The organism is uncultured Intestinibacter sp., assembly GCF_902468165.1.
Taxonomy (GTDB): Bacteria; Bacillota; Clostridia; order Peptostreptococcales; family Peptostreptococcaceae; genus Intestinibacter.
In genome coordinates this window covers 1-56106 of the sequence record NZ_CABQXJ010000010.1, presented here as the reverse complement: position 1 = coordinate 56106, position 56106 = coordinate 1, and the positions used below count along the sequence as shown (strand labels likewise).

General features: G+C 29.6%; 48 protein-coding genes and 2 riboswitches. Of the genes, 44 read left to right on the top strand and 4 right to left on the bottom strand.

Annotated elements, in window-relative coordinates; genetic code table 11:
* Positions 1-243: 243 nt before the first annotated feature.
* The 13 genes from celB to RDX53_RS03440 all read left to right on the top strand — a co-directional run bounded on the left by celB (position 244) and on the right by RDX53_RS03440 (position 13552).
* Positions 244-1566 (top strand): PTS cellobiose transporter subunit IIC, encoded by a 1323-nt coding sequence (gene celB, locus RDX53_RS03495; RefSeq protein WP_195931286.1) that lies wholly within the window; start codon positions 244-246, stop codon positions 1564-1566.
* 130 nt (positions 1567-1696) lie between these two features.
* Positions 1697-3085, top strand: coding sequence for a glycoside hydrolase family 1 protein (locus RDX53_RS03490; protein ID WP_195931285.1), 1389 nt, complete (start codon positions 1697-1699; stop codon positions 3083-3085).
* The gene (locus RDX53_RS03485) at positions 3075-3977 is read left to right on the top strand and encodes an ROK family protein (protein ID WP_195931284.1); all 903 of its coding nucleotides are present in this window, start codon (positions 3075-3077) and stop codon (positions 3975-3977) included. Before RDX53_RS03490 ends, RDX53_RS03485 begins: the two co-directional genes overlap by 11 nt.
* Before the next feature lie 19 nt (positions 3978-3996).
* Positions 3997-4311, top strand: a complete 315-nt coding sequence (locus RDX53_RS03480) for a PTS lactose/cellobiose transporter subunit IIA (protein WP_195931283.1) — start codon at positions 3997-3999, stop codon at positions 4309-4311.
* A 70-nt stretch (positions 4312-4381) separates the two neighbouring features.
* Positions 4382-5182 (top strand): type I phosphomannose isomerase catalytic subunit, encoded by an 801-nt coding sequence (locus tag RDX53_RS03475; RefSeq protein ID WP_195931282.1) that lies wholly within the window; start codon positions 4382-4384, stop codon positions 5180-5182.
* Between the two features lie 125 nt (positions 5183-5307).
* A complete protein-coding gene (locus tag RDX53_RS03470; protein WP_295734411.1) occupies positions 5308-6015 on the top strand; it encodes a flavodoxin family protein in 708 nt (235 codons plus the stop codon).
* A gap of 159 nt (positions 6016-6174) precedes the next feature.
* On the top strand, positions 6175-6393 hold the full coding sequence (locus RDX53_RS14015) for a hypothetical protein (protein ID WP_330605519.1): 219 nt from the start codon (positions 6175-6177) through the stop codon (positions 6391-6393).
* A gap of 34 nt (positions 6394-6427) precedes the next feature.
* Positions 6428-6628, top strand: coding sequence for a hypothetical protein (locus RDX53_RS14010; RefSeq protein ID WP_330605518.1), 201 nt, complete (start codon positions 6428-6430; stop codon positions 6626-6628).
* A 420-nt stretch (positions 6629-7048) separates the two neighbouring features.
* Positions 7049-7573, top strand: a complete 525-nt coding sequence (locus tag RDX53_RS03460) for a GNAT family N-acetyltransferase (RefSeq protein WP_195931396.1) — start codon at positions 7049-7051, stop codon at positions 7571-7573.
* An 87-nt stretch (positions 7574-7660) separates the two neighbouring features.
* Entirely contained in the window at positions 7661-8362 is a 702-nt protein-coding gene (locus RDX53_RS03455; RefSeq protein ID WP_195931395.1) for an alpha/beta fold hydrolase, read from the top strand.
* 101 nt (positions 8363-8463) lie between these two features.
* Positions 8464-10431: a sodium:proton antiporter gene (locus RDX53_RS03450; protein WP_195931394.1), complete on the top strand. Its 1968-nt coding sequence runs from the start codon at positions 8464-8466 to the stop codon at positions 10429-10431.
* A gap of 97 nt (positions 10432-10528) precedes the next feature.
* Positions 10529-12547, top strand: a complete 2019-nt coding sequence (locus RDX53_RS03445; protein WP_195931393.1) for a molybdopterin-dependent oxidoreductase — start codon at positions 10529-10531, stop codon at positions 12545-12547.
* A gap of 63 nt (positions 12548-12610) precedes the next feature.
* Positions 12611-13552: an ROK family protein gene (locus RDX53_RS03440; protein ID WP_195931392.1), complete on the top strand. Its 942-nt coding sequence runs from the start codon at positions 12611-12613 to the stop codon at positions 13550-13552.
* A 39-nt stretch (positions 13553-13591) separates the two neighbouring features.
* On the opposite strand, the gene RDX53_RS03435 is transcribed toward RDX53_RS03440, so the two are convergent.
* The gene (locus RDX53_RS03435; RefSeq protein WP_307993711.1) at positions 13592-13951 is read right to left on the bottom strand and encodes a CDP-alcohol phosphatidyltransferase family protein; all 360 of its coding nucleotides are present in this window, start codon (positions 13949-13951) and stop codon (positions 13592-13594) included.
* A gap of 214 nt (positions 13952-14165) precedes the next feature.
* Here RDX53_RS03435 and RDX53_RS03430 point away from each other — a divergent pair, with 214 nt between their 5' ends.
* The 10 genes from RDX53_RS03430 to RDX53_RS03385 all read left to right on the top strand — a co-directional run bounded on the left by RDX53_RS03430 (position 14166) and on the right by RDX53_RS03385 (position 21435).
* Positions 14166-14597, top strand: a complete 432-nt coding sequence (locus tag RDX53_RS03430; protein WP_195929432.1) for a flavodoxin — start codon at positions 14166-14168, stop codon at positions 14595-14597.
* A 360-nt stretch (positions 14598-14957) separates the two neighbouring features.
* A riboswitch (FMN riboswitch) is annotated at positions 14958-15075 on the top strand.
* A gap of 85 nt (positions 15076-15160) precedes the next feature.
* A complete protein-coding gene (locus tag RDX53_RS03425; RefSeq protein ID WP_195929431.1) occupies positions 15161-16699 on the top strand; it encodes an FGGY-family carbohydrate kinase in 1539 nt (512 codons plus the stop codon).
* A gap of 142 nt (positions 16700-16841) precedes the next feature.
* Positions 16842-17405, top strand: a complete 564-nt coding sequence (locus RDX53_RS03420; RefSeq protein ID WP_195929430.1) for a TetR/AcrR family transcriptional regulator — start codon at positions 16842-16844, stop codon at positions 17403-17405.
* A gap of 159 nt (positions 17406-17564) precedes the next feature.
* Entirely contained in the window at positions 17565-17771 is a 207-nt protein-coding gene (locus tag RDX53_RS03415; RefSeq protein ID WP_195929429.1) for a helix-turn-helix transcriptional regulator, read from the top strand.
* Positions 17772-18551 (top strand): DUF3169 family protein, encoded by a 780-nt coding sequence (locus RDX53_RS03410; protein WP_195929428.1) that lies wholly within the window; start codon positions 17772-17774, stop codon positions 18549-18551.
* A gap of 339 nt (positions 18552-18890) precedes the next feature.
* The gene (locus RDX53_RS03405; protein ID WP_195929427.1) at positions 18891-19385 is read left to right on the top strand and encodes an MptD family putative ECF transporter S component; all 495 of its coding nucleotides are present in this window, start codon (positions 18891-18893) and stop codon (positions 19383-19385) included.
* Positions 19386-19399: 14 nt separating this feature from the next.
* Positions 19400-20035 (top strand): energy-coupling factor transporter transmembrane protein EcfT, encoded by a 636-nt coding sequence (locus tag RDX53_RS03400; protein ID WP_195929426.1) that lies wholly within the window; start codon positions 19400-19402, stop codon positions 20033-20035.
* A complete protein-coding gene (locus RDX53_RS03395) occupies positions 20035-20313 on the top strand; it encodes a hypothetical protein (protein ID WP_307993710.1) in 279 nt (92 codons plus the stop codon). The genes RDX53_RS03400 and RDX53_RS03395 overlap by 1 nt, the downstream gene beginning before the upstream one ends.
* A gap of 90 nt (positions 20314-20403) precedes the next feature.
* Entirely contained in the window at positions 20404-21033 is a 630-nt protein-coding gene (locus RDX53_RS03390) for a DUF3267 domain-containing protein (protein ID WP_295763593.1), read from the top strand.
* A 63-nt stretch (positions 21034-21096) separates the two neighbouring features.
* Entirely contained in the window at positions 21097-21435 is a 339-nt protein-coding gene (locus RDX53_RS03385; protein ID WP_295676535.1) for a cupin domain-containing protein, read from the top strand.
* 82 nt (positions 21436-21517) lie between these two features.
* Here the strand turns inward: RDX53_RS03385 and glgB are convergent, their stop codons facing one another.
* Positions 21518-23599 (bottom strand): 1,4-alpha-glucan branching enzyme, encoded by a 2082-nt coding sequence (glgB, locus tag RDX53_RS03380; protein WP_307993709.1) that lies wholly within the window; start codon positions 23597-23599, stop codon positions 21518-21520.
* A 180-nt stretch (positions 23600-23779) separates the two neighbouring features.
* Positions 23780-23978, top strand: a riboswitch (cobalamin riboswitch).
* 350 nt (positions 23979-24328) lie between these two features.
* Between glgB and RDX53_RS03375 the strand changes: the two genes are divergently transcribed.
* The 16 genes from RDX53_RS03375 to htpG all read left to right on the top strand — a co-directional run bounded on the left by RDX53_RS03375 (position 24329) and on the right by htpG (position 46622).
* On the top strand, positions 24329-25669 hold the full coding sequence (locus tag RDX53_RS03375; RefSeq protein WP_195929422.1) for an NCS2 family permease: 1341 nt from the start codon (positions 24329-24331) through the stop codon (positions 25667-25669).
* A 616-nt stretch (positions 25670-26285) separates the two neighbouring features.
* Complete coding sequence (gene purE, locus RDX53_RS03370; protein WP_195929421.1) at positions 26286-26762, top strand: 5-(carboxyamino)imidazole ribonucleotide mutase; 477 nt, start codon at positions 26286-26288, stop codon at positions 26760-26762.
* 111 nt (positions 26763-26873) lie between these two features.
* Positions 26874-27569 (top strand): phosphoribosylaminoimidazolesuccinocarboxamide synthase, encoded by a 696-nt coding sequence (gene purC / locus RDX53_RS03365; RefSeq protein WP_195929420.1) that lies wholly within the window; start codon positions 26874-26876, stop codon positions 27567-27569.
* A gap of 23 nt (positions 27570-27592) precedes the next feature.
* Positions 27593-28969 carry an amidophosphoribosyltransferase gene (gene purF / locus RDX53_RS03360; protein ID WP_195929419.1) on the top strand — a complete coding sequence of 459 codons (1377 nt, stop codon included), beginning with the start codon at positions 27593-27595 and terminating at the stop codon, positions 28967-28969.
* Positions 28963-30036, top strand: coding sequence for a phosphoribosylformylglycinamidine cyclo-ligase (purM, locus tag RDX53_RS03355; protein ID WP_195929418.1), 1074 nt, complete (start codon positions 28963-28965; stop codon positions 30034-30036). The genes purF and purM overlap by 7 nt, the downstream gene beginning before the upstream one ends.
* The gene (gene purN, locus RDX53_RS03350; RefSeq protein WP_195929417.1) at positions 30030-30620 is read left to right on the top strand and encodes a phosphoribosylglycinamide formyltransferase; all 591 of its coding nucleotides are present in this window, start codon (positions 30030-30032) and stop codon (positions 30618-30620) included. The genes purM and purN overlap by 7 nt, the downstream gene beginning before the upstream one ends.
* A 28-nt stretch (positions 30621-30648) precedes the next feature.
* Positions 30649-31899, top strand: a complete 1251-nt coding sequence (gene purD / locus RDX53_RS03345; protein ID WP_195929416.1) for a phosphoribosylamine--glycine ligase — start codon at positions 30649-30651, stop codon at positions 31897-31899.
* Between the two features lie 43 nt (positions 31900-31942).
* Positions 31943-35713: a phosphoribosylformylglycinamidine synthase gene (locus tag RDX53_RS03340; RefSeq protein ID WP_195929415.1), complete on the top strand. Its 3771-nt coding sequence runs from the start codon at positions 31943-31945 to the stop codon at positions 35711-35713.
* A gap of 454 nt (positions 35714-36167) precedes the next feature.
* Positions 36168-37817 (top strand): leucine-rich repeat protein, encoded by a 1650-nt coding sequence (locus RDX53_RS03335; RefSeq protein WP_307993708.1) that lies wholly within the window; start codon positions 36168-36170, stop codon positions 37815-37817.
* A 193-nt stretch (positions 37818-38010) separates the two neighbouring features.
* Positions 38011-38709 carry an ABC transporter ATP-binding protein gene (locus tag RDX53_RS03330; RefSeq protein WP_195929413.1) on the top strand — a complete coding sequence of 233 codons (699 nt, stop codon included), beginning with the start codon at positions 38011-38013 and terminating at the stop codon, positions 38707-38709.
* Positions 38710-38718: 9 nt separating this feature from the next.
* Positions 38719-40980 carry an ABC transporter permease gene (locus RDX53_RS03325; RefSeq protein ID WP_195929412.1) on the top strand — a complete coding sequence of 754 codons (2262 nt, stop codon included), beginning with the start codon at positions 38719-38721 and terminating at the stop codon, positions 40978-40980.
* 113 nt (positions 40981-41093) lie between these two features.
* Positions 41094-42278 carry a M20 family metallopeptidase gene (locus tag RDX53_RS03320; RefSeq protein ID WP_195929411.1) on the top strand — a complete coding sequence of 395 codons (1185 nt, stop codon included), beginning with the start codon at positions 41094-41096 and terminating at the stop codon, positions 42276-42278.
* Positions 42279-42611: 333 nt separating this feature from the next.
* On the top strand, positions 42612-43043 hold the full coding sequence (locus tag RDX53_RS03315; RefSeq protein ID WP_195929410.1) for an Hsp20/alpha crystallin family protein: 432 nt from the start codon (positions 42612-42614) through the stop codon (positions 43041-43043).
* A gap of 165 nt (positions 43044-43208) precedes the next feature.
* Positions 43209-43646: an Hsp20/alpha crystallin family protein gene (locus tag RDX53_RS03310; protein WP_307993707.1), complete on the top strand. Its 438-nt coding sequence runs from the start codon at positions 43209-43211 to the stop codon at positions 43644-43646.
* Positions 43647-43878: 232 nt separating this feature from the next.
* Positions 43879-44244, top strand: a complete 366-nt coding sequence (locus tag RDX53_RS03305) for a NusG domain II-containing protein (RefSeq protein WP_195929408.1) — start codon at positions 43879-43881, stop codon at positions 44242-44244.
* Between the two features lie 440 nt (positions 44245-44684).
* A complete protein-coding gene (htpG, locus tag RDX53_RS03300; RefSeq protein ID WP_195929407.1) occupies positions 44685-46622 on the top strand; it encodes a molecular chaperone HtpG in 1938 nt (645 codons plus the stop codon).
* A gap of 103 nt (positions 46623-46725) precedes the next feature.
* On the opposite strand, the gene RDX53_RS03295 is transcribed toward htpG, so the two are convergent.
* On the bottom strand, positions 46726-50184 hold the full coding sequence (locus RDX53_RS03295) for an efflux RND transporter permease subunit (protein ID WP_295575670.1): 3459 nt from the start codon (positions 50182-50184) through the stop codon (positions 46726-46728).
* A 168-nt stretch (positions 50185-50352) separates the two neighbouring features.
* Complete coding sequence (locus RDX53_RS03290) at positions 50353-51657, bottom strand: conjugated bile salt MFS transporter (protein ID WP_195931426.1); 1305 nt, start codon at positions 51655-51657, stop codon at positions 50353-50355.
* 458 nt (positions 51658-52115) lie between these two features.
* Here RDX53_RS03290 and RDX53_RS03285 point away from each other — a divergent pair, with 458 nt between their 5' ends.
* From RDX53_RS03285 to RDX53_RS14155, 5 genes are all read left to right on the top strand, one after another.
* A complete protein-coding gene (locus RDX53_RS03285; protein ID WP_307993706.1) occupies positions 52116-53468 on the top strand; it encodes an alanine:cation symporter family protein in 1353 nt (450 codons plus the stop codon).
* Positions 53469-53680: 212 nt separating this feature from the next.
* Positions 53681-53944: a hypothetical protein gene (locus RDX53_RS03280; protein ID WP_195931424.1), complete on the top strand. Its 264-nt coding sequence runs from the start codon at positions 53681-53683 to the stop codon at positions 53942-53944.
* A gap of 129 nt (positions 53945-54073) precedes the next feature.
* On the top strand, positions 54074-54712 hold the full coding sequence (locus tag RDX53_RS03275) for a nitroreductase family protein (protein WP_195931423.1): 639 nt from the start codon (positions 54074-54076) through the stop codon (positions 54710-54712).
* A 165-nt stretch (positions 54713-54877) separates the two neighbouring features.
* Positions 54878-55705, top strand: a complete 828-nt coding sequence (locus RDX53_RS03270; RefSeq protein WP_307993705.1) for an undecaprenyl-diphosphate phosphatase — start codon at positions 54878-54880, stop codon at positions 55703-55705.
* Positions 55706-55960: 255 nt separating this feature from the next.
* Positions 55961-56106 (top strand): 1,3-beta-galactosyl-N-acetylhexosamine phosphorylase N-terminal domain-containing protein (locus tag RDX53_RS14155; protein ID WP_307993712.1); only part of this gene is annotated, 146 nt, incomplete at its 3' end.

Sequence of the window (56106 nt, the reverse complement as noted above, 5' to 3'; positions counted from 1 at the left end):
AAGGCGTTTTAAAATTAGCAATGGATTTAGTTCATAATAAATAATAATTAATTCAACAATATATTATAGACATGAAAACTAAGCTAATATCAGTAACAGATAATTAATAAATAAGAAACTTATAATCCTATCTGTTCATATCTATTGAATTTAAAAATTTGATTATTTGTTACTGATAAATATAAAGAATTACCGAATTTATAAAAGTTTAAATTAAAAGGGATTTATGGGAGGAGTAATTTTATGTTTGAAAAATTAGAATCAGCAATAATGGTCATGGGGGAAAAGCTAAACAACAATAAAATATTAATGGTGTTACGTGACTCATTCATGCTTGCATTTCCACTTACAATATTCGGGTCAATAATGTTAGTAATAGCAAACTTCCCTTATTTAGGGAAACTAATAGGAGAAGCTAATTTAGCAGCTTTACAAAATGTATTAGGACCAGCTTCAACAGCAACAATGTCAGTTACAACAATATTCGTAACTTTAGGTATAGGATATTATTTATGCAAAGAATTAGGTGGAGAGCCTATCTATGGTGCAACAGTTGCATTTGTAGCATTCTTATTATTAACACCGTTTGAAGCACCAATAGAAGACACAGGCGAAATGTTATCAAGTGTTTTAGCAATAGATCGTCTTGGTGCAAAAGGTATGTTCATAGGTATGTTTGCAGCATTTGGGGCAGCTTACTTATATTCAGCAATAGTAAATAAAAATTGGACAATCAAAATGCCACCAACAGTACCACCAGCAGTATCAAAATCATTCTCAGCATTAATACCAGCGTGTTTAACATTATCACTTTTCTTAATATTAAGAGCAGTATTCGCACTTACACCATGGGAAAATGCCCACGACTTTGTATATCAAATAATTCAATCACCATTAACTAACTTAGGTAAAGGTATAATACCAACATTAGTAGCAATATTTGCAATTCAAATCTTATGGTTCTTCGGTTTACATGGACAAATCATAGTAAACTCAGTTATGGACCCAATCTGGAATACATTAACTTTAGAAAACTTCAATGCATTTAGTGCAGGAGAACAATTAACAAACGTAGTAACAAAACAATTCATGGAAACTTTCACAGTAAGTTTAGGTGGAACAGGTATGACTTTAATTGTAGTAATTTCAATGCTTGCATTTATGAAGAGTAAACAGCTAAAAGAAGTTGGTAAATTAGCAGCTCCAGCAGCGATATTCAACGTAAACGAACCTGTTATATTCGGTTTACCAATAGTTTTAAACCCAATGATATTAATACCTTGGGTGTTAGCACCAATGATATCAACAGGAGTTGCTTATCTTTCAATGTCTACAGGATTAGTTCCAATGACTACAGGGGTGTCAGTTCCTTGGACAGTACCAGTATTATTAAGTGGATTCTTAGCAACTAACTCTATAAGAGGATCTATATTACAGTTAGTACAAATGGCAATAGTATTTGTAGTTTGGTTCCCATTCTTAAAAGCATTAGATAAGAGAAATTATCAAGAAGAGCAAGATTTAGATAGCTTAAAAGGCACTGGATTAGAAGAAGAGGCCAAGTAGTACATAATGAGTAAATTTTAAAAGTTATTTATATAATTCGCAGCCTATTAATTGCAAGTATAGGCTGCGATAAGGTCAACGTAAAAAGGGATAATAAAGTAAATAAAAGATAGAAAAAGGGAGAGAAAAAATGACAGTAGAATATAAATTTCCAGAAGGATTTTGGTGGGGAACAGCAACATCAGGACCACAATCAGAAGGTGCAGGAGATGTAGATGGTAAAAAAATGAGTATATGGGACTATTGGTATAAAGAAGAGCCAGAGAGATTCTTCGATAATGTAGGACCACAAGATACATCTACATTTTATGTTAATTATAAAGATGACATAAAATTATTAAAAGAAACTGGACATAATTCATTCAGAACTTCTATTCAATGGTCGAGATTAATACCAGATGGTGTGGGAGAAGTTAATCCAAAGGCGGTAGAGTTTTATAACAATGTAATAGATGAGCTTATAGCAAGTGATGTATTACCAATAATAAATTTATTCCACTTTGATATGCCGCTGTGTATGCAAGAAAAAGGTGGTTGGGAAAGCAGAGAAGTAGTAGAGGCTTATGCACAATTTGCAAAAAAATGCTTTGAATTATTCGGAGACAGAGTTAAACATTGGATGACGTTTAATGAACCTATTGTCCCTGTTGAAGGTGGATATCTTTATAACTTCCACTACCCAAAAGTACAAGACGGAAAAAGAGCAGCACAAGTTGCCTTCCATACAATGCTTGCAAATGCAAAAGCAATAAAAGAATATAAAGAATTAGGACAAGATGGTCAAATAGGTATAGTTCTTAATTTAACACCATCTTACCCAAGAAGTACAGAGAATGAAGAAGATGTAAAAGCTGCACATATAGCAGATTTATTCTTCAATAGAAGTTTCTTAGATTCGGCAGTATTAGGAGAAGTTCCATCAGAATTAGTAGAATTACTAAAACAATATAATGTATTGCCTGTTTATGAAGATGGGGATGTAGAACTTATTAAAAATAATACAGTTCAATATTTAGGAGTAAATTACTATCAACCAAGAAGAATAAAAGCAAAAGAAAGTGAATATAAAGAAGACGTATTTATGCCAGATATGTTCTTTGATAATTATGAAATGCCAGGACGTAAGATGAATCCATATAGAGGATGGGAAATTTACGAAAAAGGTATATACGATATATGCATAAATATAAGAGATAACTACAACAACATACCTTTCTATATATCTGAAAACGGAATGGGTGTAGAAGGTGAAGAAAAATACATAAATGCTGAAGGTGTAGTTGAGGATGACTACAGAATAGAATTTGTAAAAAATCATCTAAGATGGTTACACAAAGGAATAGCAGAAGGTGCTAATTGTAAAGGATATCATTTATGGACATTTATCGACTGTTGGTCTTGGACAAATGCATATAAAAATAGATATGGACTAATAGCACTAGATTTAGAAACACAAAAAAGAACTATAAAGAAAAGTGGTAGATGGTTTAAAGAGGTAGCTGATAATAATGGATTCTAAAAATGTTATATGTTTTGACATTGGGGGAACTTTTGTCAAATATGGAGTATTAGACTATGAGGGGAATATATTAACGAAGGATTCTTTTAAAAGTAATGCAGATAATGGACAAGAAATCTTAGATAATATGTGCGAAGTAGTTAAAAAATATATAAAGTTATACAAAATCGAGGGAATATCTATAAGTTCACCAGGATTTGTGGATGTTGAAAATGGCATAATTACAGCAGGTACAATAATAGATGGGTTTATCGGACTGAATATGAAAAAATATTTTGGAGATAAATTTGGCTTACCAATTGCGATAGATAATGATGCTAATTGTGCCACAATAGCCGAACACAAACTAGGTAATGGAAAAGGATGCAAAAACTTAGTCTGCGTAACGATTGGTACTGGGATAGGTGGTGGAATAATCATAAATAATGATATTTACCATGGAAGTAAATTTATGGCTGGCGAGTTCGGATTTATGTTTATAAATGGGACAAAAAGAGAAAATCCAGATCATTATATTTATAGCAATTATGCATCTACTAGAGCTTTAGTAGAAAAAGCAAATAAAAGACTACATGAAGAAGTAGATGGAAAAGAAATATTTGAAAGAGCTAAATCGGGAGATATTGATTGTAAAGAAATATTAGATGAATTCTTTGATGATTTATCTTTAGGAATATACAACTTAGCTTATATTTTAAATCCAGATAAAATTCTTTTAGGAGGAGCAATCTCTCAACAAGAATGTTTGATAGATGAGATAAAAGAAAGAATGGATAGATTTGAATATAGCTTTTCAAAAAGTGTAAATGAATATGTTGATATAGACAGATGTAAGTTTTTAAATGATGCGGGACTTGTAGGGTGTCTATGCAACTTTAAAAATAAGTATTAAATAATTAGGGGGAAATAAAATGCAAGCTCAAGCAATCTTTGATATATCATTTCAAATAATATGTAGTAGTGGAGAAGCTCGTAGCATGGCTATGGAAGCAATATCACTAGCTAAAGAAGGGAAAATAGAAGAAGCAAGAAATATGTTAGCAGATGCTAGAACAGAAATAAATAAAGCTCACAAGCATCAAACAAATTTAATAACTTCAGAAGCAAATGGGGAAAAAAATGAAGTTTCTGTATTATTAATACATTCTCAAGACCATCTAATGAACGGAATGACAGTTCTTGATATGGCAGGGGAATTTATAGATTTATATGAAAGAATAAAATAATAATTTATATCTGAACCTTTCATACAGAAAAACTGTCTGAAAGGTTCGTACTATTTAAGGGGGAAATCAAATGTCAATTTTAAAAATGAAACCGTATTATAGCAAAAAAATCTGGGGATACGAAAAATGGAATTTATCAACTCACAGAGCAGGTTCTTCAATAATTGAAGAAAGTGGCCAATCATTAGCAGACTATAGAAAATCACAACTTCCAATATTGATAAAAATTATAAAATCAGAACAATCTCTATCAGTACAAGTGCATCCGGGAGACGAATTTGCAAGAAAATATGAAAATGATAATGGGAAAACAGAGTGTTGGTACATACTTGAGGCAGATGAAGATGCAAAGTTAGTTTGCGGTATTAAAAAAGGTCTTAATAAAGAAAAATTAGATAAAATTATAAAAGAAAATAAACTAGAAGAAAATCTTGAATTTATAAGTGTAAAACCTGGCGACATGATATACATTCCATCGGGAACAGTACATGCAATCGGTGCAGGAATAAAATTAATTGAAGTTCAACAAAGTAGCGATGTAACATATAGATTATATGATTGGGGAAGAAAGAGAGAGCTACATATACAAAAATCATTAGAAGTTATAAATTATGAAGGTGATAATGGCTATGGCAAGATGGAAAACTTTGAAATTTTAGAAACTCCATATTTTAAAGTTGAAAAAATAATCGTAAATACATCGATGCGAGGTAAAACCAATAATAAATTTTGCTCATTTACCATTATACGCGGAAATGGATATGTGATAACTTGTGATAAAAGAATAGAATTAAATCCAGAAGATACTATTTATATAGAAGAAAATACATCTTATGAAATTATAGGAGATTTAGAATTAATAAAAGCATAAAGAATTAATAGAACAAAAAATTTGATAAACTAAAAAAATAATCCTACAATTTAATTAAATTAGATAAATAAAATTTTAAAAGAGAAGTATAAAATTTTAATATAAATTTAATTGGGGGGATTATATTGAAAATTACAGTTATACATGGGCAATCTCATAAAGGTGTTACTTATACAATGACTAAAAATGTATTAGATTTTTTAGTAGGTAAAGAGGATGAGGTATATGAATTTTTTTTACCTAAAGATGGACCAGAATTTTGTATTGGGTGCAATATGTGTTTTCTTAAAGGGGAAGAGTTTTGCCCAGGGGCAGAAAAAGTACAACCGATAATAAAATCTGTGGAAGAATCAGATATAATAATCTTAGATAGTCCAAATTATGTTATGGAGATGAGCGGAAATCTAAAAAATTTAATGGATCATTTTGCATACAGATGGATTACTCATAGACCATATGGCAAGATGTTTACAAAGGTAGGTCTTACTATAAGTTCATCAGCAGGTGCACCAGCAAATAATACTGTAAAATCTATGGCAAAACAACTTAAATGGATGGGAATTCCCAAAGTATATAAATTTCCTTTCATAAGCAATGCATTAAATATTTCGACGATATCATCTAAAAAAGAGGCTGAGCTAAAACAAAAGTCAGAAAAAATCGCATTAAAAGTAAAGAAAAGAGCGAATAAACCAAAAGCTAGTTTAAAGGGGAAAATTATGTTTTATATATTTAGAAAAATGCAAGCATCACCAAGTGCAAGTTGGAATCCTAAAGATAGGGATTGGTGGATTGAGCAAGGTTGGATAAAAAATGTACGTCCATGGAAATAATATAATAAAAATAGTATAAATTTGTTGACTTGGAGTTAACTCTAAGTATTACAATTTTATTAGTATAAAAATCAAACTTAATTCTTATTTTAATCTAATAGAATTTAATTCTAACAAATATAACAATGCTATATTTAAAGTATAATAAGAAGGGGTAACATGTCAAAATCAAAAGTTTATTTCACTAAAGAAATAACACCAAAATCATTAATCAAGATCTATGAAGCATTAAATACTGAATTAAAAGGAAAAGTAGCTGTAAAAATATCAACTGGGGAAGCTGGAGGACACAATTTCTTAGATTCAAATTTAATCAAAGATTTAGTATCAAAATTAAATGGAACAATAGTAGAGTGCAACACTGCATATATCTGTTGATTGTGATTGTAATGCAAATCCAGCAGAACCAGAAATGGACGATATAGGAATATTTGCGTCACTTGATCCAGTTGCAGTTGACCAAGCTTGTGTAGATGCTGTAGTTAATTCATCTGATAAAGGAAAAGCATCTTTAATAGAAAGAATGGAATCTAGAAATGGATATCTTACACTAGAAGCAGCATCTAAATTAGGACTTGGAAGCAGAGAATATGAATTAATAGAAATAAATTAAAAATGGAAAAAATAAACATTAAAAATTTGTATATAAAAAATATCACAGGACATAATATTAGTGTAAAGCAAATACAGATGCAGGAGGTGAAATGTGATGAAAACACGTAGTAACCACAGCATCCATACTAAGGATGCTCCGCCAGAAGCCATAAGCGAGGATGGACCAAAAGACAGGTAAGGTCGGGTGCAGTCTATCAATTGTAACCGACGGTAATTGTTTTACATCTTGAGAATCTACTTATATTTGTACTTAATTGTATGAACTTAAGTAGATTCTTTTGTTTTGCAAAAAATAATTTAAGATTAATTTAAAAGAAAAGTTTTAAATATTAAGCTATAATAGGAATAAAAATGCTTTTTATTTAATTAATAAATAATAGAAGCAAAAGATAAAAGATTAATCTAATGGGGGGAGGTTATGGATAATTTAATACTAGTAAAACCAACAATCGACTTAAAAGAAAAGGCATTAGAGTATAAAAAAGAGCATTTTGATAATGGGGAAGAAATAATAAATGGAAGTGCATTATTAGATAAACTTGATTATGAAGATTGGATAAAACATATCGAAAAAAGTTCTAATCCAGAGACTGTAGATGAAAATTGGGTAGAGGCAAGTACATTTTTCGTTATAAGAGAAACTGACCAAAGAATTATAGGTATGGTAGATATACGACACCACATCAACAAATTTTTAGCTCTTTTCGGAGGTCATATAGGATATAGCGTTAGACCATCAGAAAGAAAAAAAGGATATGGAACAAAAATATTAGAAATGGCACTTAAATATGCAAAAACGATAAACATTCAAAGAGTTATGTTAGCTTGTTATAAGGAGAATGAAGGCTCGAGAAAGATTATTGTAAAATGTGGAGGAAAGCTAGCAGGAGAATATACTTATATAGATAATAAGATAATACAAATTTACTGGATCGACAATTAAAAAAATTAAAGAAAAGAATTGTACTGAATAAAATCCGTGATAAAATAGAGTATTGATAATAGTAAAAATAATTTTTGGGAGAAATATATGACAAAAAAGAAATCTTATTTAAAGAAGATTGTAATTTGTTTATTGACATTGATATTAGTATGTTCGGCTGGATTTTATATCTATGCATCAGATTATTATCATGCAAAAGACTACGAAGTTTCAAATGTTGATATTAAACAACAAGACAATTATACAGTATATGGAGATACCAATAGCAAAACAGGATTTATATTTTATCCTGGAGGGAAGGTAGAGGCAAAATCATACGAGCCAATACTTACAAGTCTTTCAGAAAAAGGTATTTGTGTAGTACTTGTGGAGATGCCATTTAACTTAGCAGTTCTTAATTCTAATGCGGCGGATAAAGTGATGTCTAAATTTAATAACATCGAAAACTGGTACATTGGAGGACATTCACTAGGAGGTGCAATGGCGGCATCATATGCAGCTAAACATCAAGATAACTTAAAAAGCGTTGTTTTATTAGCAGCTTATCCAACAAAGGAACTAGATATTCCTGTTTTATCAATTTACGGAAGTGAAGATGGAGTTTTAAATAGAGAAAAATATAAAGATTCTATAGGAATGGCAAAAAATCTTTCAGAAATTATAATAGACGGTGGAAATCACGCTCAATTCGGAAACTATGGAGAGCAATCAGGCGATAATAAATCAAAGATTTCTAGTGAAAAACAATGGAATCAAACTACAAATGAAATACTAAACTTTATAAAATAACATTAACCCCTTATTTTAAATAAAAATAAGGGGCTTTTTAGTTTAGAATATAAAACAATCTTTTTGGAAAATACTAAAAGAAAAAACAAAGGGAGGGTTTTATGGAACTATTATATGCAATTATAGCGATGCTTTTGGCAATAACCATATCGGATATATTATATGAAATACTCGAAAAAGTACCGTTGATTTTTATTCAGATATTTATGGGATGTATTATTTCTTTTCTACCATTTTTTAAAGAATTTGAGCTAGAACCTGAACTGTTTATGATAATCGTCATAAAACCGCTTATATTCAGTGAGGCGCAACATGTATCTAAGGATGAGCTAAAAAAACATAAAAATGAAATATTTTCTTTATCATTTACACTAGTGATTATAACGATTTTAGTTACTGGAGTATTTATGAAGATTATAATTCACTCAATTCCACTGACAATTATATTTATACTAGCAGCTATGACTATCCCAACAAACGTAAACTTTGTAAAATCAATAAGTTCTAGATTTAAATTTCCAAAAGGTATACTAGCAATATTGGAAGGAGAGTCGTTGTTTAATGATTCTATCGCAATAGTAATGTTTGATTTTGTACTTGCAGCTAGCCTAACAGGAAAGTTTTCGCTTAGTGAGTATGTATCAGAATTTTTATTTATAATAATTGGAGGAATAGTAGTCGGTTTTGTGTTAGGAGTTATTATAGTTCAACTTAGAATTTATATAACTAGAAAAGATTTTGAAAATCCACCAATGATGGTTATCATACAGTTGATAACACCGTTTATTGTATATATTATTGCAGAAGATTATGCTCATGTTTCTGGGATATTAGCAGTAATTGTAGCTGGAATGGTACATATAGTAGAACAACATTTATTAAATCTCAAATCTACCAAGTTACAAGTTATATCAAATATTACATGGGATGTGGTTGAATATGTTTTAGAGGGATTAGTAAGTATAATCCTAGGAATATCAATCCCATCAATCATCAAAGGGATAATGAAAGAAAATAAATCTATGTTTTGGGAGTTAATCTTAATAGCAATATTACTTTATTTTATCGTAATAGGTCTTAGATATGTATGGATTATGATTAATCCTAAAACATTTAAGTTGGAAAAAGAAAACATAAGTAAACACTTATACAGAAGTATTTTTGCTCTTAGTGGAGTTCATGGGACAATAACTTTGGCGACAGCATTATCAATACCTGACAAAATTCCAGAAGATGTTTTATCAAAAAACGATTTAATATTTATAGCAACAATAGTAATTCTAATAAGTTTAATTGTGCCAGCAATATTTTTCCCTTTAGTTTTAAATAAAAAAGAAGAAGATAAAAGTAAATATGATTTTGAAAGTGCGCGACTTAATATAATAACTTATACAATTTCACAATTAGAATTGCTTATGAATGACACCAATTACAAAAGCCTTGGAGTTGTACTTAGAACATTGAGAGGGCAAATGAGCATACTAAAAGAAGAAAGCTCACCTAGACCAGAAAAAAATAAAATACAAGAAATATTTAATTTCACTACAGAAATGGAGATTAATATTGTCGATGAGATAGTGCGAGAAGGAAAAGTATCAAAAGAAGTCGGCGAATTTTATAAATTATATAGTAAATACAACAGGAAAAGATTGAGCTCATTTATTGCAGAGATTAAGATATGGCTTATTAAAAAGAAATTAAAAAGATTATACAAAAAAAGTAACTATAACTCTACAGAGTACTTTAATGAGTTTATGAAACAATTTGATTTTATTAAAGAAACTGTCTGTGAGAGAATATTACAATATTTAAATAAAAATATAAACAACGAAGAATATTATGATATGTCGTTTATGATAGAGTACTATGAAAGAAAAATGGGAAAAGACAACCATAACTACGATTTTAAAGGCGATTATAAAGAAATAAGAACTTACTACTCAAAAGCATTTTCGATAGAACTTACGCTTATTCAAGATTATCTAGAAGGAAATATGATTTCTGCAAAAGTTGCAAGTGAATTGAGAGAACAAGTTTCTTATGATGAAATGATTTATATAAATAAATAGATTATAAATAATTGGAAATATGTTAGAATGTATAAAAATTAAATTTTTTAATTAAAACACAATAATATACAGACATAATATAGGGGGAATATTTACAATGCAGATTAAAAAGACAATATGTCCATATGACTGTCCAACGTCGTGTGGCTTAATTGTAGAAACAGATGGCAAAAAGATAATAAATGTTAAGGGAGATAAAAATCATCCAGCGACACAAGGTGTAATTTGTAGAAAGATGAGAAATTATGAAGAATCTATTCATTCAAATGATAGAATCCTAACGCCGTTAAAAAGAACCGGAAAAAAGGGACAAGGCGAGTTTAAAGAAATAACATGGGAAGAAGCATTAACAGAAATAACTAACAAGTGGAAAGAAATCATAGATAAAGATGGACCAAGTGCAATTTTACCAGTTTATTATTCTGGAGTTATGAGTGTAATTCATAGAAATTGTGGAGATGCATTATTTAATAAAATGGGTGCATGTTCTCTGATAAAAACATTATGTTCATCAGCAAAAGTGGCGGGATATAACTCTGTTATGGGTAATACTGGTGCATTAGATCCAAGAGAATTAAAAGATAGTGACTACTATATAGTTTGGGGAAGCAACATGAAGGCAACGCGTATTCAAGCATTGCCAGACATTATTAATGCGAGAAAATTAGGCAAAAAGGTCGTTCTTATAGAAACTTATTCAAAACCAATGCAAGGCTACTGCGACCAAGTCATATTAATAAAACCGGGGACAGATGGGGCATTGGCACTTTCTATGATGAACGTCATGGTTAAGGAAAATCTACAAGATGAACAATTTTTATTGGAAAAAGCAGAAGGATACGAAGAATTTAAAGAAACATTAAAACAATATACACCAGAGTGGGCAGAGGGTATAACTGGTATTCCAAAGGATATAATTATAAATTTAGCAAGAGAATATGCAAGTGCAAAATCACCAGCCATTATTCTTGGAAGTGGAAACTCTAGATATACAAATGGGGGAATGACAGTTAGACTTATAACAATATTATCAATCTTTACAGGAGCTATAAAATATCCTGGTGGAGGTATATGTGGGACATCACCGACATCTTCATCATATATAGATACAGATATAGTTGCTCGCCCAGATTTTAGAGAAAATAATGCGAGGATGGTAAATCTAAATCAAGTTTCATCAGCCTTAGTAGACGAAAAAAATCCAATAAAAAGTGTATTTGTATATGCATCAAATCCAGTAGGATCTATCAGTAATCAAAATAAAATGATTAGAGGACTTATGAGAGATGATTTATTTACAGTAGTACATGAAAGGTTTATAACTGATACAGCAAAATATGCAGATATAATATTACCAGCTACTTTTTCTGTTGAACAAGATGATGTATATACTTCTTATGGATATTGTACTGTAGCAACTGCAAAGAAGATTATACAACCGCCGTCTCAGTGCAAAAGTAACTGGGAAACTTTCAGTTTACTTGCAAAATACATGGGTTATAAAGACGATTATTTTTATAAAACAGAAAGAGAAATTTTTGATGAATTAATTCAAAAATCATTAGAAAAAGTAGACGACTTAGATAAGACTCAAAAAGATATTTTAAGAAGCGGAGGAGCAGTTTCAACTCCATTTGAAAACCGTTTAGATATAAAAAATAAATCAAGCAAAATAAAAATTATAAATGACGAAATGGAAGAAAGAATTCCACGATATATAGAAAATATAGGACAGGAATATCCACTAAATTTAGTCGCTGTTCCAAGCTGTGAAACATTAAACTCTATATTTTTAGAAAAAGATAAAGTGATAAAACAAAGGGGAAAAATAAAAGTTAAGATAAATTCTAAAAATGCACTAGAGAGAAATATACAAGATGGGGATGAAATAATTTGTTTCAATAATCTAGGTGAAGTTGGATTCATTGCAGAAATAACTGATACAGTAGCGATAAATACTGTCATAGCAGAAGGTGTGTATAATATGGATTTTGCGATAAATGGCAAATTAGTAAATGCACTTCATGATGATAGATTATCAGATATTGGAGAAGCTACAACATTAAATTCAAACACTGTAGAAATAAAAAAGTCAGAAAAACTAGTATATCAATAAAAAATGCATTAAAATAATTAGAGAGAATAACAAAATAAAAAATTAACTAGAAGGGGAAATATTATGTATAGTATAGGCGTAGATGTTGGAGGAACAGGAATAAAAATAGGAGTAGTAAACGAACTAGGCGATATTCTTTATAGAAGTACATGTGAGACAGATGTAAAAGGTGGATTTAATAAAATTATTGCAGACATTAAATTTGCAATTGAAAATATAATAAACGAAAATCATATAGAACATGGGCAAATTAAATCTATAGGATTTGGAATACCTGGTTATATAGACAGACATGGTAAGGCGAATTGTGTAAATTTAAATTGGAAAAAAGTCGACTTTATACAACAATTAAAAGAAAGTTTTCCACAATTTGATGTTTTTGCTGACAATGATGCTACTGTTGCAGGTCTAGCAGAAAGTAAGTTTGGAAGTACAAAAGATACAGACACATCAGTTGTTCTTACGTTGGGAACTGGAGTAGGTGGAGCAATTATTATAAATGGAAGACCGTTTAGTGGTGTTCATGGTGTTGGTTCTGAAATAGGGCATATGATTATTGGAGATGGATGGTATAAATGCAACTGTGGAAATGAAGGTTGCTTTGAAAGTTACTGCTCAGCTACAGCAATTATAAAATATGCTCAAAAACTTCTGGAAGAAGGATATAAAAGTTCAATACTAGCTATGTGTGAAAATAATTTATCTAATATAAATGCAAAGATGATTTTTGATGCATATGCACAAAATGACGAAGTAGCAATATTAGTTATAAATAGATTCAAAAGCTATCTAGCTAAAGGAATAGCAAATATAGTAAATACTCTAGATCCAGGAATAATCGCAATAGGTGGAGGCGTATCTAAATCAGAAGATATTATCTTAGATGGATTAAAAGAGATGGTAAGGGGGCATCTTGTTTATAAAGAAGAGGAGTTTGCAGATATTGTAATAGCTACTTTAGGCAATGATGCTGGAATAATTGGAGCTGCAATATTAGGGCAATAAAATAAAAATAAGTCCGAGTTATTTTATAATTTCTCGGACTTACTTTATATTAAAATAAAATTTTCTATCTAAATCCAAAGAATCCATAGTTAAATCTATTAAAATTTCTTCAATTGCAGTTAGAGTAGCAACTATGAAAATCATAAATAAATTTAAACCCATAGTAGGTACGAATCTAAATAAAATAACAAAAATCATAATCATATCAGGTATACTATCCAATTTTGCCCCAAGTTTACTTGTTGCATTAAATTTTCGGGCGATAAACCCATCTAATACATCTAAAATTCCGCAAATTATATAAATAAATATAAATAATAATTTTTTAGGATTTAAATAAATTAAAAATAGGGAAAAAAATATTCTAAATGATGAGAGAATATTAGGGATAAATTTCATGAAATCACATCTTTCTAAAATTAAATTATATCTATAAGTATAGCAATACCAACCGTTTTATTCATTTATTATAAAAAATAAAAATAAATTAGGAAAAAGTGATTGACAGATTAAGACAGACTTACTATAATTTAAATCAAGATAATGATAATTAATATCAAATATAAATAATTCACAATAAAGATTAATAATCAAAGGAAGGTGGAAATTTAAAATGAGTAAAATAGCAGTAGTATATTGGAGTGGAACAGGAAACACAGAAGCAATGGCTAATTTAATAGCTGATGGTATAAAAGAAGCAGGCGCTGAAGTTGAAGTAGCTACAAGTGATTGCTTTGGAATAGATGATGTAGATAATTATGAAAAAATAGTATTAGGTTGCCCATCAATGGGAGATGAAGAATTAGAGGATTCAGAATTTGAACCAATGTATTCATCAATAAAACCAAAATTAAATGGTAAAAAAGTAGCATTATTCGGATCTTATGGATGGGGAGAATGTGACTGGATGAGAGATTGGGAAGCTGATGCTAAAGCGGCTGGTGCAGTTTTAATGTCAGAAGAAGGATTAACAGTTAATGAAACACCAGAAGGAGACGCTTGTGACGAGTGTAAAGCTTATGGTAAAAAAATAGCACAAGCATAATAAAAATATAAAACCCTAAATATATTCAAAAAAGAGAGTAGATGTAAGAATAGAAATATTTTTAATACATATAGTATTTTATAAATACTACTAATATATGTTTAATATGTAAATATAGTTTATATTGTTTTAAAACCGAAAAATAAAATTTAAAAAGTTAAAAATAAAAATTAAAAATAAAAGTTAAAAAATAAAAAAGTAAATAAAAGTGTTCAAAAAATAAAACTTTAGAGAGATTTAAGCCATATCGAGGGAGGATAAAAAATAGGCAACTATTTTTTAAACCTCCCTTTTCCTCTTTAAAATGTTTTTATTGACATATATTTACAATAATACTACCATCAAATTATAAATAAAAATATATGTCTTCGGGGCAGGGTGAAATTCCCTACCGGCGGTAAAGCCCGCGAACTATTTTTATAGTTGATTTGGTGAAATTCCAAAGCCGACAGTAAAGTCTGGATGAGAGAAGAATGTTTTAGAATTTAGGTAATATGTAGCTCGGAGATATTTTCTTCGAGCTTTTTTAATCCGAAGATATAAGAAATTTGGAGGCATAGTAAATGACGAAGTATTATATTGGATTTGATTGTGGAACTCAAAGTACAAAGACAGCTTTGTATAGGGATGATATGGTTTGTATGGCAAAAACACAAATAGCAACTAATTTAAAATGTCCAAAACCAGAGTGGCTTGAAATGGATGTCGATGATTATTTAGATGGTGTAATTGAAGGTATAAAATACTGTATTGAAGCTAGTGGTATAGATCCCAAAGACATAAGAGCTATTTGTGGAGATGGTGTAATCTGTGGGATTGTAGGTGTAGATAAAAATTTAAACCCTATAACTCCATACATAAATTATCTAGATTCTAGAACAAAAGAAGATGCAAAATGGTTAAATGAAAATGTAGAAAATATATGGGCAAGTGAAAGTGGAAATGCGTATGTAGATTCGTTTTATCCACCATTATTTGCGCGTTGGTTTTTAAAAAATATAGAAGGGTTCAGAGAAAATGGTGCAAAACTTTTGAATAATGGACCTTATGTTTTGGCAAAATTAGCAGGATTAAAAGCTGATGATGCATTTATAGATTGGGCGACTATTTCGGGATGGGCGCTTGGTTATGATGTTATAAATAAAAAATGGTCAGAAAAGCAAATGAAACTTTTAGATATACCTATGAGGATGTTGCCTAAAATAGTTAAGCCATGGGATATTGTAGGGAATCTATGTGATGAAATGGCAGAAAAATTGGGATTACCATCTGGAATACCTATCGTAGCAGGTGCAGGTGATACAATGCAATCTAATATCGCTTGCGGAATAATAAATCCAAACATGGCATCTGATGTAGCAGGGACTTGTTCAATGTTTACTGTAACAACAGATCAAATAAATGAAAAATTGAGCACAAAAGACTCTGGTCTAATTTTCTGTAGTGGAACATTGCCAGATACTTATTTTTACTGGGGATACATAAGAACTGGCGGGTTATCGCTTAGATGGTTTAGAGATAATATTTGTGATAAGGTTGGTGAATCTTCTTATTATGATGAACTACAACAAAAGGCTGAAAAAGTTAAGCCAGGATGTGAAGGTGTATTATTTCTTCCTTATCTACAAGGTGGTTCTGTAGGAATAGAAAATGCAAGTGGAGCGTTTTTAAATTTGACAACAAATACGGACCAAGGAATTATGTGGCGTGCTGTGCTTGAGGCGATAGGTTATGATTATATTTATGTTGCAGACATGTATAGAAATGCAGGGTGTAATTTAGATAGAATTGTTGTGACAGAAGGAGGCAGCAAAAGTTCTTTATGGAATCAAATTAAGGCCGACATGCTAGGAAGTGAAGTAGTAACATTAGAAAATGTCGAAGGTGCAGTACTTTCGGATGCAATACTTGCCGCTTATGCAGTAGGTGACATACACGATTTGAAAAAAGCACTTTTAGATGTAGTTAAAGTTAAAAAAGTTTATACTCCAAATAAAGAAAATACTAAATTTTATAGAGAGATGTTTAAAATTCAACAACAAATAATAAGAAATGATATGAAAAGTGTATTTAATCAACTAGAAAAAATGAGAAGTTTATAAATAGATTTAAAAGGAGCCCTATATATTTTATATATAGGGGGTTATTGTTTGTGGAAAAAATTAGAATTAAATTCGTTGACACATATTCAACACAGTGCTACTATCATAGTGTAAAAATTAAAACAGGGAATTAGGGGGCAAAATGAGGGTATCAAAAGATCCAGAAATAAGAAAACAGGAAATTATAGATGTAGCTATGCAAGTTTTTGCAGAAAAGGGATACGAGACAACAACAATGAAGGATATAGCAAAGGCAGCTGATGTGGTACCTGGTTTGTGCTATCACTATTTTAAAAATAAGCATGAATTATATGAAACAGCAGTAACCCAATATGCTAAAGAATGTAGCGAGCCATTTTTGATTTTATTTAGTAAAATAGATTTATCTTTAGATGAGATAATAAAAAAATTAAAAAGGGTTATGATACAAGGAGAAGAAAATTACAAGTATAAAAAGTTCTTTGATAAGACAGATAATGAAATTTTCCACAAACAACTAGAATTTTACATGTCAAAAGAAATAGAAAGACCTATGAAAAAGTATATTCAACATAAAGTAGATAAGGGAGAACTTCAAGTAGAAGATGTTAATTTATTTACAAAATTTTTTATAGGTGGTCAAATGGCTGTTATAAATTGTAATGAAGAAGAATTTAATGATAAGATAGAATTTTTATCAAACATAATTAATGCTTTTAAAAAATAAATTTAAAAATATATAACTAAAAGAGTAGTCTATACAGGCTGCTTATTTTTTTGTAAAAAATATTAAATAATGGTTGACAACTATGCTTGTCATATCATATTATTAATTATGACAAGAATAATTGTCATAATGACAAAAATAATAGTCAGGAGGGGTTATATGCCATTATATAATCGTTTAAAAGAATATAGAGCAAAGATAAAAGTAAACCAAACAGAAATGGGAAATTTAGTCGGAGTATCGAGACAAACAATTAGTCAAATTGAGCGTGGTGATTATTCACCATCAGTAACACTAGCACTTAAGATTGCGAAAGTCTTAAATGTAAGTGTAGAAGATATTTTCAGTTATGAGGAGGAAAAATAAATGAATAATAATCGTGTAGAAGAAATTAAAAAAGAAGATAAGAAGGCTTTTAAAAGTTTTATCATTGTAATGATTATATCAGCGATGGGAGGAGCTATAATAGGTGGAGGCTCTATATATTTACAAAAACATATTGGAGATGAGTTATCAGATTTTCTTCTAAATATACTTATGACAATTACACCTTATGCAAGTTTAGTGTTATCTATATTAGTAACAATAGTGAGTGTTATTGTTTATAATAGCTCAAGAAAAAAATTAAAATTATGGAATCAATCAGATGAACAAGATGAAATTATAGATAATATAGAAGTAAAATTATCATACGTATTATTATTTGCGTCAGTAAATTTAATAATTGGATTCTTCTTCTTTGGAGCTGGAATGGGATTATTATCTGAAGACTCATATGCAAAAGTAATTTCATTTTTCATTGGGTTCGTAGTATGTATATTATCAACTATATTAATTCAAAATAAGGTTGTTAACTTAGAAAAAGAAATAAATCCATTTTTAAATGGTAGTGTATATGATTTTAAATTTAGCAAAAAATGGATTGATAGCTGTGATGAGGCAATAAAATTAAATATATACAAAAGTTCTTTTAAAGCCCATAAATCAGTTACTAATACATGCTTAATACTTTGGATAATATGTGTAATTGGATATGATTTCTTTGATTTTGGAATTATGCCACTAGTAATGGTTACAATTATATGGTTAGTTCAAACAGTTTCTTATTGTAGAGAATCAATTAAATGTTCAAAAAATAATCTTTAGGAAGTAGAGGATCATCACTTATATATAATTTCGGTGTAATAAGTATTTCTTATTGTATATGTTTTGGAATGAAGGCTGGCATAATTATAGGAATGACAATAAAGAAAAGCAAGGCGTATAAATAAATTATAGAAAAGTAGGTTAACTAAACCTACTTTTTTTATGAGCGAAAATTATCTTTATATGTAAATATTTACAAAAATAAGTTGAAATAATACGATAATGATAATTGTTATTGAATAATAATTAAAATATATTAACAATTAAAATCAATATGATGAAGAGTAAGTAAGTTAAATCTAAGTAAATAAAAAACAATAAAGTGAATAGGGGGAAATTATGAAAGAAAACAAACTTATGATACAAGATTTAATTTCAATAGGAGTGTTTACTGCTATTTATTTTGTACTTGTTACAATTGCTACTTTTGCAACAAGTGCTATTATACCAGGATTATCGTATGTATTGATACCAGCTTTAATATCTGGTTGTGTATATATGTTATTAGTAGTCAAAATTCAAAAATTTGGAGCCATAACAATTATGGGATTAGTAATGTCGATATTTTTCTTTTCATCAGGGCATTTCATATTATCATTTGTAACAAATATAGTTTTTGCAATAATTGCTGATTTAATAGGATATATAAGTAAATATAAAAATAAAGCTATGATTTTGCTAAGTTATATTGTATTTTCTTATGGATTAATGGGTCCTGTACTACCAATGTGGTTTTTAAAAGATCAATATGTATCAAATCTTGTGGCAAGAGGAAAAGATGCAGTATATATTGAGCGTTTATTTGAATACATATTACAAAATTATGTTTATTAATTATATCGAACTTAATGTTATTTTTACATGTAAATGAAATTACAGAAGCAATTATAACATTTTTATTATTAGTACCATTTTTCTTATCAGGGAAAATAAAAAGTGGTATAAAGTTAGCGATAATGTATTATGGATTTTTAATGATTGATTATTTTTGTATTCCACTATTAAATGACCGTATAGCAATTTTAGTTTCTATGGTTGTAGTTTCACTACGTATGATACTACCTTGTATTATAGCTGGAACATATGCATTTATGACGACTACGGTGAGCGAATTTATATGTGCATTAAGAAAAATTCATGTACCTGAATGTATGATTATACCATGCATGGTAATTATTCGTTTCTTCCCAACAATAAAAGAAGACTATAGTCAAATAAGAAATGCGATGGCTTTTAGAGGTATAGGGGTAGGAAAATTTAGTTTAATAACACAGCCAATGAAAACTTTAGAATATATTATTATTCCGTTATTGATGAATGGAAATAATGTATCACAGGATTTATCGATAGCAGCTCTTACTAAAGGGATTGGAGTAAAAGGAAATCATACTTGTGTAGAGCAGATAAAAGTAAAAGCTATAGACTACATATATATATTAATTTGTATATTACCACTTATTCTCTTTAAGAAGGGAGTAATATAATGAACAATAATATTGAAATAAAAGATTTATACTATAAATATCTTAATACAGAAAGTACAACTCTTAACAATATAAACCTAGATGGTGATGTAGATTTAGGTATAGATAGAGATTTAAGTTTTAAATTTGATTCAAGTAAAAATCCTGATGAAATAGATATTAATTTTAATAATATTTCTAAATATGGTGAAAGTTTTTATGGTGAATATGGAGAAAATCCTAAATACACTATAAAAGCAGTAAGTGATATAGGAAATATTAAAATAGAATATAGATAATATATTTTACTAAAAGTAGTATATAATTCTCGTGATTATATACTATTTTTAGATATTACATAATTTATAAGGCTAAATTAGGAGGAGTATATGGAAAAAGAAAAGAGGAAGTTGAGTAAGGGTGAAGAAAAACGAAAAAAATTGTACGAAGAGAAGAAAAAAGAATTAATTGAACAAGGTTATGAAGAAAAAGATTTAACAATAAGTGTAGTATATGCAAATATTATGGCGCTTGTATTGGGGTTACCTATAATAATATTTCTATTTATAATATTTATCTACCAAAATCAAAGCGGAGTCTATAGATTTTCGTTCAAAGAGCCTATATTATTCTTAGTTGTATTTGCAATATTAATTGTTTTGCATGAATTGATACATGGAATAACTTGGTCAATTTTCGCAAAAAATCATCTTAAATCTATAGAATTTGGATTAATAATAAGTAGTTTAACACCTTATTGTTGTTGCAAAGATATGCTTACAAAATCTCAATATATTATCGGTGGAATTATGCCGACTGTGGTTTTAGGAATAATCCCAGCATTAATCTCGATATTTACAGGTTCAGTATTTTGGTTTATTATGGGCGAATTGATGATATTGTCTGGTGGTGGAGATATGACGATTTTACTGAAATTATTGAGATATAAAAGTGATAAAAAAGAAATTCTTTATATGGATCATCCATATGAGTGTGGGTTAATTGTGTTTGAGAGATAAAGTGTACTATAATATCTTTATAGCATAATTTATATGTTAATAAAAAACAGGGGGATAACAATAATGATATTAGATTTTAACAAAATCGAAGAAAAAGCATTAGCTAATTTTAAAGGTGGGGAAAAGGCGCTAAATGCAAAAATGAATGTAGATGAAAATAATAAAATATTAGGTGGAAGATTAGAACCAGGGGCATCAATAGGAGAACACACACATGAAACTAATAGTGAAATAATATTTTTTACATCTGGTAAAGGTAAAGTAATATATGATGGGAAAGAAGAAAGGGTAGAAGCTGGATTATGTCACTATTGCCCACAAGGTCATACTCATACATTGATAAATGATAGTGATGATGATTTAACTTTTTATGCTGTTATACCAGAACATCCAGCAAAATAGAAATTAACTTAGATATAAATAAGTATAAATAAAAAGAGGTTCAATAGTTTTTAGACTATTTGAACCCCTTTTTAATTAAATTTTATTCTATAACTCTATATATTTTTGCTGAGAATCCTGGTAGATGTACTGAAACTTGATAGTTTTTGCCAGCACCAGCTAATTCTTTCTTAGAAAGATGGACTGGATTTTCTAATAGAGTATATTTTACATCAACATGTGGAGTGTGAGTATTTTTACAGTGTAGATGTCCGGCATCTTGGTGCCAAAGGTCAACAGATTCTACTATTTCTGGTATTTGTTCACTTTTACCACCGTATTTTAGCCAGTCAGTATTTAAAATTAATTCAAGTTTTACTGATTCATCAAATCTAACTTCATAATTTTCGTAATCATCACAAAAAGCATTTAAGAAAATAACAATTCTCTCATCACCATAAATTCTTTCATATACATATACACATTTCTCCATATCATCAGCTTGAATCCACTTATAAGATTTATCTGAGTATTCATTTTTATATAAAAGAGGAGAATAAATGTAATAACCATTAAGATCAGATATAAATCTATGGAAAGAATCGTGAGCAGGATATTTTAATAAATCCCAGTCAAGAGGCTTTGTTTCATCCCATTCTCTAAAATGTCCAAGTTCATTACCCATAAAGTTTAATTTTTTGCCTGGGTGTGTAAACATGTAAGTATAAAGAAGTTTAGCTTGTCTAAACTTATCTTCATAAGAGCCCCACATTTTATCTAATATAGTTCTTTTTCCATGAACAACTTCATCATGTGAAAAAGGTAGAAGGAATTTTTCGTTATAAAAATACATCATAGAGAATGTTATTTGATGATATGCTTGTCTTCTTTCCCAAGGTGATTTTTGAAAATATGAAAGAGTATCATTCATCCATCCCATATCCCACTTATAATCAAAACCAAGACCACCATCTTCAACAGGTTCAGTAACTTTAGGATAATTTGTTGAATCCTCTGCAATCAACATAATATCTTTATGATTTTCTTGAAGGTGTTGGTTCATATTTTTTAAAAACTCAATACCGCCTTCATTTATACCTCTGTTAGAGTCGCCCTTCCAATAAATAAGGTTGCTTATAGCATCCATACGAAGACCATCAATGTGGTAAACTTCAATCCAAAAGTTTGCAACAGATTGAAGGAAACTTTTTACTTCGCCTCTGTAATAATTAAAGCTATGAGAGCCCCATTCAGTATATCCAGTGTCGTGACTTGGATATTCATAAAGTGCACCACCGCCAAATCTTCCTAGTGAATAAGAATCAAGCGCAAAATGAACAGGGACATAGTCCATAATTACACCTATATTTTCCCTATGGCATAAATCAATAAAAGCCATTAGATCTTCAGGTTTACCATATCTAGCAGTTGGGCTAAAGAAACCTGTTATTTGGTATCCCCATGAACAATCAGATGGATGTTCACACAAAGGAAGGATTTCTATATGAGTATAGTTATTTTCCTTTACATATTTTATAAGCTCTGGAGCTATTTCCATATAGTTAAACCATCTCTCTGTAATATCTATCGGTTGATTCAAATCGTACTCACTATTTATATAGTTTTCTAATTTTAGGTCATGCCCAAGTTGGTCCGCACTTATACTATTATCAGCTCCTACATTGGCACATTGTTTAATAACTCTTGCCCTTGAAACTTCTTCATTACTTTTATGTTTCCATGAACCGAAGTGAAGTTCATAGATGTTTAGTGGTCTATCTAAGTTTTTACTTCTGTTTTCCATCCAGTTTTGGTCGTTGAATTTATATGTACTTAAGTCCACAATTCTAGATGCATTTTTAGGTCTAAGTTCCATATAAAATGCATATGGATCAGTTTTTTCTACGCAATTACCGTACTGGTCGAATACTAAATATTTATAATACATCCCCAATTTAGCATCCTCTGAGAAGTAAGTAAATATACCACTACTTCCCATTTGTGTCATTTTCCCCTTATTTCCATCCCAATCATTGAAGTCACTTACAACTTGTACTTCTTTTGCATCGGGGGCATAAACCCTGAAAATAATTCCTTTAATACCATTCTCCCTACTAACATGAGCCCCAAAAAACTCATAAGCATCAAACATAGTTCCGCAATAAAAATCATGCATGTTTTTCATATGTTTATCATCCTTTCTAAATATATTTAGTGGGTTTTTATTTATACTTTTATTATATATAAAACCTCTTTATAAGAACAACAAAATTAAGTATAAACCAATAAAAAACTCACTCTTGTATGGTGAAAAGATTTATTGACAAATAATTCCATCTTGTGTTAGTATTTTATCATAGAAATGAATATTATTATGATATTAAGTGGTCAAATTTTATGAGAAATTTGAATAAAAGGAAATTAGGTTAGAATCCTAAGCGATCCGGTCACTGTAATCTAGGGAGCAATACTTAATATATCCATTGCATGCCATTTGTATGTGAGAAGGGAAGTAACGCGTTGATCTGTAAGCCAGGAAGCCTGCTTAATATTAATTTTATTAGGAGAGCTTCCGCGAGAGCACCACCTAAATATCATGATAACCAAGGGATTATTCTATACTTTTTTAATATAAAAGAATTTAATTTTAAGTTTATTTAAAATTTATTTTGATTGAAAGAGTATAAAATGAAATCTTTGAGTATATAAGATATTAGTGGTGTCTACTTTATTTGAAGTAGGCACTTTTTAATTTTAATAAAATTTTATAATTATAGAGAATATATTATATATATTCCTTATAGTTTAAAAATTGGACTCTCCTCAAAATTGAATAAATTTATATATTTCATTTCTAGACTATATTTATTTCTAGTTTTGATAAAAGAGGTATCAAATTATAAGGGGGAGAGATATGCAAGTTACACAGGAAAAAGTAAGTCAAAAAGGTATACTAGAGAAAGTATTTAAGTTAAGTGAGCATGGTACAAATGTCAAAACTGAGGTTATAGCTGGTTTAACTACATTTATGACGATGGCATACATACTAGCAGTAAACTCAAATATGTTAGCAGATGCTGGAATGGATGCAGGTGCAGTATTTGTTGCAACTGCATTATCAGCTACGGTTGCATGTTTTGTTATGGCGTTTTTATCAAATTATCCAATTGCTCTTGCTCCAGGGATGGGACTAAATGCATTTTTTGCATATACAGTAGTTTTACAAATGGGATATACATGGCAAATGGCATTATTGGGTGTATTTATAGAAGGAATTTTATTTATTATTTTAACTGTTACAAATTTAAGAGAACAGATAATAAATTGCATTCCAAATGATCTTAAAAATGCAGTTACAGCAGGGGTGGGATTATTTATCGCTGCTGTTGGAATGAGCAATGCGGGGCTTATAAGTACAGCAAGTGGAACATTAGCATTAGCAAATATGCATGACCCACTTGTAATATTGACAGTAGCTGGTCTAGTTATAGCAGGAATATTAGTATGTAAAAATGTAAAAGGAGCATTATTATTATCTATATTGCTTACATCATCAATTGGAATGATTACAGGTATAGTCGCTTTGCCAAGTGCAATAGTATCATTTAACATTCCATCATTAGCTCCTACTTTTATGCAGGCTTTTACAGTTCCAGTAGAGCAAATATTTAGTTTAGATATGGTGATAGTAGTATTTACTTTCTTATTTATGGATTTATTTGATACTGTAGGATTTTTAGTAGGTGTAGCTGCTAAAGGAGAATTAATCGACGAAAATGGAAAAATACCTAAAGCAAAACAAGCTATGTTGGCAGATGCAATCGGAACTACAATAGGGGCTATGCTTGGTACATCAACAGTTACATGTTTTATGGAGAGTACAGCAGGGATAAGCGAAGGTGGAAAAACAGGATTAACAACATTTACTGTTGGAATATTATTTGTATTATCTTTATTTTTAGCACCTCTATTTATAGCTATTCCATCACAAGCCACAGGAGCAGCACTTGTAATTGTAGGTGTTATGATGGCAAGTTGTTTTAAAGATATTGATTTCGATGATTATACAAATGCTATACCAGCGTTTTTAACATTTATATTAATGCCACTTACTAATAGTGTTGGTGATGGAATAATATTCGGTATAGTATCTTATACTTTATTAAAATTAGTTACTAATAAAAAAGAAGATATAAATATTTCATTAATAATATTGAGTATAATATTTATATGTAGATTTATATTCTTAAAGTAAATGACTCATAGTAAATAAAAATTATAAAAAAGTATTTAAGGGATTTGAATTATAGAGAAAAGCTGTTGCATAAATTGAGGGGATTTTATGCAACAGCTTTTTGATTCTATTTATTTTTGATTTTTAATATAATATAAAATGATTTTATTATAGTAAAAATATTTAAAAGTTTAAAAAAAATATCACAATATATCAAAAAAGATGTAAAATGTAGATATCAGATGTATTTCAAACATACCAATCTATTAGTAATTAAAAATTAAGATTGCTAAATCTCACAAAAATAAATTCAGAATATAAAATATCAAAATTATCACCAAGGGATTATAAAACTAAAAGTTTTAAGTAATAGAATTTAAAATTAAATTTTAAAATTATAACAGGCTTAATTGGAATGTTCGTAATTTTAATTGAAATTAATAATAAATCTAATTAGCATATAGTATTGTTAATAAAAAATTTAATTTATGAAAAAATACATTGATAAACTATGAATATTAATATAAAATACAAGTGTATAGTTCGTTAAAATAATTTTGAAAATTAATAAAGACTTTTTAATTTGATGAAAAATAAAAATTTATATAAGTATATTATTAATGGAGGCAAATAAATTATGAAAGTTGCAATCGTTATGGGATCTAAATCAGATTACTCTAAGTTAGAAGAAGGAATTAATTTTTTAAAAAAATATGATGTAGAAGTAATTGTAAGGATATTATCTGCACATAGAACGCCGAAAGAATTAGTTTCTTTTATAGAATCAATAGAAGATGAAGTTGATGTGATAATAGCGGCAGCAGGAAAAGCAGCTCATTTACCGGGAGTTATTGCTGCATCAACATTAATACCGGTAGTTGGATTACCAATAAAATCATCTACTATGGATGGTATGGATTCATTACTATCTATGGTTCAGATGCCAAAAGGAATACCAGTAGCTACAGTAACGATAGATTCAGGATTAAATGCAGCATTGATGGCAATGCAAATAATGAGCATAAAATATCTTAAATTAAAACAAGACTTAAAATTATACAGAAAAGAAATGGAACAAAAAGTATTAGACGATGATAAAAGTATAAATCAATAAATAAAAATTAAAGTACATAAGCAATATAGTGACAATAGATAATAGAAACTCAAAGAAAAACTTATTAATAAAAGAATAATAAAAATTTATAAAATTTGGGAGGTAATAACAATGTTATTATATGAAGGAAAGGCAAAGCAAGTTTATAGTACAGATAATGAAAATGAATATATAGTTTATTATAAAGATGATGCAACTGCATTTAATGGTGAAAAAAAAGCATCAATCCAGTCAAAAGGCATTTTAAATAATAAAATATGCACGATAATGTTTGAAACATTAGAAAAAGCAGGAATAAAAACACATTTCATAAAAGCTTTATCAGATAGAGAACAATTAGTAAAAAAAGTTACAATCCTACCACTTGAAGTTATAGTAAGAAATATCACAGCAGGTTCTTTCTGTAAGAGATACGGAGTAGAAGAAGGAATCGTATTAGACAAACCAATATTTGAAATGTCATATAAAAATGATGAATATGGCGACCCACTTGTAAATGATGACCATGCAATAGCATTAAAATTAGCAACTCAAGAAGAGATAGATTATATCAGAGAACAAACTCTAAAAATCAATGAAATCATGAAGGAATTTTTCTTAAAATTAAATTTAAAATTAGTTGACTTCAAACTAGAATTCGGAAAAGATACAGATGGAAATATAATATTAGCAGATGAAATATCACCAGATACTTGTAGATTGTGGGATGTTAATACTAACGAAAAGTTAGATAAAGATAGATTTAGAAGAGACTTAGGCGACCTTATTCAAGGGTATGAAGAAGTCCTTTCGAGAATGAGTAAATAATAGTTATAGGGGGGAATAATCACATGTGTGGTATATTAGGGATTTATTCCGATAAGAACATATCAAAAGAACTGTATTACGGTTTATATTCTATGCAACATAGAGGTCAAGAAAGTTGTGGTATGGCAGTACATGATGGTAAAGAAATAAATTATAAAAAAGATATGGGTTTAGTAGGTGATGTATTTAAATCAGATGATTTAGATAAACTTCCTGGGACAATGGGAATAGCTCATGTTAGATATTCAACAGCAGGCGGAAGTCATATGTATAATTGCCAACCTTTAGTAGGTTCTTTGAGAAAGAGAAATTTAGGATTAGTTCATAATGGCAACTTGGTAAATGCTAATTACTTAAAAGAGATGCTAGAAGAGGACGGGATAATGTTTAGAGGAAAAAGTGATACAGAAGTAATTTTGTATATACTTGCTAGATATTATACAGGAAATATTGTAGAAGCAGTTAAGTTAACTATGGATCAAATAAAAGGTGCTTATTCATTAGTTATATTAACCGACCAAGAGCTTATTGCTGTTAGAGACCCACATGGATTTAGACCTTTATTACTTGGGAAGAGAGACAATGGAGAATATATTTTTGCATCAGAAAACTGTGAGATAGATATACTTGGTGGGGAATTTATTAGGGATTTAGAACCGGGTGAAATAGTAGTTATAAAGAACGGAAAATTAAAATCATACAACTTCAGCAACAACTGTAAACCAATGAAAAAGAGTTGTATATTTGAGCATATATATTTTGCAAGAAATGATGCCACTATAGATAAAGTAAACGCATACGAATTTAGGGTGGAATCAGGAAAAATATTATCACAAGATGAAGATATTAATGCAGATATGGTAGTTCCAGTTCCAGACTCTGGTTGGCCAGGGGCGATCGGATATGCAAATGCAAGCGGACTTCCACTAACTGAAGCATTAGTTAAGAATAGATATGTAGGTAGAACATTTATAAAACCTACCCAAGAAGAAAGAGAGTTAGGGGTAAAAATAAAACTAAATCCACTTAGTAGAGTATTAAAAGGAAAATCAATAATACTTGTAGATGATTCAATTGTTAGGGGAACAACTTCAAAACAATTAGTCAAATCATTGAGAGATGCTGGAGCTAAGGAAATACACCTAAGAATAACATCACCTCCAGTTAAATATTCTTGTTATTACGGTATTGATACTCCAAACCGTTCTAAATTAATTGCTGCTAACAAAAATGTAGAAGAAATAAGGGAATATATCGGCTGCGATACATTGAAATTCTTAGATATAGAAGGAATGATGAGTGCTGTTGGAACAGGAAATGAATTTAAATTCTGTAAAGCTTGTTTTGACGGAAATTATCCAGTTAAGAAAATCGACAAGGAGGAATTTTTAGAATGTTAACATATGAACAATCTGGCGTAAATATTGATGAAGGCAATAGAGCAGTAAGTCTTATAAAAGGGAAGATAAAGGAGACTTACGACAAAAATGTTATAGGTGATTTAGGAAATTTTAGTGGATTATATAGCTTGAAAGATTTTGTGAAAATGGAAGAACCAGTCCTTTTAGCAGCAACAGATGGTGTAGGGACTAAATTAAAATTGGCACAAATGATGAATAAACACGATACCGTAGGGATAGATTTAGTTGCAATGAGTGTCAATGATTTAATATGCCAAGGTGCAAAACCGCTACTATTTCTAGATTATATTGCAACAGGGAAATTAGTCCCTGAACATATAGATAAAATTGTAGAAGGTGTTGCCAATGGATGCAAAATGTCAGGTTGTGCATTAATCGGAGGCGAAACTGCTGAAATGCCGGGAATGTATAGTGAAGATGAATATGATTTGGCGGGATTTGCAGTAGGTATAGCTGATAAAACAAAGATAGTATCAGGAAAAGATGTAAAAGCTGGGGATGTATTAGTTGGGGTTTCTTCGAGCGGTATTCACAGTAATGGTTTTTCATTTATTAGAAAAATATTTTTAGATACTTATAACTATGATTTAAATCAATATATTGAAGAGTTAAAAATGACAGTTGGAGAAGCTTTACTAACACCGACAAAAATATATGTGAAATTAGTTTTAGACTTACTTGAAAAATATAATATTAAAGCTATTGCCCATATAACTGGTGGTGGAGTTATAGAAAATATTACGAGAGTTATACCTGATGGTCTAGGGCTTGATATTAAGACTGATTCATGGGAGAAACCACCTATATTTAAAATGATAGAAGGATTTAATATAGTAGAAAAAAGAGAGCTACATAAGAGTTTTAACATGGGAATTGGACTTGTATTTATAGTTAATAAAGAAGACGCACCTCAATTAGTTGATTATATAAACAATAGAGAACAAGAGAAAATAGAGATAGATAAAAAATATGTTAAATTAATGCAGGACAAGGCATATATAGTCGGGGAAGTTGTTGATAGCCACAAGGGAGTAGAATTATGCTAAATATAGGAGTATTGATTTCTGGTGGAGGTTCAAATCTACAAGCTATAATTGATGACTGTGAAAGTAAAAAGATAAACGGAAATATAAAAGTAGTTATTTCTAATAGAGAAGATGCTTTTGGACTTGAAAGGGCAAAAAAGCACAACATAAGATCAGTATTTGAAAAAGATGAAGATGAAGTAATAAAAATATTAAAAGAAGAGAATATAGACTTAGTAGTTTTGGCAGGTTATCTAAAAATAATAAGTCCTAAATTTGTAAGCGAATTTGAAAATAAAATTATGAATATACATCCAGCATTAATTCCTTCTTTCTGTGGAGATGGATTTTATGGCGAAAAGGTGCACCAAGCAGTAATTGATTATGGTGCAAAAGTTTCTGGAGCAACTGTCCATTTTGTGAATGAAAAAGCAGATGCAGGTCCAATAATAATGCAAGATACTGTAAAAGTGATGGATGATGACGATGCCAAAACATTAGCAAAAAGAGTTTTAGAAGTAGAACATACAATTCTTCCTAGATGTGTAAAGTTATTTTGTGAAGGGAAGATATCTGTAGAAGGCAGAAAAGTAAGAATAAAATAATAAATACTTATAAGCTAGGAGGGAAAATATGAAGATATTAGTAGTAGGTGGCGGCGGAAGAGAACATGCTATCTGTTGGAAATTAAGCAATGAAAAAAACGTAGAGAAAATATACTGTGCACCAGGAAATCCTGGGATTGCTGAAGTGGCTGAATGTGTAAATATAGGTGATTCAGATATAGATAAACTTGCTAAATTTGCAAAAGAAAACGAAATAGATATGACTGTAGTAGGGCCAGAAGTACCACTAGTTATGGGAATTACAGATGTTTTTGAATCACAAGGATTAAAAGTATTTGGACCTAATAAAAAATGTGCAAGATTAGAAGGAAGTAAAGCATTCTCAAAAGATTTTATGACAAGACATAACTTGCCGACAGCTAAATACAAAGAATATACAAATATAGATAAGGCAATAGATGATATTGATGAGTTTGGATATCCAGTCGTTATAAAAGCAGATGGTTTAGCAGCTGGAAAGGGAGTTATAATTTCAGAAAATAGAGAAGATGCAATAAAAACACTAAAAGAAATGATGAATGATAAAAAGTTTGGTACTGCTGGAGAAAAAATAGTAATAGAAGAGTTTCTAAGTGGAATAGAAACATCAATACTAGCTTTTGTAGATAATGAAACAATAATTCCTATGGTAAGTGCAAAAGACCACAAAAAAGTAAATGACGGAGAAACTGGTCTAAATACTGGAGGAATGGGCACATTCTCCCCAAGTGAAATTTATACTTATGAATTATCAAAAGAAATAAAAGAAAATATATTAGATAAAACTTTAAAAGGATTCCAAGAAGATAATCTAGATTTTAAAGGAATATTATTTGTTGGATTAATGATAACTAAAGATGGTCCGAAGATTCTTGAATATAACGTGAGATTTGGGGACCCAGAGACACAATCAGTTTTATTCAGATTGGAAACTGATTTAAGTGAAATAATATCAGCAGTTATAAATAATAAATTAAAAGATATTGATATAAAATACAGCGACGATAGTGCTATATGCGTAATGCTTACATCAGGAGGATATCCTGAAAGTTATGAAAAGGGAAAACTTATAACAGGACTTGATAATTTAGATAAAGATATAGTCGTTTTTCATAGTGGAACAAAATTATTGGACAACAAATTGGTTACAAACGGTGGAAGGGTAATCAGTATAACTGCAAAAGGAAAAACTGTTAAAGAAGCAGGCAAAAAAGTTTATGAAAATATAAAGAAAATAAATTTTGAAGGAATGCATTATAGAACAGATATATGGAAATAAATTTTCAAAAATAAAATGGGAAATTTCTTAATGGAGGAATAATATGAGTTCAAATGTAAAAAGACTTTTAGTTGGAAAAAGGGAAGGATTCGACCTAGAGGCAAAAGCTTTAATGAAAGATTTAAAAGACAGTTTACATATAGATTGTATAGATAATTTAAGATTATTAAATAGATATGATATAGAAGGATTGTCTGATGAAGTTTGTGAATATGCATCAAAGACAATATTTTCAGAGCCAAATTTAGATATTGTATATAACGAAAATGTAGAGTATGACAAAGATGAAAAAGTCTTTGCAGTTGAGTATCTTCCTGGGCAATATGACCAAAGAGCCGATTGGGCAGCTCAATGTGTCCAAATAATAAATGAGGGCCAAAGACCTAATATAAATAGTGCAAAATTATATATTTTATCAGGAGAAATAGATGATAAATTATTTGATAAAATAAAATCATATATAATAAATCCAGTCGATAGTAGAGAGGCGAATCTTGAAAAACCAGAAACATTAGAAATTAAAACTGATATACCTACAGAAGTTGAAACAATAACAGGATTTATCGATTTCGACAAAAAAGAGCTAGAAAATTTCTTAAATAAACAAGGTTTAGCAATGACACTAGAGGATTTAGAGTATATTCAAGAGTATTTTAAAAATCAAGAAAAGAGAAATCCAACCATAACAGAAATAAAAGTGTTAGATACTTATTGGTCAGATCATTGTAGACATACTACTTTTATGACACAAATAAAAAACGTTGAAATTGAAGATGGAAAATTCAACGAAATAATTAAAGAAACTTATTCAAAATACATCCAAGCTAGAAATACCCTATATATAGAAAAACAAAAAGATATGTGCTTAATGGATATAGCAACTATAGCTGTTAAAGAACTTAAAAATGCAGGCAAATTAGATGATTTGGACGAAAGCGAAGAAATAAATGCGTGTAGTATAAATATAGATGTAAATGTCGATGGAAAAATAGAAAAATACCTATTGATGTTTAAAAACGAAACACACAACCACCCGACAGAGATAGAACCATTTGGTGGTGCTGCGACTTGTTTAGGTGGAGCAATCAGAGATCCACTTTCAGGAAGAAGTTATGTTTATCAAGCAATGCGTGTTACGGGTAGTGCAGACCCTAGAACTTCACTAGAAGATACATTACACGGGAAATTAATGCAAAAGAAAATAACTACTGAGGCAGCTAATGGATATAGCTCTTATGGTAACCAAATAGGTTTGACAACTGGGCAAGTTACAGAAGTTTATGACGAAGATTTTATGGCTAAGAGAATGGAAATTGGTGCAGTTATAGCAGCAGTTCCAAAGGAAAATGTAATAAGAAAAAGACCAGAAAAAGGGGACATAATCATACTATTAGGTGGAAAAACTGGTAGAGATGGTTGTGGAGGAGCCACTGGTTCATCAAAAGAACATAGCGAAGAATCAATAGAGACTTGTGGTGCTGAAGTACAAAAAGGTGATGCCCCTAACGAAAGAAAAATTCAGAGATTTTTTAGAAATAAAGAAGTTGCACAAATGATAAAAAGATGTAACGACTTTGGGGCTGGTGGTGTTTCTGTTGCAATAGGCGAAATAGCAGAAAGTTTAGATATAAGCTTAGACTTAGTACCTAAAAAATATGACGGTCTTGATGGGACTGAACTTGCAATATCAGAATCACAAGAACGTATGGCTTGTGCTATAGATGCTGAAAATAAAGATAGATTTATAGAGCTTGCAGGACTTGAAAACTTACAAGCAACTCATGTTGCAACGGTAACTGATACAGGATATTTAAGAATGTTTTGGAATGGAAAAGCTATAGTTGATTTAAACAGAGCATTCCTTGATACAAACGGAAAGAAACAACAAACTAATATACATGTTCCAAAAGTAGACGAAGAAAATACATTTTTTAATAATGGAAAAATAAAAGCAGACGGAGAAACTATATCTGATAAATTTGACAGCGTGTTGAGTGATTTAAATATCTGCTCTCAAAAAGGTTTAGTTGAAAAATTTGATAATACTATAGGTTCAAATACAGTATTAATTCCATTTGGAGGTAAATATCAAAGAACTCCAATTCAAGGTATGGTTGCAAAAATACCTGTACTTGGTGGAAAGACTACAACTTCATCAATAATGACATTTGGATATAATCCTAAAATCGGAAAATGGAGTCCATTCCATGGTGCATTATACGCAGTTGTAGAATCAATCTGTAAATTAGTTGCAGTTGGTGGAGATTACAAAACTACAAGATTAACTTTCCAAGAATACTTTGAAAAACTAGGCAAAGATTCAACTAAATGGGGTAAACCATTCTCTGCATTACTAGGTGCATATTATGCACAAAAAGAATTTGGCATACCTGCAATAGGTGGTAAGGATAGTATGTCTGGGACTTTTGAGCATATAAACGTACCGCCAACATTAGTTTCATTCGCAGTAAACACTGTAGATGCAGAGTATGTTGTATCACAAGAATTTAAAAAAGCAGGTTCTGTTTTAGCAGTTATAAAAACTCCTAGATTAGAAAATGGAATTCCTGATTTTGATATATTAAAGAAAAACTTAGATAAAATAAGAGAATTAACTCAAGCTAAGAAAGTTCTTGCCTCATATGCATTAGGGTATGGCGGACTTGGAGAAGCTATAGCTAAAATGGCATTTGGTAATAAGATAGGATTTGAAGTAGCTAAAGATGTTGATGCGGATAAATTATTCGATCCAGCATACGGAAATATAGCACTTGAAATGGAAGAAACTGATTTAGTATTATTAGAAGATTTAGATTACAAAGTTGCTGGAAAAACAATAGAAGGTCAATATATAGATGTCGATGGATATAAAGTTTGCTTAGGTAAGATTTACAAAGCTTATGAATCTACTTTAGAACCAATATTTCCAACAAAAGCTGTTGAACCAACTGGCGAAGTAAAAAATATAAACTTTATAGTTAATGAACATCAAAAATCTTCATTATCAATAGCTCAGCCAAAAGTATTTATACCAGCATTCCCAGGAACAAACTGTGAATACGACTCAGCTAGAGCTTTTGAAGATGCTGGAGCAAAAGCTAGCATAAAAGTATTTAGAAACTTAAATTATGCTAATATAGAAGATTCAATTGAAACTATGGTTAAAGAAATAGAATCTTCACAAATAGTTATGATACCAGGTGGATTCAGTGCTGGTGACGAACCAGATGGTTCTGCAAAATTCATAGCAACAGTATTTAGAAATCCAAGAATAGCAGAAGCAGTAAATGACTTATTAACTAACAGAGATGGTTTAATGTTAGGTATTTGTAATGGGTTCCAAGCATTAATCAAATTAGGATTAGTACCATATGGTGAAATAAAACCATTTACTGCAGAGGATGCTCCAACTATAACTTACAACAACATCGGTCGCCACCAAGCAAAAGTTGTAACTACTAGAATAGCATCAAATAAATCGCCATGGTTAGCAAATACACAAGTAGGAGACTTACACAGTATATCAATCTCTCATGGTGAAGGTAAATTCGTAGCAAATAAAGAGATATTCGATAAGTTAGTAGCAAATGGACAAATCGCAACACAATATGTAGATTTAGATGGAAATGCTACTTATGACATAGATTATAATCCTAATGGTTCATTCTATGCAGTTGAAGGTATAACAAGTTTAGACGGTAGAATATTAGGTAAAATGGGACACTCAGAAAGAATAGGTAAATACACACTTAAAAATATATATGGAGAAAAAGATCAAAAAATATTTGAAAGCGGTGTAAATTACTTTAAATAAATATAATAAATTCTATGAAATTTTGAAATCCTAGCAGAAATGCTAGGATTTTTTAATCCTAAGCAATAGACGCACATGAACGAAACAAACTCTGGTCAACAGACAAAGTAGCCCGCACATGAGCAAAGCGAATTCTGAGTAAAGGACGAAGCTGCCCGCACATGAACGGAGTGAATTTTAAGCAACGGACGAAGTCGTTGGCGCTATGAGCAAAGCGAATTTTTGTATCCTATAGAAAATTATATTTATTTTAAAATTTTTACAAAGTAAAGTCATAAGTTTATTTATTTAAAAAATCGACTTTTTAAAATATAAAAGTTTAAGAAATTTATAATTTTTATAAATTGGGTCAGAATGCTAAAATTATAAAAAAAAACTTATTTGACAAGCTTAGACAACTTTTGACTTTTTTATATGTTAAACTAAAGAAAAAGATATTAAAGGGGGAATATAAATGCCGAAACAATTTAGAAAGATAGCAAGTGTCTTAACAGTATTAGGACTATTAGCATCTTTTTCGATTAGTGCAACTAATGTTTATGCAGAATCAACAGTATCACAAGAAAGCACTCAAGAAATATTGAATGTAGTATCTGATTCAATGAGTAGAAGCAGGGGATTACTTAGAATACAGGATAGTTCTGACCTTGAAGATATGCTTTTAGATATAGACTGGGGATATGATTTTGATAATGAGTATTATGAAGAAGAAGTAGAAAATGGATTTTATTATGTTATAAATAATAGAAATGAAGCTATAGTGACAGATTATGATGGTAGTGCAACAAATTTAGTTATACCAAGTACTCTTGGTGGAAAACCGGTTAAAATGATATATTATAGTGCATTTACATCATTAGACCAACTTAAAAGTGTAACAATATCACAAGGAGTAGAAGTTATTGGGGCAAGTGCGTTTGCAGCTTGCGATAATTTAGCTAAAGTTACAATACCAAGCAGTGTAAAAACTATAGATACTTTAGCTTTTGCTTTAGATTTAAGTCTAAATAATGTAGTTGTTCCAAGCAGTGTAACAAAATTAGGTGCAGGAGTATTTTTACTAAATAGTAACTTAACAAATGTAACTTTACCAAGTTCAATAAGTACTATTCCAGATTCTACATTTGCAGGTTGTGAAAGTTTAAGCTCTATAAAACTACCAAGCAGTATTAAAACTATAGGGGATTCTGCATTTGCTATGACTGGATTTTCTCAATTTACAGTACCAAATGGAGTTACAACTATAGGTGATGAAGCGTTTAGCGATTGTGAAAAATTAACTGATATAACAATACCTAAATCAGTTACAAAGATAGGTAAATCATTAGCAGATGCAGGTGCTGAAGTTGTTACAATTCATGGAGAAACAGGTTCTTATGCAGAAACTTATGCAAAACAAAATGATTTAGCATTTAAAGCTACTAATACAACTGTCGATGAAAAAGTAATAGCAACAGGTGTAACTACAGCAAACTTAAACGTTAGAAAAGGTGCAGGAGCAAACTATGCAAGAATAGGTGGATTAACTAAAGGTGCAAAGGTAGAAGTAGTTAAGAAAGAATCAAACGGCTGGTACAAAATAAAATACAATAATTCATACGGATATGTATCAGGAACATATGTAAAACTAGATTCACAAACACCAGATCCAACACCAGACCCACAACCAGAAGAAAAAGTAATAGCAACAGGAGTAACTACAGAAAACCTAAACGTTAGAAAAGGTGCAGGAGCAAGTTATACAAGATTAGGAACATTAACTAAAGGAACAAAAGTAGAAATAGTTAAGAAAGAATCAAACGGCTGGTACAAAATAAAATACAATAATACATATGGCTATGTATCAGGAACATATGTAAAATTAGATTCACAAACACCAGATCCAACACCAGACCCAAAACCTGAAGACGAAGTAATAGCAAAAGGAACAACTACAGGAAACTTAAACGTAAGAAAAGGTGCAGGAACAAGTTATGCATCAATAGGTGTACTAAAAAAAGGTACAAAAGTAGAAATAGTTAAGAAGGAATCAAATGGCTGGTATAAAATAAAATACAATAATTCATATGGCTATGTATCAGGTAAATATGTAAAACTAAGTTAGATATAAATATTTTAAAATAGAGAGAGTCTTGTCTATTAAGCAAGGCTCTTTTTGATTAGAAGAATAATATTTTGAATAATTGATATTAAAAACCAAATGATATTGATTTTTAACAAATACAGTGCTACGATAAAAGTAAATCGTAAGAACTTTGAAAAAGTAGTATATATTAACACTTAAAGGGGGCAATCTTATGTATTTACAAATTGAAAATCTTAAAAAATTTTATGGTCAAGATGAAAACAAAGTAGAGGTTTTAAGGGGAATTAACTGCGGTATTGAAAAAAGTGAAATATGTGTTATGTTAGGGCCTTCTGGCTCTGGAAAATCAACACTATTAAATCTAATTGGAGGAATAGAAACTATAGATGAAGGGGATATAGTAGTAGGTGATGTTGACTTAGGGAAATTATCAAATAAAGACTTAACCCTTTATAGAAGAAATACATTAGGTTTTGTTTTTCAATTTTATCATTTAGTTCCTAATTTGACAGTAAAAGAAAATATAGAATCAGGAGCATATTTAAGTAAAAAGCCTATTTCTGTTGACGAATTATTAAAGACATTAGGTTTAGAAGAACATCAAAATAAATATCCAAACCAATTATCAGGGGGACAACAACAACGTACAGCAATTGGTAGAGCATTAGCAAAAAATCCTTCCTTATTATTGTGTGATGAGCCAACAGGAGCTCTAGACTACAAAACATCCAAAGACATATTAGAATTATTAGAAAAAATAAATGAAAAATATAAAACTACAATTATTGTAGTAACACATAATGATGCTATTAAAAATATGGCACATCGTGTTATGAGACTTAGAGATGGTCAAATTATAAAAAATAAAATAAATGAAACTCGTACGAAAGCAGAAGATTTAGAGTGGTAGGTGATTGACATGAAAAATCCATTAAACAGAAGCTTATGGAGAGAATTTAAACAGAATTTAACAAGATATCTATCAATTAGTATAGTCCTTATAGTTATGATAAGTGCAGTATCTGGATTTTTAACTGTTGTATATAGTGTAAAGGATTTATTATATAAGAACCAAGATGAATGTAATGTTGAAGATGGTCAATTTGCAGTTACACAAACTCTTAATAAAGATACAAAAGATAAAATAGAAGATTTAGATTTAAATCTTTATGAAAATTTTTATAGTGAACAAGATTTAAGCGATGACACCATGATTAGAATCTATAAAAATAGAGAAAAGGTAGATATAGCCACAGTATATGAAGGCAGATTACCCAAGAATAAACATGAAATTGCTTTAGATAGACTATTTGCTGATAAAAATGATTATAAAGTAGGGGAAACAATTCATTTAAATGGTGAAGATATAAAAATAGTTGGTTTTATAGCTGTTCCTGATTATACTTCATTAATAGAAAAAAATAATGACTTAATGATGGATGCAATTCACTTTGGTGTAGCTATTGTAGATAATAAAACTTTTGATGAATTTGCAGAAAAAAATATAACTTATAATTATAGTTATGTATTAGATAAAAAAGATGCAAGTGATAAAGAAAACTATGATAAATTGAATGATATCAGAGATATATGTTTAGAAAACGGATATATGCTTACAAATATGATGACATCAGATATGAATCAAACCATATCTTTCTTACCAAATGATATGGGTGGAGATATTCCAATGATTAAGGCATTGCTTTATATAATTTTAGTAATCTTAGCATTTATATTCGTAGTAATAAGCGAAACAATTATAGATGAAGAATCTACAGTTATCGGAACTCTTTTGGCAAGTGGATATACTAAAAACGAACTGATTAGACATTATATGGTCTTACCTATAATTATTACTATTGTGAGTTGTATAATTGGGAATATAGTGGGATATCTTGTTTTTCCACCATACTTTAAAGATATGTACTATGGAAGTTATTGCTTGCCACCATTAAAAGTGCAATTTATACCAGAGGCATTTGTAACTACAACAATAATTCCACTTGTATTTATGCTAGTAATTAACTACTTAATGCTTAGACATAAATTAAATATATCACCAATACGATTCTTAAGAAGAGATACACATAAAAATAGAATAAAACAACATATTAAATTAAAACATGGGTCATTTTTTAGACGTTTTCAAATACGTGTAATACTTCAAAATAAGGGTAGTTATTTTACATTATTTATAGGTATATTATTTGCAAGTTTTATATTAATGTTTGGAATAGTTATGGGTCCTTGTATTGATAATTATCTTCAAAACTCAGAAGATAGTGTAAAAGCAGATTATCAATATGTTTTGAAACAACCTGTAGATATAAAAAATGCAAAAGATGCAGAAAAACTTACAATTACAAGTTTAGAAACTTATTATAAGGCAGGGGATTTAGATCTAGATGTATCTTTTTATGGATTAGATAATGATTCTAAATATTATGATGATATTTCTCTACCTTCAAAAGATGATGAAATAACTATTTCGTATGATTTTGCACAAAAAATGGGACTTAAAAAGGGAGATAAAATCACATTTACAAACCCATACACAGAAAAAGATTATAAATTTAAAGTTTATGATATATATGATTATAAAGCTGGATTTTCTGCATATATGACTCAAAAAAATCTTAATGATATGATTGATCAAGATAAAAATTATTATAATGCATATTTATCTGATAAAAAATTAGACATAAAAGATGAATATATACAATCAAAACTAACTAGAAATGATGTTGTGAAAATAGGGGAACAAGTAACCTCAAGTTTTGGTCAAATGATTCCTATAATGACTACAGTATCAATAATTATCTATTTAGTTGTTATGTATATATTAACTAAATTAGTTATGGATAGAAATGCTACAAATATGTCTTTCTTAAAAGTTATGGGATATGATGATAAGGAAATAAGCAAGTTATACTTAAAAGCAAGTACTATAGTGGTTGTAATTTCATTAATCATATGTGCTCCATTTTCATATTACTTAATGGATGTATTGTTTAAATTTGCATTTATGAGATTTACATCATATATAGAAATGTATATGCCATACTATCTACATATTGTAGTATTTGTAGTTGGTTTATTAGTTTACTCTCTAGTTAATTTCATTCTTAATAGAAGTATTAAAAAGGTTGACTTGGGAGAATCATTAAAAGAATCAGAATAAATTTCTATATAAAAATATATACTTATAGTAATATCAATTACTTATAGTCTTTATGATATAATTAAAAGGTACGGATTAAAATCTGTACCTTTTAATTTTTAGGGGGAATAAAAATGTTAAAAAATAAAGTGGAAGAATTAGTTGATAAGTATTTAGATGAAGTGATATCAATAAGAAGGTACCTTCATCAAAATCCAGAGCTTAGTTTAAAGGAGTTTAATACAGCAGAATTTATTGTTAAGGAATTAAACAAAATTGGACTAGATGCTCAAAGGGGAAGAGAAAATAATGGTGTGGTCTCTAATTTGAATTTAGGCAAGGGTAAAAAAACTTTGATGCTCAGGGCGGATATGGATGCCTTACCAATACAAGAAGAAACAAATTTTGAGTTTAAATCAAAAAATCCTGGTGTTATGCATGCTTGTGGTCATGATGTGCATACATCAATACTATTAGGCGTTTCAAAAGTATTAAACGAAATTAAAGATGAGATAAATGGAAATGTAAAGTTTGTATTCCAGCCAGCAGAGGAAAATAATCCAACAGGTGGGGCACCTTTAATGATAAAAGAAGGCGTTTTAGAAAATCCTCATGTCGATAATGCAGTTGCACTTCATGTTTGGGATTATCCAATTGGAACAATTGCTTTAAAACCAAATGCAATGATGTCAGAATCAAATAGAATTTTTATAACTATTAAAGGGCAGGCATCACATGCATCTAAACCGCATGAAGGCCATGATGCTATTGTTTGTGCAGCATATTTAATAACTCAACTTCAGACGATTGTTAGTAGGGCAATAGACCCGAGTGATGTAGTTGTTCTTACATTGTCAAAAATAAATGGTGGTGTGAGATATAATGTACTTCCTAGTGAAGTATCTATTGAAGGTACAGTTAGGTGCTCTAGTGTAGAGGCATGCGAGATACTACCAGATAAAATTGAAGAATTTGTTAAAGATGTTTGCAAAATACATGGATGCGATTATGAATATAAATTTAATCATGGATATCCAGTCACTATGAATGATCCTAAACTTACTAAATTAGTAAAAAAATCTATTATAAATAGTATGGGAGAGGACAGTTTAATCGAGATGGATAATCCCGATACAGGTGGAGAGGATTTCTCTTTCTTTGCAAAAGAAGTTCCATCTTGCTTTATGTTTTTAGGATGCAAGTCTGAAAAAAACGAAGACACTTGTATATTGCATAATTCAAAATTTAACTGTGATGAAGATTGTATAAAAATAGGAATTAAGACTATGGTTAATATAGTTATTGATTATTTTAAATAAAAAAACTTAGAAATCTAAAAAAATATAATCCCCTCTGAACAAGTGATTGGAGGGGATATAAAGGATTTCTGTAAGGAAACTAATAAAAAATAGGAAAAAATTAGCACTCAATGGTTGACAGTGCTAACAAAAAGGTGTACTATATAGTCATAAGGAAAAAGGATAACAAGTAAGACAAAGAAATAAAAGATTTGAATAAACAAATCACAAATTTGAAAATAGGTAAAATGAATAAAGAGTCAACAAAAGCATACCAGGTATGCTTAAATTTAGAAGTTGACTTAGCACTCATTAATGAAGAGTGCTAATAAAAAGATGAAAGGATGATGCTTTATGTTATTTCCAGAAAGAAGATTTGGTTTAGTTAATAATAGTAATAATTTATTTGATTATCTTTTTAGTGATCCAATTTTCAATGTAAATGTACCTAATAGAATGTCCACAGATATAAAAGAAAAAGAAAATGGATATGAATTAGATATGGAAGTTCCAGGATTCGATAAAGAAGACTTGAAACTAGAATTAGAAAAAGGTTACTTAACAGTTACTGCTGAACATAAAAAATCTGATGAAAAGAAAGATGAAGAAGGACATCTAATCAGACAAGAACGTTATTATGGTAGTACAAAGAGAAGCTTTTATGTAGGTGATAAAGTAACAAAAGATGATATCCAAGCAAAATACGATAAAGGTGTTTTAAGCGTATTTGTTCCTAAAAAAGAAGTTAAAAAACTAGAAAATAAACAAACTATAGAAGTAGAATAATATCAATATAGTTTGCAAAATAAATTAAATGATAAAAAGAAGACTTAAATAAGAAATCTTCTAAAATATAAATTAATAATTAATATAATTAATAAAGTTTCAACCAGAGCAAAGGGTATACTCAAAAAAATGGTTGAATTAGCACTCCAGACATAGAGTACTAAAATGAAAGGACGATGCTTTATGTTATTCCCAGAAAGATTTAATTTTAATAATAATTTATTTGATGACTTTTTCACAGACCCAGTTTTTAATATGACTACAACAAACAGAATGTCTACAGACATAAAAGAAAAAGATAATGGTTATGAATTGGCAATGGAAGTTCCAGGATTTAATAAAGAAGATTTGAAATTAGATTTGGAAGATGGTTATTTAACAATAAGTGCTGAACATAATACAACAAACGAAGAAAAAGACAATGAAGGTCATATCATTAGACAAGAACGTTACTATGGCAATACAAAGAGAAGTTTCTATGTAGGTAATGAAGTAACAGAACAAGATATACAAGCTAAATATGACAAAGGTGTTTTAAATATATTTGTTCCTAAAAAAGAACAAAAGAAAATAGAAAATAAACAAGTAATTGAAATTAAATAGAATGAAAATAATTAATCATATGATAATTTCCTCTTTAGAATTTAGCTGGGTAGATGCGGATTTACCTAGCTTTATTTTTTTGAAAAATTATTTGAGAACTATTCTTGGCAATGAGAACGAGTATTAGTATAATAAAATTGTCGGAAAAATTTTTGATTTATTCAATATTTGACATGTAAAAATAAGCAAGATAAATTTAGGGAATTATTAAAAATAATACTGGAGAATAGTTATGAAAAACATTATGAAAAGAAAAGATATAATCTTAATAATAGTCATATTAATTGTTGCAGGAATGGGATTTGGAGCAAAATCTTTATTTGCACAAAAAGGTGGAGAAGTTATCATAAAGGTTGACGGAAAAGACTACGGAACTTACCCATTAAACGAAGATAAAACAATTGATATAGATGAACACAACAAAGTAATAATAAAAGAAGGTGTTGTATATATGGAAGACGCTAATTGTCCGGATAAGCTTTGTATAAAACAAGGAAAAATCGACTCTAATGGACAAAAGATAGTATGCCTTCCAAATAAAACTGTAGTAGAGATTCGCAGTGAAAAAGAAAGCGAAGATGATGTTCAAGCAAAATAAATTGTTTGATAAGGAAGTTGGATATTTTATATTCAACTTTTTTAGATTATATAGTGAGTTAAAAATATAAAGAGAATTATATAGAAAAAATATAGTGGGACTATCAATAAAGAAGTCTCACTATATTTTTATAAAAAATTAGCACTCTATACTTGACAGTGCTAACAAACGTGCTATAATAATATGTATAAGAAAAAAGTTAAAATACAGGATAACTATATCGGTATTTTTTTTACTATCGAATTAGCACTCTCGACTAAAGAGTGATAATTAGGTTTCTTATAAAAAGTTCGAATAAAATTAATTTAGAATAGTTTTATGAAATAAATAAAAAAGAAATAGAACTTTTGCAAAAACCCTTAATAGCAAGGGGGCACCCTTGTTATTTTTTTTTGAAAAAAACAGTAATAAATAATATTCAATTATGGGAGGTCAGACATATGGCATTAAAACAAGGGAGTATCTCAATAGATACTGAAAATATTTTTCCAATAATTAAAAAATGGTTATATTCTGATAAGGATATATTTATAAGAGAATTAATAAGTAATGGTTGTGATGCAGTTAGCAAACATAAAAGACTAGTAGCTTTGGGGGAAGTTAATAGTGATGATAAACCTTATAAGATAACAGTTGCAGTCAGCAAAAAAAATAAAACACTAGAATTTAGTGATAATGGGATAGGTATGACTGCAGATGAAATAGATAAATACATAAATCAAGTTGCTTTTTCTGGAGCAGAGGATTTCTTTAATAAATATAAAGACAAGATGGAAGAATCAAATGATATAATAGGTCATTTTGGTTTAGGATTTTATTCAGCATTTATGGTATCTAGTAATGTTGAAATAGATACACTTTCATATTTAGAAGGTGCAAAACCAATCAGATGGCAATCAGCAGATGGTATGCAATTTGAAATAACTGAGGATGGAACAAGAACTGAAAGAGGTACAACAATAACTCTTACTTTGGCAGAAGATAGCGAAGAATTTTTAGATGAATACAATTTAAGAAGTATAATCACAAAATATTGTTCATTCCTACCTGTTGAAATATATCTAGAAAATACAGATAGATTAGAAGAAGAGGCTAAGAAAAAAGCTGAAGAAGAAAATAAAAAATCTGAAGATGGTAGTGATGATAAAACTTCAGAAGAAACTAAAGATGAAGTAAAACCAATGCCACTTAATGATACAAATCCTCTATGGTTAAAATCACCTAAAGATTGTACTGATGAAGAATATATAAAATTCTATCAACAAGTGTTTAATGTATTTGATGAACCATTATTCTGGATACATCTAAATGTGGATTATCCATTTAATTTAAAAGGTATTTTATACTTCCCTAAACTAAGAAATGAATTTGAATTAGTTGAAGGTAAAGTAAAATTATATAACAATCAAGTATTCGTAGCAGACAACATTAAAGAAGTTATACCAGAATTTTTACTATTATTAAAAGGTGTAATAGATTGTCCAGATTTACCGCTTAATGTATCAAGAAGTTTCTTACAAAATGATAGAGATGTAAGCAAAATTTCTAAGCATATAGTTAAAAAAGTTGCAGATAAATTAAAATCACTTTGTAAAAATGAAAGAGAAAAATACGAAGGATTCTGGGATGATATACAAATATTTATCAAATACGGTTGTCTAAAAGATGAAAGTTTTTATGATAAAATAAAAGAATACATTTTATATAAAGATCTTGATGGAAAATATATAACATTAACAGATTACTTAGAAGTAGCGAAAGATAAACATGAAAATAAAGTATTCTATGTTGTAGATAGAGAACAACAATCTCAATATATTAAATTATTTAAAGAATACGGATTAAATGCAGTTATATTAGATTGCACTATAGATAATAACTTTATCACATTCCTTGAATATAAAGAACATGGTGTAAGATTCAAGAGAATAGACTCTGATTTATCAGATGTATTAAAAGATAAAGATGAAGAAAAGGACGAAAAAGCAGACGAAGAAATAGTTAATTTCTTCAAAGAAAAAATAGGCGATAGAATTGAAAAATATACAGTAGAAAGCCTAAAGAAAGAAGATACACCAGCAGTTATATTAGTTTCAGAAGAATCAAGAAGAATGATGGAAATGCAATCTAGATTTGCTGGATTAGATTATGGATTCGATCTAAAAGAAGAAAAAACATTAGTTATAAATGATAAAAATCCATTAATCAAAAAAGTTTTATCTTTAAAAGATGACGAAACTAAAAAAGAAGCTGTAGATGTAATTTGCAACCAAATTGTAGACTTAGCATTGCTTGCAAACAAAGAATTAAGTGCAGATGAATTAGATTTATTTATCAAGAGAAGTAATGAATTGATGAGTAGAGTTATATCATTATAAAACAGAGTATAAACTTGTGAAATATAAAATAAATTAAAAGAGGGACTATACAATATAAGTAATTTTATTGTATAGTCCCTTTAATGTTTTGGATTAAATTTTATTAGTCTGATTCGCCTATTTCAACAGTTTTTAATTCCTTTTTATGTAATATATCATAAAGAATTGGAACAATAAATAGCGTTAATAATGTAGCGTATAATAAACCACCTATTGTAACTATTGATAAACCTTGTGATAATTCAGAACCCATACCAACTCCTAACGCCATAGTCGACATAGCAAGTATAGTTGTTAAAGCAGTCATAAGTATAGGTCTTATACGCGTTCTACCAGCTTCTAACAAGGCATCATGCTTATTGGCTCCATCAAGTCGTAATTGGTTTACATAGTCCACAAAGACTATACCATTATTAACAACTATACCAGCAAGAACTAAGAATCCTAACATAGAAGTTACACTTAGTACTTGTCCAGTAATTAATAATGCTAATAAACCTCCTGTAAATGCAAGTGGTATAGTAAACATTACGATAAATGGTGATAATAATGATTGGAATTGAGCAACCATTATTAAGTAAATAAATACTATAGCAAGTATTATCATAAGGATTAAGTCTTTCATAGTAGTATTTATTGTTTCAGTTTCTCCTCCTAACTCAATACTATAGCCTGAAGGAGTTTTATATTTATCAATTTTTGATTGTATTTTACGACTTACTAAACCGATATTGTGGCTATCATCAACTGATGCTGAGACAGTTAAATAACGAGTTTGGTTAGTGTGATTTATTGATGATGGAGTATTTGCACTACCTATAGAAGCAATTTCACTTAAAGCTATAGTAACATCTTCATTATTTTGAGTACCTTTTATATTTAAAGACTCTAAGTTTTCTAATGTAGGTTCTGTAGCGCTTTTTACAACTACATCTAAATCATTTCCATTTTGAGTTATAGATGTTGAGTTTCTTTCTGATTTTAGTCCCTCAGAAACTTGTTGATATACTTGTGCAACTGTAAGACCATATTTCATAGCAGCTTCTTTATCAACACTAATACGTTGTTCAACTTCTATATTATCTAAATCACTTTTTATATCAGTAACACCTTTAACTGATTTTAGTAATTTTGTCATATCTTCAGATATAGATTGAAGTTTGTCTAAGTTATTTCCTTTGATTTTGATACTTATTCCACTTGATAACATACTTCCAGTATCCATAGCAGATTCATTAACTGTTATATCATAACCTAAAGATTTTGTTTTATCTTTTATCATTTTAGCAATTTCTTTATTAGAATGTTTCATATCTTCTTTTAAAAGGATATAAGCAGAAACACTTTTTTTAGAAGAACCAGTGATGCTACCTGAACCTGTCATTGCGCCAACACCTTGGACATCTCGAAGTTCTTTTACTATGTTTACAAATTCATCACTAGCACTTTCTAAATCAGCTTGTGTTACTTCTTGACCTTCTTTTGCTGAGATAGTTGCTGTCATTTGAGTAGAGCTCATATCAGGCATGAATGCAGTTCCCATTTTTGTAGCACTATATCCAGCTAAAACTAAAAGTAATAATGCACCCACAAGTATAACTGCTTTATGTCTCAATGCATTGTCTAATACATATTCATATCCATCAACAAGTTTATTAAAGAATTTGTGTTCAACTTGATCTTTGCTAGTTAATATATTAGATGCCATGCAAGGAACTAAAGTAAGAGCCATTAATAAACTCGCAATAAGTGAATATGCGATTGTAAGACCCATATCGACGAATAATTGTCTTGTTATACCGTCTGTAAATACTATCGGTAAAAATACACATATAGTCGTTAGAGTAGAGGCACATATTGCGTTTGAAACTTGTTTAGCACCATAGACAGCGGCTTTATATTTGCTTACACCGTTATTTCTCATTCTATAGATATTTTCGATGACAACTATACTATTATCAACAAGCATACCAACGCCAAGAGCTAAACCAGATAGTGAAATCATGTTTAGAGATATACCTGTGAAGTACATTAAAACTACTGCAAATAGTAAACTCATAGGTATACTTAGAGCTATTATTATAGTAGGTTTAATACTTCTTAAGAAAATTAAAAGTACTATTATTGCTAATACACCACCATAAATTAAATTATCCAGTATACTATCGATAACCATATCTATGTATATACCTTGGTCCATTAGAGAAAGTATATGTAATTTATCATTTTTACTAGTTAAATTATCTATAGTTTTATTTAGTTTATCGCAAACTGAAGAAGTAGAAGCTGTACTAGTTTTTTCTATAGATAAAATGATTCCTGGGTTTCCATTTACATTTGTATATGAATCACTTGTGCTATTTCCATATTCAATGTTTGTAACATCTTTTAAATAAACATCAGCAATATCCTCTAATGAGAATAGAAGAAGATTCTCAATCTCATCTTTAGAAGTAAATTTATCACCGACTTTAACTGAATATTTATCAGCACCATCTTCAACATATCCAGCAGGCATAGAGAAGTTTTCTGCCGAAAGAACTGAATCAATTGTTTCAGGTGTGATTTTATTTGATATATCTGCAGCCTTTAAAGCCTCTTCTCTTGCTTTTTCTATTTCTTCTTTAGAAGACTCAAGTGTAGCTTTTTGTTCACTTACTTGTGAAGCTGTTTTTGATAATTCATCATTTAATGATGAACGAGAACTTTCAAGCTCTGTTTTTTGAGATTGTAACTTTTGAAGTTGAGCTTGTAAATCACTAGTAGAACCAGTATTGCTTGATATAGAGTTTTCGATTTCTTTTATAGAATTGTCTATTTGAGTACTGGTACTATCTAATTCAGAAAGTTTTTGTTGTATTTGAGATTCAGATTGTTGTTGACTTTCGTCTAAGCTAGAGATAGATTTATCTATCTCATCAATTTGATCATCAAATTTCTTATTTACACTTTCTTGAATTTCTTGATTAACAGAATCAATTTTATCAGGGTCTAAAGTGACTTGTAACTGTCTTTCCACAAGGCCACTTGCAGTTACTGATGCCACGCCATCAACACGTTCTAATTTAGGAATAACCTCATTATTAACATATCTAGAAATTTCCTCATTAGACATTCCATCGACATCTACACTTACCATCATTACTGGCATCATATCAGGATTTAGTTTCATAAGAGTAGTAGACCCAACAGAATCATCAAAGTTACCTTTGACTAAATCAACTTGACCATTAAGATCTATCATTGCAGAATCCATATTAGTATCCTGAGAAAATTCAAGTATAACCATACTTACATTTTCATTTGATATAGAAGTAATATTTTCTACACCACTTACGGTAGAGAATACTTCTTCTAGTGGATTTGTAACAGTACTTTCAACCTTCTCTGGACTTGCTCCAGGGTATGTTGTATACGCGATTACATAAGGAAGATTCATATTTGGCAATAAATCAGTCGTCATTTTTGTAAAGGAAACAACACCTAGAACAAGTATAAGGACCATGCATACCAATACTGTTAGTGGTTTTTTTACACTGAATTTTGGTAACAAAAATTTCACCTCACTTTAAAATTTCTAAAACTGACAGGTCAGTCAATAGTATAAGTATAGCATTTTCTAAAAAGGAAATAAATGGAATAAAGTCAAGAAATGTAAAAAAGTGTAAAATAAAAAACTCTACAAATATTTTTTAATATTTGTAGAGTTTTTTATTTTTGTCTATAAAGCTTAAACTATTTTTTTAGTTTCAACAACATTGTTTTCTTTGTTGTATTTTAATATACCAACTGAGGCAATTAATAAACAAGCATATGCTATAACAACATAACCTGTTGTAATTATCCAAGAAGTTAAATAACCAAATGTGTCAACACTTATTCCGAAAAGAACTGTACCAAGTGCATAACCTATAGCGAAGAATACTTGAACTATACCTAATATAGTACCAAATTCTCTATCACCAAAAAGAGCACCTGTTAAGTAAGATGGTCCAATTATATATGCAAATATAGTTATTCCTAAAAGTATTGCAAATAAGTATCCTAAAGCAGGTATACCAGGTATAAATACTAAAGATATTCCGCAAAGAACAACCATAACACTTGATAATAAAAGTGTCTTTTTGATACCTAATTTATCAAAGAATAAACCACCACATAAGTTCCCTAGTATAGAGAAGAAGGCGAATATTGAGCCAATATTAGCAACATAAGTAGCACTAAATCCTAATTTATATAAATAAGATGTGTATTGTACTGACATACCACTTACATAGAAACCTACAAATATAAATCCAACTGCTAATACCCAGAATAATTTCATTTTTGTTACTTCTTTAAGAGTATATCCCCATTTAGTTAAAGTAGTTTTTGTATTTTCTCCTTGTTGTGCTTTATTTCTAGGTACATTAGCAGCTAATTCTGATGGACCTTTTGGTAATCTAACCATAAATATAGAAATTAAAAGTGATACTACAAGAGAGAATATACCAAATATAAAGTATGCTTTTGCATAACCATAGTTTGGATTACTAAGTAATCTAGCAGCAACTTGTTGTAAGAATATATTACCTATACCACTACCACAGAATGCTAGACCCATTGCTAAACCTTTATTTTCTTTAAACCATGAGTTTAAAAGTAATGGAACACCTATAGCAGATACGATAGAAGTACCAACTTGAACTAAAGCTGATATAGCGTAATAAGCCCATAAGTTACCACCAGCAAATGAGAAAAGCGCAAATCCGCCACCACATAATATAGAACCTATGATATAAACTAATTTTATATTTGTTTTAGGATCAGATAAAACTTTACCTATATAAGGTGAAGCAAGTGCTGATACTATTGTACCGATTGTAAATAATAAAGAGAATTGAGTTAGTGTAAATCCTTCTCCATTAGTTACAAAGTTGATGAATTGGGGTTGTACGTTCGTTGCTACACCATAAGGAACAGCTTGAATTAACATACACGCCGCAACTATAACCCAACCATAAAAAAATGGTTTTTTAGTATTTGTATTTTCCATTATTATTTCTCCTTTTTATTATAAGTATTGTTTATTTATTATTACCGAATAATAAGCAATATAGACATAAAAAAAAACAAAATAAAATTGCTAATTAAACTAAATTTAAAATAAATTTAGAAATGGTTGTTTTTAGCATAACACATTCGCATGAAATTTCAAGGGGCAAAAGTAGAAAAAATATACAATAAGACAATATAAACATCAAAATAGGGCAGATTTCATCAGTATAAATGTATAAAAATAACGTTTCCAAGAAACAATAAACATATGTGAAATAATGGATTTAACAAGGTTACACAATTTCATTGAAATTTAAATAAATAATATGTTAAAATGACTTCATGTCGTATCTAGTAAATTATTGTCGACAAGTAAAGATTAAGTATTATATCCATAATAAGGAAAATAAAAAGGAAAGGAGAGCTACTATTTATACGTAGCGAAGACATAATTAAATGGCTAATTTTTTATCACAATTAGAACATATTATAACTGTTGTTTCTGATACAATATGGCCTATATTTTTACCATTTATACTGGTAGTAGGTGCAATAACTTCAATAAGAACTATCTTCATAGTACAGAAACAAGCAACAAAACCATCTACATTAAAACTTAAAAATGCTATAGGACCAGCGGCGATATCTCTTGGTGCTATGATAGGTACTGGTGCCGTTGTAGGTGTTATGGGTGCATTATCAAAATTATATGCAGCAGGACAACATAACATAGAGGCACTAGCAATATGGGCATTAATAGGAGCTTTAATAATGGTTCCAGTTTCTTATTCAGAAACATTAAACTCAAAAATAATGGGGAAAACACCAAAAGAATATATATCATACTTAATAGGTCCAAAATTAGGGATGGTATATGCAGTATGTTTCGTAGCATTATCTGTATTTGGATTTGGTGGTTTCCAATTTAGTGGTATAGATTCAGTTAGTGCTATAGTTGCATCTAAATTCATGGGAATAGAAACTACTTTCATGCAAAGATATTTATTTATCGTTGTACCAGTAATAATCATAGTAGCATTATTAGTACTATCTAAAAGACATGAAGTGTTTATGGATGCAATGACATACATGATAGGAACAGCAGTAGCAGCATACTTTATATTCTTTACAATATTTGTAATTAAAACAGCATCATACATACCAACTTACCTACATGGAATGATTCAAGGTATGATGAACCCTGTTAATGCAATGCTTGGTGTTCCACTTGGATTTATATTAGGTATGCAAAAGATAATCCAAACTGCTGAAACTGGTTTAGGTGCATTAGCTATGGCTGCACAAGAATCTGATTCTGAGCCTAGAGAAGCAGCTATGATAGCATTAATACCTACAATAGTAACAGTATTTGTATCTATAGTAGTTACTTCTTATATAGCATCATATGGTGTACGTAATGGAATAATTCACTTCCCAGCAGATACAATAACAAGATTAACTCAATTATTTGAAACTGCACAAGATGTAACGGGAGTTTTCGGATTAATAGTATTCTCATTATTTACTGTTTTATCTGCATTAACTACAATATTAGGTTCATACTACTATATGACAAAATTATTTAAGTCTAACCATATAAACACAAATATAGCAATATATTTAGTATTAGTATTTACAGCAGGTACATTAGCGGTATTCGGTGCAAATGTAGTGTTTGAAGCAGTAGACTTACTTATGTTTGTGCTTTGCGGAATAAATGTAACTACACTTATGATATTTACATTTAAAGCATGGAAAAAATATAAATTAGATGATAATGATTTAGATCAATCTAAAAGAGTATCTTAATAAACTTAATAGATAAATTATAAAGCCTGTATAAATTTTTTATACAGGCTTTTTTTAATTTCTAACTTATTAACTTACGCAACGGAAGAAGTTGTTGGCACTATGAACGCAGTGAATTTTTTTTGCCTAAATTTATGCTCATAAAACAAAAATAGTAAAAATAAATATATATAAGGCATAAATTAATTTAATATAAATTGGGAGGGATTTTTATGAAAATGTATACACAAAAATACAATCGAGGGAAGGGAAATGTAAGTAATATTCCAAATACAATTGCTTATACATTTATAAGAAATTATATGACTAGTAAAGAATTTGAAGAAATAACATACAGTATGTTTATCAAGAAGATGAATAAACAACAGGTGAGTAGAGCGATGTCAGAAATAAAATGGTTATTTAGAAGTTATCCGGGGTTAGAGGTTTTATCATTACAGGATGAAAAGGGAAATATAACTAGATTTGAACTTTAATAAAAAAAGTATTATTTGTATTTTTTATATATACATAGGAAAATTTTAAAAGATTATAGTAAAAAATTTATAATTGGTATAAAATAGATTTTGTTATTATTTAAAATTGGAATATGAGGAGATATGGAAATGACAAACTTAGAGTTTATATATAAGAGAAAAAGTATCAGAAAATTTACTGACCAAGAAATTCCAAAAGAAGACTTAATCGAAATGTTAAAGGCTGCAACTTATGCACCATCAGCAAAACACCAACAAAACTGGCATTTCGATGTTATAACAAATAAAGAGAAAATAGACGAAATAGCAAAAGTTGTTGGCGATAGACACATGGAAATTGCCAATTTAGCAGATAATGAAAAAGATCAAACTAATATGAGCAAGTTTTTAAAATACTACACAGTATTTAAAAATGCACCAGTTCTTATCTTAGTTTATGCAAAACCATATAAAACAGTAGAATATAAAATATTAAAAGATAAACCAGAATGTAAAGAATTATATGATATGGTAGCTTCTAGTCAAGCTGAGATACAAACTATAGGAGCAGCAGTAGAAAATTTATTATTAGCAGCTGCAAATATGGGATATGGAGCTTGTTATATGACAGGACCTATACATTCTAGAGATAAAATATATGAAGTTATGGGCCATGATGAGACAAAAGGAGAATTAATGGCATTAATACCAGTTTGTGTTCCAGAAGATATGAGTGCACCACAACCACCAAGACTTCCGTTAGAAGATGTAGTAACATTCATAGACTAAAGTTAATCAAAAATTTAATTATTTGTAATAAAAATTATATATTTTAATGTTATACTATAGATGTTAAAAAGATTACTTTTAATAAGAAAGTGAAATATCCTGTTTCTAGCAGGATATTTTAATGTAAAAATTGAAAAATAAATAAAGAATAACGAGAGGTGAATTATGGAATTTATCGAAATAATGAAAGCCATTATCTTAGGGATAATTGAAGGGATTACAGAATGGCTTCCAGTAAGTAGTACAGGACATATGATATTAGTTGATGAATTTTTACAACTAAATATGTCTCCAGCGTTTAAAGAAATGTTTTTTGTAGTTATACAATTAGGTGCAATCATGGCGGTAGTAGTTTTATATTGGAAAAAGATTTTTCCTTTTTCATTTAAAAAGAAACCATTTGTACAAAAGAGTATAATCATAATGTGGATTAAAGTAATAATTGCATGTTTACCAGCTGCAGTTATAGGCCTATTGTTTGATGATAAGGTTAATGAGTTATTCTATAACTTCCAAACAGTAGCGATAATGTTAATTTTATTTGGTATATTCTTTATAGTTGTTGAAAACTACAACAAAGGGAAAATACCTGTGGCAACAGATATGGATCAATTAACATTCAAAATGGCTATAATAATTGGTTTATTCCAAGTTATAGCTGCAGTTTTCCCAGGGACTTCACGTTCAGGAGCAACAATATTAGGAGCTTTATTAATAGGTGTATCAAGAGAAGTAGCAGCAGAGTTTACATTCTTCTTAGCAATACCTGTTATGTTTGGGGCTAGTTTACTTAAATTAGTTAAATTCGGATTTGTATTTACAGGATTTGAAATGTTAATACTATCTGTAGGAAGTATAGTAGCATTTATTGTATCAATACTAGCAATCAAATTCCTTGTTGGATACATAAAGAAACACGACTTCAAAGTATTTGGATGGTATCGCATCATACTTGGTATTGCGGTTATCGGATATTTCCTTGCAGCCAGATAAGTACTGTACAAGAAGGCAGAGTCAGAGTTTTCTCAGGGAGCGATTGTTAGCGACCGAGACAACTCTGACTCTGCCTTTTCATAGCCTACATAATTAGCCATAAAAAAACGGTATGATTCACAACTACTTCTTTTTTTTACAAGTTCTACAGAATTTAGTGTACAAATATCGGATGAAATGAACAGAAATAAATGGTAGAATAATTATAGTCGGTCAGATTGAGAAGTCTGCCAATAATATGAGGAGGAAAATGAGATGGGAGAAACGAAAGGACGTGTTACGATTCCGACAGATGTGGATGTCGTTCCGGAGACACTGGAACTGATGAAACGCTGGGGTGCAGATGCCATTCGTGATTGCGATGGAACTGATTATCCGGAAGGATTAAAGGATGTAGATGC

What these genes read in the sequence shown, in the direction of transcription:
- celB (WP_195931286.1), top strand. Translation starts at nt 244, where the DNA reads ATGTTTGAAAAATTAGAATCAGCAATAATGGTCATGGGGGAAAAGCTA.
- RDX53_RS03490 (WP_195931285.1), top strand. Translation starts at nt 1,697, where the DNA reads ATGACAGTAGAATATAAATTTCCAGAAGGATTTTGGTGGGGAACAGCA.
- RDX53_RS03485 (WP_195931284.1), top strand. Translation starts at nt 3,075, where the DNA reads ATGGATTCTAAAAATGTTATATGTTTTGACATTGGGGGAACTTTTGTC.
- RDX53_RS03480 (WP_195931283.1), top strand. Translation starts at nt 3,997, where the DNA reads ATGCAAGCTCAAGCAATCTTTGATATATCATTTCAAATAATATGTAGT.
- RDX53_RS03475 (WP_195931282.1), top strand. Translation starts at nt 4,382, where the DNA reads ATGTCAATTTTAAAAATGAAACCGTATTATAGCAAAAAAATCTGGGGA.
- RDX53_RS14015 (WP_330605519.1), top strand. Translation starts at nt 6,175, where the DNA reads ATGTCAAAATCAAAAGTTTATTTCACTAAAGAAATAACACCAAAATCA.
- RDX53_RS14010 (WP_330605518.1), top strand. Translation starts at nt 6,428, where the DNA reads ATGGACGATATAGGAATATTTGCGTCACTTGATCCAGTTGCAGTTGAC.
- RDX53_RS03460 (WP_195931396.1), top strand. Translation starts at nt 7,049, where the DNA reads ATGGATAATTTAATACTAGTAAAACCAACAATCGACTTAAAAGAAAAG.
- RDX53_RS03455 (WP_195931395.1), top strand. Translation starts at nt 7,661, where the DNA reads ATGACAAAAAAGAAATCTTATTTAAAGAAGATTGTAATTTGTTTATTG.
- RDX53_RS03450 (WP_195931394.1), top strand. Translation starts at nt 8,464, where the DNA reads ATGGAACTATTATATGCAATTATAGCGATGCTTTTGGCAATAACCATA.
- RDX53_RS03445 (WP_195931393.1), top strand. Translation starts at nt 10,529, where the DNA reads ATGCAGATTAAAAAGACAATATGTCCATATGACTGTCCAACGTCGTGT.
- RDX53_RS03440 (WP_195931392.1), top strand. Translation starts at nt 12,611, where the DNA reads ATGTATAGTATAGGCGTAGATGTTGGAGGAACAGGAATAAAAATAGGA.
- RDX53_RS03435 (WP_307993711.1), bottom strand. Translation starts at nt 13,951, where the DNA reads ATGAAATTTATCCCTAATATTCTCTCATCATTTAGAATATTTTTTTCC.
- RDX53_RS03430 (WP_195929432.1), top strand. Translation starts at nt 14,166, where the DNA reads ATGAGTAAAATAGCAGTAGTATATTGGAGTGGAACAGGAAACACAGAA.
- RDX53_RS03425 (WP_195929431.1), top strand. Translation starts at nt 15,161, where the DNA reads ATGACGAAGTATTATATTGGATTTGATTGTGGAACTCAAAGTACAAAG.
- RDX53_RS03420 (WP_195929430.1), top strand. Translation starts at nt 16,842, where the DNA reads ATGAGGGTATCAAAAGATCCAGAAATAAGAAAACAGGAAATTATAGAT.
- RDX53_RS03415 (WP_195929429.1), top strand. Translation starts at nt 17,565, where the DNA reads ATGCCATTATATAATCGTTTAAAAGAATATAGAGCAAAGATAAAAGTA.
- RDX53_RS03410 (WP_195929428.1), top strand. Translation starts at nt 17,772, where the DNA reads ATGAATAATAATCGTGTAGAAGAAATTAAAAAAGAAGATAAGAAGGCT.
- RDX53_RS03405 (WP_195929427.1), top strand. Translation starts at nt 18,891, where the DNA reads ATGAAAGAAAACAAACTTATGATACAAGATTTAATTTCAATAGGAGTG.
- RDX53_RS03400 (WP_195929426.1), top strand. Translation starts at nt 19,400, where the DNA reads ATGTTATTTTTACATGTAAATGAAATTACAGAAGCAATTATAACATTT.
- RDX53_RS03395 (WP_307993710.1), top strand. Translation starts at nt 20,035, where the DNA reads ATGAACAATAATATTGAAATAAAAGATTTATACTATAAATATCTTAAT.
- RDX53_RS03390 (WP_295763593.1), top strand. Translation starts at nt 20,404, where the DNA reads ATGGAAAAAGAAAAGAGGAAGTTGAGTAAGGGTGAAGAAAAACGAAAA.
- RDX53_RS03385 (WP_295676535.1), top strand. Translation starts at nt 21,097, where the DNA reads ATGATATTAGATTTTAACAAAATCGAAGAAAAAGCATTAGCTAATTTT.
- glgB (WP_307993709.1), bottom strand. Translation starts at nt 23,599, where the DNA reads ATGAAAAACATGCATGATTTTTATTGCGGAACTATGTTTGATGCTTAT.
- RDX53_RS03375 (WP_195929422.1), top strand. Translation starts at nt 24,329, where the DNA reads ATGCAAGTTACACAGGAAAAAGTAAGTCAAAAAGGTATACTAGAGAAA.
- purE (WP_195929421.1), top strand. Translation starts at nt 26,286, where the DNA reads ATGAAAGTTGCAATCGTTATGGGATCTAAATCAGATTACTCTAAGTTA.
- purC (WP_195929420.1), top strand. Translation starts at nt 26,874, where the DNA reads ATGTTATTATATGAAGGAAAGGCAAAGCAAGTTTATAGTACAGATAAT.
- purF (WP_195929419.1), top strand. Translation starts at nt 27,593, where the DNA reads ATGTGTGGTATATTAGGGATTTATTCCGATAAGAACATATCAAAAGAA.
- purM (WP_195929418.1), top strand. Translation starts at nt 28,963, where the DNA reads ATGTTAACATATGAACAATCTGGCGTAAATATTGATGAAGGCAATAGA.
- purN (WP_195929417.1), top strand. Translation starts at nt 30,030, where the DNA reads ATGCTAAATATAGGAGTATTGATTTCTGGTGGAGGTTCAAATCTACAA.
- purD (WP_195929416.1), top strand. Translation starts at nt 30,649, where the DNA reads ATGAAGATATTAGTAGTAGGTGGCGGCGGAAGAGAACATGCTATCTGT.
- RDX53_RS03340 (WP_195929415.1), top strand. Translation starts at nt 31,943, where the DNA reads ATGAGTTCAAATGTAAAAAGACTTTTAGTTGGAAAAAGGGAAGGATTC.
- RDX53_RS03335 (WP_307993708.1), top strand. Translation starts at nt 36,168, where the DNA reads ATGCCGAAACAATTTAGAAAGATAGCAAGTGTCTTAACAGTATTAGGA.
- RDX53_RS03330 (WP_195929413.1), top strand. Translation starts at nt 38,011, where the DNA reads ATGTATTTACAAATTGAAAATCTTAAAAAATTTTATGGTCAAGATGAA.
- RDX53_RS03325 (WP_195929412.1), top strand. Translation starts at nt 38,719, where the DNA reads ATGAAAAATCCATTAAACAGAAGCTTATGGAGAGAATTTAAACAGAAT.
- RDX53_RS03320 (WP_195929411.1), top strand. Translation starts at nt 41,094, where the DNA reads ATGTTAAAAAATAAAGTGGAAGAATTAGTTGATAAGTATTTAGATGAA.
- RDX53_RS03315 (WP_195929410.1), top strand. Translation starts at nt 42,612, where the DNA reads ATGTTATTTCCAGAAAGAAGATTTGGTTTAGTTAATAATAGTAATAAT.
- RDX53_RS03310 (WP_307993707.1), top strand. Translation starts at nt 43,209, where the DNA reads ATGAAAGGACGATGCTTTATGTTATTCCCAGAAAGATTTAATTTTAAT.
- RDX53_RS03305 (WP_195929408.1), top strand. Translation starts at nt 43,879, where the DNA reads ATGAAAAACATTATGAAAAGAAAAGATATAATCTTAATAATAGTCATA.
- htpG (WP_195929407.1), top strand. Translation starts at nt 44,685, where the DNA reads ATGGCATTAAAACAAGGGAGTATCTCAATAGATACTGAAAATATTTTT.
- RDX53_RS03290 (WP_195931426.1), bottom strand. Translation starts at nt 51,657, where the DNA reads ATGGAAAATACAAATACTAAAAAACCATTTTTTTATGGTTGGGTTATA.
- RDX53_RS03285 (WP_307993706.1), top strand. Translation starts at nt 52,116, where the DNA reads ATGGCTAATTTTTTATCACAATTAGAACATATTATAACTGTTGTTTCT.
- RDX53_RS03280 (WP_195931424.1), top strand. Translation starts at nt 53,681, where the DNA reads ATGAAAATGTATACACAAAAATACAATCGAGGGAAGGGAAATGTAAGT.
- RDX53_RS03275 (WP_195931423.1), top strand. Translation starts at nt 54,074, where the DNA reads ATGACAAACTTAGAGTTTATATATAAGAGAAAAAGTATCAGAAAATTT.
- RDX53_RS03270 (WP_307993705.1), top strand. Translation starts at nt 54,878, where the DNA reads ATGGAATTTATCGAAATAATGAAAGCCATTATCTTAGGGATAATTGAA.